Source organism: Methylopila capsulata, assembly GCF_016907975.1.
GTDB classification, from domain to species: domain Bacteria; phylum Pseudomonadota; class Alphaproteobacteria; order Rhizobiales; family Methylopilaceae; genus Methylopila; species Methylopila capsulata.
Map to the genome: position 1 here is coordinate 1 of NZ_JAFBCY010000003.1, position 56223 is coordinate 56223.

Below are 56223 nucleotides of genomic sequence, written 5' to 3' on the forward strand. Positions count from 1 at the left end.
ATCGCCGCCGTCAGAGACGTCTTGCCATGGTCAACATGACCAATCGTCCCAATGTTGCAATGCGGCTTCGTCCGCGCGAACTTTTCCTTGGCCATCAGCGGTATCCTGCGTGAAGTCTCGTGTTTGGCGAGAAGCGACGCTCCTCTAGGCGGGTTTCGCTCGTTTCACAAGCGGTAAAAACGCGGCCGTTTCAACGACGGCACGCAGCCCCCATGCCGTACGCCGCAAAATAGCGAAAGCCTCCCCCGCTCAGCCTTGGATCTTGGGACGGCGGCGGCTGTCCTAGCGAGGCCTGAGATTGGGTTTCCCCACCCTCAGGCCGAACGGCTCAGGCTGGAGGATTGGAGCGGGTGAAGGGAATCGAACCCTCGTATTCAGCTTGGAAGGCTGCTGCTCTACCATTGAGCTACACCCGCGCGAGAGGGCCGGTGGATGGTGGAGGGGGTTGGATTTGAACCAACGTAGGCTGAGCCAACGGATTTACAGTCCGTCCCCTTTAACCACTCGGGCACCCCTCCACAGTCCGGCCCGTAGGCTCATCGCCTGCGGGACGATGCGAGCCGCGGCGCATCCCAGGACGCAACGCGTTTCGCGGCGCTGCTTTTGCGGGGCGGAGGCCGCGGTGTCAACCGGAAAACATGTCTCCATCCCCAACCGCCGGGCGACGAGCGCCCGACATACCGGCCGCCGCCGACGTCAGGCCGCCTCGACCGCCACCACCCCGGGCACCGTTCGCAGCGCGCCCGCGATCTGGGGCGACACGCGGTAGCGGCCGGGGAGCCGGATCTCGACTTCGGTCTCGCCCTCCTCGAGCATCAACACCACCGCGACCTCCCCGTCGCCGCCGGGCTCGAGCCGCTTGGCCAACGCGTCCATCGGGTCCGGCGCCCGCATGAAGACCCGCACCGACCGCTGCAGCTTCTCGGCGGCGCGGTCGAGCGGCTCGACGCTTTCCAGGCGCAACCGGACTTCGTCGCCTTCCACCGCGGCGCTGACCGAGACGATCACCGGTGTGTTGGGCTCCAGCAGGTCCCGATGCTTGGCGAGCCCCTCGGAAAAGATCACGGCCTCGTAGTGGCCCGTCGGATCGGACAGCATGATGACGCCCATGCGATTGCCCGATTTGGTCTTGCGTTCCTGCCGGGCGAGCACGGTGGCGGCGAGCCTCCCCGCCGTGGCGCCCTGTTTCGCCGCCGCGACGAAGTCGGCATAGCTGCGTACCCGCAGCTTCGCGAGCAATGGCTTGTAGTCGTCGAGCGGATGGCCGGAGAGGAAGAAGCCGACCGAATCGTACTCGCGCTTCAGGCGCTCGCCGGTCGACCAGCTCTCGTGCGGCGACGGGCGGATGGGGTCAGCCGAACCGCCGAACATGTCGTGCTGGCCGACCGCCGCCGAATCGCGGGTGCGCGAGGCGACGCCCATGATGCCCTCGACGCAGGCGAGCGCCCGCGCCCGGTCCGGCTCCAGCGCGTCCAGCGCCCCGGCCTGAATCAGGCTCTCCAGCGCCCGTTTGGGCAGCGCCTTGGCGTCGAGCCGCCGGGCGAAGTCCGGCAGATCCGCGAAGCGCTTGGCGCGACTCGCGGCGACCAACCCTTCCACCGCCTGGCCGCCGACGCCCTTCAGCGCCGCCAGCGCATAGAGAATCGCGCCGTCGTCCACGTCGAAAGCGACGGCGGAGCGGTTGACGCACGGCGGCTTCACCGGGATGCCGAGGCGGATCGCCTCCTGGCGGAACTCGGCCAGCTTGTCGGTCGAACCCATATCGAGGGTCATCGAGGCCGCCAGGAACTCTACGGGGTAATTCGCCTTGAGATAGGCGGTCTGGTAGGCGACGAGCGCATAGGCCGCCGCGTGGCTTTTGTTGAAGCCGTAGTCCGCGAACTTCGCGAGCAGGTCGAAGATCGTCGAGGAATCCGCCTTGCCGATGCCGTTGTCGACGCAGCCGGTCACGAAGCGCTCGCGCTGGGCGTCCATTTCGGCGCGGATCTTCTTGCCCATCGCCCGGCGCAGCAGGTCGGCCTCGCCCAGGGAGTACCCGGCGAGCGACTGCGCCGTCTGCATCACCTGCTCCTGGTAGATGATGACGCCGAAAGTCTCGCCCAGGATCGGCTCGAGCTTGGGGTGCGGATACTCCGGCCGCTCCTGGCCGTGTTTGCGGGCGCAGTAGACCGGGATGTTGGCCATCGGGCCCGGCCGATAGAGCGCGACCAGCGCGATGATGTCCTCGAACCGGTCCGGCTTCATGTCGGCGAGCGCGCGCCGCATACCCGCGCTTTCCAGCTGGAACACGCCGACCGTCTCGCCGCGCGAAAGCATGGCGTAGGTGTCGGCGTCGTCGAGCGGGATCTTGTCGAGCTCGACAGTCACCCCGCGCCGTTTCAGCAGGTTCACGGCGGTCGTGAGCGTCGTCAGCGTCTTGAGCCCAAGGAAGTCGAACTTCACAAGGCCCGCCGGCTCGACCCACTTCATGTTGAACTGGGTGACCGGCATGTCGGAGCGGGGATCGCGGTAGAGCGGCACCAGCTCCGACAGCGGACGGTCGCCGATCACGATGCCGGCTGCATGGGTCGAGGCGTGGCGGTAGAGCCCCTCGAGCTTGAGCGCGATGTCGAGCATGCGCCCGACCTTCTCGTCCTCCTCGCGCGCTTCAGACAGCTTGGGCTCGTCGGCCACCGCTTGCTTCAGCGTGACAGGGTTGGCCGGGTTCTGCGGCACGAGCTTGCAGAGCTTGTCGATCTGACCGTAGGGCATTTCCAGCACGCGGCCGACGTCTCGCATCACGCCGCGGGCCTGCAGGGTGCCGAAGGTGATGATCTGCGCGACGCGGTCGAGGCCGTAGCGCGCCTGGACGTAGCGGATCACCTCTTCGCGGCGGTCCTGGCAAAAGTCGATGTCGAAGTCCGGCATCGACACGCGCTCGGGATTCAGGAAGCGCTCGAACAGCAGGCCGAACCTGAGCGGGTCGAGGTCGGTGATGGTGAGGGAATAGGCGACGAGCGAACCTGCGCCCGATCCGCGGCCGGGCCCGACCGGGATGCCCTGGTCCTTGGCCCACTTGATGAAGTCGGCGACGATCAGGAAGTAGCCCGGAAACTTCATGCGCTCGATGACGCCGAGCTCGAAGTCGAGCCGGCGCTCGTAGGTCGCGACGTCGAGCTCCGGCGCTGGGCCATGTGCCGCGAGGCGGGCGGCGAGGCCGTCGACCGCTTGTCGCCGGAGTTCGGCTGCCTCGTCCACGACGCCGTCGCCGACCGTGAAACGCGGCAGGATCGGCTTCATGGTGCGCGGGCGATAGGCGCAGCGCCGCGCGATCTCGACGGTGTTGGCGGTCGCCTCCGGCAGATCGGCGAACAGCCGCACCATCTCCGCGCGGGACTTCAGGTTGTGGTCGGCCGTGAACTGGCGACGCTCGCTCTCCGCCAGAACGCGGCCTTCGGCGAGACAGATCAGCGCGTCATGGGCCTCGTGATCGCTGCGTTCCGCAAAGCGCGCGCCGTTGGTCGCGACGATCGGAATCCCTTGGGCGTAGGCGAGGTCGACCAGCGCCCCTTCCACCGCCCGCTCGTTCGCGGTGCCGTGGCGCTGGAGCTCGACGTAGAGGCCGTCGCCGTAGAGCGCCGCCAGCGTCTGCAACCGCGCCGCGGCGACGTCGTCGGCGCCTTCCAGCAGCATGCGGTCCACAGGGCCTTCGGGGCCGCCGCTCAGCGCGATCAGCCCGTCGCGGTGCGCCTCCAGCATGGCGAGGGTCGCGTGCGGGCCTTCGTTGACGTCGCTTTCGAGGAAGGCGCGGCTGCCGAGCGCCATCAGGTTGCGATAGCCGGCCTCAGAGCGCGCCAGCAGCACGATGAGCGGCCGGCCGGCGTCCTTCATCGGACGACCGGAGCGCTCCTCGCGGTCGCCGAACTCGACGTCGAGCGCCATGCCGATGATCGGCTGCACGCCGGCTGACGAGAGCTTCTCGGAAAACTCCAGCGCGCCGAACAGGTTGTCGTCGGTGAGCGCGATCGCCGGCATGTGGTCGGCCTTCGCCGCGGCGGCGATCTTCGCGACCGTCAGCGCGCCTTCGAGCAGCGAGAAGGACGAGCGCACATGAAGATGGACGAAGCCGAGATCGCCCTTCAGTCCGCCGTCGGCCATCGCGCGCCTCCCCTCATGTCGTCGCGCTCATCCTACTCCGACGCGATCGCCGGCGCGCCCCGGGAGGCGAAGGTCTCCACAGGCCAGGGCCAGGCCGCCCTCCCCGTCAGACCGCTCCGAAGGCGTCCGCCCAAAGCACCAGCGCGCCGAAGAAGGCCATGACGGAGCCGAGCTCGATCGCGCCGCCTACTATCCCTAGCACCAAGTTCCAACCGCCGGTCCGGTCCATGACGTACTCCCGTTCTGGACTTGTTATGTTCCTATTTTGTTTCTTCTCCACAGCAGGTCAAGCGCTTTCGCACAGCCTTGGGGAGCCGGCGGTCGGGGTGGTTAAGGAAGAGGGCGAAACGCCCGGCCGCAGGTTAACCCGCAGGGGCGCGCGGACGTCAAACTGAGCGCACGGCGGCCAGCTCGCCTGTGGATCGGAGCTGAAGCGCGACCCGAGACGCTCGCCAAGTCGGGCGCCTCAGCATGAGGAGGTCCCGCGCTCGTTCGACAGGCCCGACGCGCGAGCCTCTCGACCCAAACGCTGGCCGTCGCGAAACCTGCGCGTGGGCCGCGCCCGCTTAACGCCTCAGACTTCGACCAGCACCCCGTCGCGCAGGGTCACGCGGCGGTCGAGCGTCGCGGCGAGGTCGAGATTGTGGGTCGCGACCATGGCGGAGAGGCCCGAGGCGCGGGCGAGCGCCGTCAGCGTCTGGAACACGTGCGCCGAGGTGGTCGGGTCGAGGTTGCCGGTCGGTTCGTCCGCGAACAGCAGGCGCGGCGCGTTGGCGACGGCGCGGGCGATCGCGACGCGCTGCTGCTCGCCGCCGGAGAGCTCCGCCGGGCGGTGCGTCAGGCGTTTGCCGAGCCCGAGGTAGCCGAGCAGATCTTCCGCCCGGCTCTTCGCCTCGGCGGGGGCGAGGCCGCGGATCAGCTGCGGCATCACCACATTCTCGAGCGCGGAGAACTCCGGCAGCAGGTGGTGGAACTGGTAGACGAAGCCGATCTGGTTACGGCGGATCGCGGTGCGGGCGTCGTCGGACAGGCCCGAGGTCGGCTCGCCGTCGAGGAAGACCTCGCCGCTGTCCGGACGCTCCAGCAGTCCGGCGACGTGCAGCAGCGTCGACTTGCCCGTGCCCGAGGGCGCGATCAGCGCGATCGATTCGCCCGCGTTCATCACCATCGAGGCGCCGGCCAGCACCTCGAGGGTCGCCTCGCCCTGGCGGTAGCGCCGCACGACGCCGTCGAGCACCAGCAGCGGCGGGCGCTCCTCATAGGCCCCCCCGGGGCCGCCGTCGTCCTGCGGATCGGTGTGGGTGTCGACGTCGCTCATTCGTAGCGCAGCGCCTCAACGGGATCGAGCTTGGCCGCGCGCCAGGAGGGATACAGCGTGGCGAGCACCGACAGCGCGAGCGCCATCAGCACCACGGTCGCGGTCTCGCGCAGGTTGGGGTCCGCCGGCAGCTGGCTGAGGAAATAGACCTCGGGCGCGAACAGCTCGGTCCCGGTGAGATAGGCCATGAAGGCGCGGATGGCCTCGATGTTCACGCACACGATCATGCCGAGGGCGAATCCCGCCAGCGTGCCGACCACGCCGATGCTGGCCCCCGTGATCAGGAATATCCGCATCACCGACCCGCTGGTCGCGCCCATGGTGCGCAGGATCGCGATGTCACGCCCCTTGTCCTTCACCAGCATGATCAGGCCGGAGATGATGTTGAGCGCGGCCACCAGCACGATCAGCGTGAGGATCAGGAACATCACGTTCCGCTCCACCTCCAGCGCCGAGAAGAAGGTCTTGTTGCGGTCGCGCCAGTCCAGCAGGTAGACGGCGCGGCCGGCGGCGGCCTGCAGCTCGGGCTTGACCTTGTCGATGGCGTCGGGGTCGTCGAGGTAGATCTCCATCGAGGAGACGTCGTCCTCGCGGTTGAAATAGGCCTGCGCCTCGGCGAGCGGCATGAAGACGATGGCCGCGTCGTACTCCGACATGCCGATCTCGAAGATCGCCGCCACGCGGTAGCCCTTGATGCGCGGCGTCACGCCCATGGGCGTTACCGCGCCGCGCGGGGTGACGAGCGAGATGGTGTCGCCGGCGCGCACGCCGAGCTGCTCCGCGAGGCGGCGGCCGATCAGCAGCCCCTCCCCGTCGTCGAAGCCTTCCAGCGTGCCCTCGCGGATGGTGCGCGAGACCAGCGGCAGCTTGCCCAGCTCCTGCGCGCGCACGCCCCGCACCAGCACGCCGCCCGACGCGGAGGGCGACGACACCAGCGCCTGCCCCTCCACCTGGGGAATGACGTACTTCACGCCGTCGACCTTCCCCAGCCGGTCGGCCAGCGCGAGGTAGTCCGTCAGAGGCCCGTCGATGGGCTGCACCACGGCGTGGCCGTTGATGCCGAGGATCTTGGACATGAGCTCGGTGCGGAAGCCGTTCATCACCGCCATCACGATGATCAGGGTTGCGACGCCAAGCGTGATGCCGAGGAAGGAGAAGCCCGCGATGACCGAGATGAAGCCCTCGCGGCGGCGGGCGCGGAGATAGCGTCCCGCGATCAGCCACTCGAAACGGGCGAAGGGCCGCGTCGCGCCGGGCGCGGCTCCGTCGGCGGCGTCGCGGGCGTCCGTCATCCGGGGCGTCAGCTCGCGGTCAGCGCGTTGAGGGCGGCGTCGACGCTCAGCTGCTCGGGCGCGCCCGGGCCGCGGCGCTTCAGCTCCACCACGCCGTTCGCAAGGCCCTTCGGCCCGACGACGAGGCGCCAGGGCAGGCCGATGAGGTCCATGGTCGCGAACTTCGCGCCGGCCCGGTCGTCGGTGTCGTCGTAGAGCACGTCGATGCCCTGCCCTTTGAGCTTGGCGTAGAGGTCTTCGCAGGCCGCGTCGCAGTTCGAATCGCCGGGCTTGAGGTTCACGAGCCCGACCTTGAACGGCGCGACCGTATCCGGCCAGATGATTCCGGCGTCGTCATGGCCGGCCTCGATGATCGCGGCGGCGAGCCGCGACGGGCCGATGCCGTAGGAGCCCATGTGGACGGGAACGTCCTTGCCGTCGGGGCCGGTGACCTTGGCGCCCATGGGCTCGGAGTATTTCGTTCCGAAGTAGAAGATGTGGCCGACCTCGATGCCGCGGGCCGAAAGCCGGCTCGCCTCCGGCGTCTCGGCGAACTTCGCCTCGTCGTGCATCTCCTCGGTGGCGGCGTAGAGGCTCGTCCACTTGTCCACGATCGCCTGCAGGCCCGCCGCGTCGTCGAAGTCGACGTCGAGGCCCGGCGTGTCGAAGCTCAGATAATCCTCATGGCAGAACACGGCGCTCTCGCCGGTTTTCGCCAGGATGATGAACTCGTGGGAGAGGTCGCCGCCGATCGGGCCGGTGTCGGCCGCCATCGGGATCGCCTTCAGGCCGAGCCGCGCAAAGGTGCGGAGGTAGGCCGTGAACATGCGGTTGTAGGAGGTGCGGGCGGCCTCCTTGTCCAGGTCGAAGGAGTAGGCGTCCTTCATCAGGAACTCGCGCGAGCGCATCACGCCGAAGCGGGGCCGCACCTCGTCCCGGAACTTCCACTGGATATGGTAGAGGTTCTTCGGCAGGTCCTTGTAGGAGCGCACGCTCGACCGGAAGATCTCGGTGATCATCTCCTCGTTGGTCGGACCGTACAGCATCTCCCGGTCGTGCCGGTCCTTGATGCGCAGCATCTCCTTGCCGTAGGCGTCGTAGCGCCCGCTTTCGCGCCACAGATCGGCGAGCTGGATGGTGGGCATCATCAGCTCGATCGCGCCGGCCCGGTCCTGCTCCTCGCGGATCACGTGGCAGATGTTGTTCAGGACCTTCAACCCGAGCGGCAGCCAGGCGTAGATGCCGGCGGCCTCCTGCCGGATCATTCCCGCCCGCAGCATCAGGCGGTGGGAGACGATCTCCGCCTCCTTGGGCGCGTCGCGCAGGATGGGCATGAAGTAACGGCTGAGGCGCATGACGTCCGACGGCTCCGGGAGAGGACGCGGGCGAAGCGGCAAATCGCACGCCCGCGCGACGGCCGGAACGAAACCCGATGCCCCCGCAAAACACAAGCCGCGACGTCGCCGCGTCGCCCTCTCCGCCGATTTCGTTGATTTCCGAGCGCGCGCGCACCGGATTTCGGACCGCGAACTTTTGGCTCTTTTTTTCGGCGCCAGATGCACAAATAGGTGACAACCCGTCGCAGGCGCGCTACGGTCTCGACATAACAAAGGGCCGCCCGGCGACGTTGCCACGCTGGGCCAAACAGCGGTCCAAGTCTTGGGAGGATGTCCGTTCATCGCGTCTTCGACGCGTTAAACGGTCGACAAGCGCCGAAGTCCCGCACCGCTCGCGGCGCGTCGACCTAGAACGGGCTCGGAAGAGAAACTCCAAAAAAGCAGGGCGCAGGCTCTGCTTTTTTTATTTGCGCGGGTGGCGGCCGGGCGCGCGGCGGCCTCGACGCCGAACGCGCCGTCATGGCTCAGAACGCCCGATCCCTGCACCGACGACAGCCCGCGCAACGCCGTCATGATCCGGCTTGACCGGACCATCCACGTCCGGCGTCGAGCGCTGCGTCCAAGATGACCCCTCCGGTCGAGCCGGAGGAGAGGGGTCAGAAAAGCAACGCGCGGGCCTTCCCTTCTCCCCTTGCGGGAGAAGGTGGCGCGCAGCGCCGGATGAGGGGTCGTCCGGAACATCCTGAACGCCGACGAGGGCGTCCCGGACGACCCCTCACCCTTACCCTCTCCCGCAGGGGGAGAGGGGGACCACAACGGCGAGCGTTATCTTCAAGGTCAACAGTCTCGCTCCGCCGACGTCGGAGAGGGATCCTCAGGTCAAGCCGGAGGACCACAGTCTCGGGCGGGCCGGACCATCGCACCGCCACGCGTCTCCGGTCGCGAGGAGACGCGTCCTAAACCTGCTCGAACTTGGGGAAGAACGGCACGTCGTCGAGCGTGAAATGGTTTTGGGTCAGCAGCCAGAACACGAACAGGAACACGCCGGTGGCGGCAAGCGTGGTGAGGCCGATGATGCGCCAGCCGCGGGGTCGGATCGGGGCGCTGGGTTCGGTGCCGGGGATCACCTCGCCGGCGTCGAGCTGGGTGCGCATGCCGAACGGCAGGATCGCGAACAGCGTGATCCACCAGATCACGAAGTAGATCGCCGCCCAGCTGACCAGCGGGAAGATCACGCCTGCTCGAGCTCCACCAGGGTGCCCAGCATGTCCTTCGGATGGAGGAACAGCACCGGCTTGCCGTGGGCGCCGATCTTCGGCTCGCCGGAGCCCAGCACGCGCGCGCCCTTGGCCTTCAGCTGATCGCGGGCGACCAGAATGTCATCCACCTCGTAGCAGACGTGGTGGATGCCGCCGGCGGGCGCGCGGTCGAGGAAGGCCTGGATCGGCGAGTTCTCGCCGAGCGGGGCGAGCAGCTCGATCTTGGTGTTGGGCAGTTCGATGAACACCACCGTCACGCCGTGGTCGGGCTCGTCGGCGGCGGGCGTCACCGTCGCGCCCAGCGTGTCGCGGTAGACCGCGGTCGCGGCCTCGAGGTCCGGCACGGCGATGGCGACGTGGTTCAGGCGGCCGATCATCTGCTTCGCTCCGTCGTCCCGGGGACGCGGCGGAGCCGCGAACAGCCGGGATTCGTGATCAGGATCAAGCGTCACGCGCCGGCGGTCGATCCCGGCTCTCCGCTCACGCTTCGGCCGGGATGACGCGCGTGGCGCAAACGCTCCCTAGCGCCCGCTCATACCCCCACCACGCTGACGTGGCATATTGGCTTTTTGCCCCATACGGTCTGCAGCTCGCCGCGGACGGCGCGCTCGATCGCCTTCTCGACCAGGCCGGCGTCGCGGCGCTTCTGGCGCGACAGGCCGTCGAGACAGTCCAGCACCGTGTCGCGCAGCACCTCGGGCATCAGGGTGCCCTCGTCGTCGCGCGGCGGCAGGCCGGTGAAGCGGATCGAGACCTCGCCCGCCACTTCGCCGCGCTCGTTGAAGCCGACCGCGATCGACACAACGCCCGCGAAGGCGAGCTTGCGGCGCTCGGGAATGGTCTGCTCGGTCGCGTAGATCATCACGCGGCCGTCCTTGAGCATCCGCCCGGTGGGGACGTTGTCGACGATCTCGACCGGGCCGCCGGCGAGCCGCACGATGTCGCCGTTGCGGACCCGCACGACCTTCGGCACGCCGACAGACTTCGCGAACTCCGCGTGGCCGTCGAGGTGGACCTCTTCGCCGTGCACCGGCACCAGCGCCTGCGGCTTGATCCAGCCGTAGAGCATGGCGAGCTCCTCCTGCCGGGGATGGCCGGAGACGTGGACGAAGTGGGTGCGGTCGGTGATGACGTCCGCGCCGCCCTCGACGAGTTTGTTGATGATGCGGCCGACCGCCTTCTCGTTGCCGGGGATGGCGCGCGAGGAGAAGATCACCCGGTCGCCCTTGGCCAACGTGACCTCCGGGTGGTCGCCCTCGGCGACGCGGGCGAGGGCCGCGCGCGGCTCGCCCTGGCTGCCGGTCATGAGCGCGACGACCTTGTTGCGCGGCAGGTAGCCGAAGGCGTCGGGGCTTAGGAAGTCGGGAACGCCCTCGAGATAGCCGAGCTCACGGGCGACGTCGGTGGCGCGCGCCATGGCGCGGCCGACCAGCACAACCTGGCGGTCGGCGGCGAGCGCCGCGTCGGCGACCGCGCGCAGGCGGCCGACGTTGGAGGCGAAGGTGGTGACGGCGACGCGGCCGGGCGCGGACTTGATCAGGCCGGCGAGGCTCTCCGCGACCTCGGACTCGGACCGCGAGATGCCTTCGCGCAGGGCGTTGGTCGAATCGCCGACGATCGCGGCGACGCCCTCCTCGCCGATGGCGCGGAACCGCGCCTCGTCGGTGGGACGGCCGAGCACGGGCGTGCGGTCGATCTTCCAGTCGCCGGTGTGGACCACCGTGCCGGCCGGCGTGCGGATCGCGAGCGCGGTCGATTCCGGGATCGAGTGCGCGACGGAGATCAGCTCGACGTCGAACGGCCCGATGGGGAAGCGCGAGCCTTCGGCCACCACGCGCACGTCGATCTTCGGGGCGTCGCGCTCGGCGGAGCGCTTGGCGGCCAGGAGGCCGGCCGCGAAGGGCGTGGCGTAGACCGGGCACTTCAGCTGCGGCCAGAGGTCGAGCAGCGCGCCGTAGTGGTCCTCATGGGCGTGGGTGAGGATGATCGCCTCGAGCGCCCCGCCCTGCGCCTTGGCGAAGCGGATGTCCGGCATGATCAGGTCGACGCCGGGCGTCGTGACCTGATCGCCGAAGGTGACGCCGCAGTCGACCATCAGCCAACGCCGCTTGCGACCCTCGCCGAAGCCGTAGAGGCCGGCATTCATGCCTATCTCCCCGACGCCGCCGAGGGGAACGAAAACCAGATCCTGCGCCATTCCCGCCCTTATTCCCGGACCGTCGCTGCGGTTCCGAAGCAAACCTCGCCAGCACTTACTGTGACAAGCGTTCCATCTGCGCCTCGTAGCACGAGGCGGCCGTCGTCATCGATCTTTTCGAACACGCCGCGCGCAATGCGGGCGCCCAGATCGACGGTCACCGTCGATCCCAGGCCCGCCGCGCGCGCCATCCAGCCTTTGCGCACCTGCGCGAAGCCGCGCCCGTCGTCCCATGTGTCGAACCACGTCGCGAAGGCGTCCGTCAACGCGACGAAGAGCTGCTCGGCCGTCGTGTCGTCGCCCCGGGCCGTAAGCGAGGCCGCCGGATAGGGCAAGCCCTCGGGCGCGGACGCCACGTTGACGCCGATCCCGACCGCGATCGCGACCCGTCCCGGCGCCGACGTGTCGGCCTCGAGCAGGATCCCCGCGAGCTTCGCGCCGTCGACGATCACGTCGTTCGGCCATTTGAGCTCGGGCCGTGTGGTGGGAGAGCCCAGCGAGGGCGCGACGGCGCGCAGCGCCTGCTCCAGCGCGAGACCCGCCACGAATCCGAGCGTGGCGGCCGTCTGGGCGGGAACGCCAAGCGTCGCGCCGAAGCTCGCCGCCAGATTCCCGCGCCCCGTGGACCACGCCCTCCCCCGCCGCCCGCGCCCCGCCGTCTGGGCCCGCGCCACGACCCAGGCCGGGCCGCGGCCCTCGCGGGCGAGCGCCAGCGCCTCGGCGTTGGTGGAGCCGACCGTGTCGTAGGCGTGCAGCGCTTGGCCGGCGGAGATTGCGCGGGGGCCCAGGGCGAAGGTCACTAGTTCGCCGCCTCGACCCAACCCGGAACGAGCAACGCGTTGCCGGCGAACAGGACGGCGGCGATGACGAGGAGTAGCGCCCGCGCCCAGCCGGCGGCGCCATCACGAAGAGCCAAGCCGGCGCTCGCTATCGCCAGAAGGCTCGGCGCAAAAACGAACGCGTTCCAGAGAAGATCGGACCGTCCCGGAACGGTCGGTTCAAAGCCCGTGATCGGATTGAAAAGCGAGAGCGATAGGAAGGCCGCGACGACGAGAACTCTCGCAGCGACGCGGAACCTCGGCCCCGTGAAAGCTAGCCCAAGCAGGCTGAGCGCCGCCTGGAAGCTCAGCACGCTCTGCACCCAGACGACATGCTGCCAGACGCGCGCCTGTCCGTCGTAAGCCAGCGCGACCAGCTCCATCGTCACCTCGCGGCCTCCCGGCGCGACAGGCGAGGGCTCAGCTCTCACCTCAGAACAGCGACTGCGCCGCGGCGCCGGCGGCGGCGGTTAGCGGGCCGGGGTAGACGAAGTAAAGCAGCGTGAAGCCGCCCGCGATGGTCAGCACAGCCTTGCCGCCGAAGCTCATCGGCTCGAAGGCCACCGTCGGCTCGTCGAAGTAGATGATCTTGACGATGCGCAGGTAGTAGAACGCGCCCACAACCGAGAGCACGAAGCCTGCGACCGCGAGCGGGTAGAGCCCCGCGTTCACTGCGGCATAGAATACGTAGAACTTCGCGAAGAAGCCGGCGAGCGGCGGGATGCCGGCGAGCGAGAACAGGATCATCGCCAGCACGAAGGCCATGGCCGGCTTGGTGCGCGACAGCCCTGCGAGGTCGGAGATGCTCTCGACGTAGGTTCCGTCCTTGAGCCGCATGGAGAGGATGCAGGCGAAGGCGCCGAGCGTCATGGCGACGTAGATCGCAAGGTAGATCATGACGCCGCGGACGCCCTCGGGCGTGCCGGCGGCGAGGCCCACCAGCGCGTAGCCCATGTGGCCGATCGAAGAGTAGGCCATCAGGCGCTTGAGGTTCTTCTGGCCGATCGCCGCGAAGGAGCCGAGCGCCATCGAGGCGAGCGCCACGAACACCACCACCTGCCGCCACTCGCTCGTGACGGAGGGGAACGCCTCCATGATCACGCGCACGAACATCGCCATGCCGGCGACCTTGGTGGCGGAGGCGAAGAAGGCGGTGATCGGCGTCGGCGCGCCCTCGTAGACGTCCGGCGTCCACATGTGGAACGGCACCGCGGAGACCTTGAACGCGAAGCCCGAGATCAGGAACACCACGCCGAAGATCAGCCCAAGCGACGCCTCGCCGCCTTTCAGCGCCTCCGCGATGTCGGCGAAGCCGACCGCGCCGGTGTAGCCATAGACCAGCGACGCGCCGTAGAGCAGCATGCCGGACGACAGCGCGCCGAGCACGAAGTACTTGAGGCCGGCCTCGGTGGAGCGCTCGTCGTCGCGGTTGATGGCGGCGATCACGTAGAGCGCGAGGCTCTGCAGCTCGAGGCCGAGGTAGAGCGCGATCAGGTCGTGCGCCGAGATCATCAGCGCCATGCCGAGCGTCGAGAGCACCACCAGGATGGCGTATTCGAAGCGGGCGAACTTGAGCCGCTCCATGTAGTCGAACGAGAGCAGCAGCGCCGCGTAGGCGCCGATGAAGGCGACGATCTTCATGAACCGCGCGAAGCCGTCCAGCACGAAGCTGCCGCCGAAGGTGACGGCGTCCGGCGCAACGACCACGGCGACGCCGGCCGCCGCCAGCAACGCCAGCGCAAGGCCGTTGATCAGCTGCGTCGAACGATCGCCCATGACGGCGCCGATGAGCACGAGCGCGAGCGACCCGACCGCGAGGATGATCTCCGGCAGCGCAGGCGCAAGGGCGGGGAAAGCTGTGGCGTCCATGGTGGTCAGCAGCCTCGATCGAAGTTTCGCTGGCGCGTCGCGACGCGCACGCCGTCATGCCCGGCGAAGCCGGGTATCCACGAGGTGGACGTCAGGCGGCGCCCGAAGTCGCGGATACCCCCGCGAAGGCGCGGGCATGACGTGGAGGAGATGACCGCGCCGTCGCGCATCCGACGCCGCATCACTGCCCCACCAGCGCGGCGGCCTTGCCGGCGCTCTCGATGGCGGCGGTGGTCTGCTGGAGCAGGCCGCCGATGGAGGCGGCGGAGAAGTCGATCACCGGCGCCGGCCACACGCCGAACAGGATGGTCAGGACCACCAGCGGCGCGAGCAGCACGATCTCCCGACGCGACAGGTCCGGGATGCCCGCCAGGTCCGGCTTTTCCAGCGCGCCGAGCACGACGCGGCGGTAGAGCCAGAGGGCGTAGCCGGCCGACAGGATCACGCCCGTGGTGGCGATCAGCGCGACCCAGGTGTTGGCCCGGAACGAGCCCATCAGCGTGAGGAACTCGCCCACGAAGCCGGAGGTGCCGGGCAGGCCGACGTTCGCCATGGTGAAGACGAGGAAGGCCGCGGCGTACCACGGCATGCGGTTCACGAGGCCGCCGAAGGCCTTGATCTCGCGGGTGTGCAGCCGGTCGTAGACCACGCCGACGCAGAGGAACAGCGCGCCCGACACCACGCCGTGGCTGATCATCTGGAACACCGCGCCCTGCACGCCCTGCTCGTTCAGCGCGAAGATGCCCATGGTGACGAAGCCCATGTGCGCGACCGAGGAGTAGGCGATCAGCTTCTTCACGTCCTCCTGCATCAGCGCGACCAGCGAGGTGTAGACGATCGCGACGACGGACAGCGTGAACACGAAGGGCGCGAAGTACTCGCTCGCCAGCGGGAACATCGGCAGCGAGAACCGCAGGAAGCCGTAGCCGCCCATCTTCAGCAGGATGCCGGCCAGGATGACCGAGCCCGCGGTCGGCGCCTCCACGTGCGCGTCCGGCAGCCAGGTGTGGACCGGCCACATCGGCATCTTCACCGCGAAGGAGGCGAAGAAGCCGAGCCACAGCCAGGTCTGCATCTCGGGCGAGAACTTGTAGGCGAGCAGCGCCACGATGTCAGTGGTGCCGGCGGTCCCGTACATCGCGAGGATGCCGACGAGCATCAGCAGCGAGCCGAGCAGCGTGTAGAGGAAGAACTTGAAGCTAGCGTAGACCCGGCGCTTGCCGCCCCAGATGCCGATGATGAGGAACATCGGGATCAGGCCGGCTTCGAAGAACAGGTAGAACAGCACGAGGTCGAGCGCGGAGAACACGCCGATCATCAGCGTTTCGAGCACGAGGAAGGCGATCATGTACTCCTTCACCCGGTGGGTGATGGAGGTCCAGGACGCCAGGATGCAGAACGGCATCAGGAAGGCCGTCAGCACCACGAAGGGCGCCGAGATGCCGTCCACGCCGAGCTTGTAGTTGATCGAGGAGCCGAGCCATTCGGCCTGCTCGACGAACTGGAAGCCGGGCTCGGCGAGATCGAACTTCGCCCACAGCACGAGTGAGACGACGAAGTTCAGCACCGTCGTCCAGAGCGCGACGTGCTTGACGTTGCGCAGGCTCGCCTCGTCCGTCCCGCGGATCATCAGCAGGAAGAAGACGCCGACCAGCGGCAGGAACGTCAGCAGCGAAAGGATGGGCCAGCCGGTCATAGCCTCACAGCCCCCGCATCAGGAACCAGGTGAAGAGGGCCGCGACGCCGATGAGCATCGCGAAGGCGTAGTGGTAGACGTAGCCGGTCTGCAGGCGGACGACGCGGTTGGTGACGTCGATCACGCGGGCCGAGATCCCGTCCGGGCCGAGCCCGTCGATGATCCGCCCGTCGCCGGTCTTCCAGAGGAAGCGGCCGATCCACTTGGCAGGGCGCACGAAGATCAGGTCGTAGAGCTCGTCGAAGTACCACTTGTTGAGCAGGAACTGGTAGATCAGCTCGTGCCGGCGCGCGAGCGCCGCCGGGATGCCGGGGCTCTTCACGTAGAACAGCCAGGCCACGGAGAAGCCGACCACCATCATCACGAACGGCGAGTACACCACCCAGGCCGGAACCTCGTGCATGTGGTGCAGGATCTCGTTGTGCTCGCCGGTGAACAGCGCGCCGTTCCAGAAGTCGTCGTACTTCTCGCCGATGAAGCGCGACTTGAACACGAGGCCGGCGAACAGCGCGCCGATGGCGAGCACCAGCAGCGGCACCGTCATGAAGCGCGGGCTCTCCTGCACGTGGCTCATGGTCTCGAGCGACGCCCGCGGCTCGCCGTGGAACGTCAGGAAGATCAGGCGCCAGGAGTAGAACGAGGTCAGCAGCGCCGCGAGCACGGTCAGCGTGAAGGCGTAGAGGCCCGCGCTGGTGTGCGCGGCGTAGGCGGCCTCGATCACGGCGTCCTTCGAGAAGTAGCCGGCGGTCAGCGGGAAGCCGGTCAGCGCCAGCGTGCCGATCACCATCATCCAGTAGGTCAGCGGGATCAGCCGGCGCAGGCCGCCCATCTTCCGCATGTCCTGCTCGTGGTGCATCGCGTGGATGACCGAGCCGCTGCCGAGGAACAGCAGCGCCTTGAAGAAGGCGTGGGTGAAGAGGTGGAACACCGCGACGCCATAGGCCCCGACCCCGAGCGCCACGAACATGTAGCCGAGCTGCGAGCAGGTCGAATAGGCGATGACGCGCTTGATGTCGTTCTGGACCAGACCGACCGTCGCCGCGAAGATCGCGGTCGTCGCGCCGACGATCGTCACCACGGTCAGCGCGTCCGGCGCGTGCTCGAACAGCGGGGACATGCGCGCAACGAGCACGATGCCCGCCGTCACCATGGTGGCGGCGTGGATCAGCGCTGAGACCGGCGTCGGGCCCTCCATCGCGTCCGGCAGCCAGGTGTGCAGGCCGAGCTGGGCCGACTTGCCCATCGCGCCCATGAACAGCAGCAGGCAGATGACGGTGAGCGCGTGCCAGTCGTGGCCGAGGAAGTGGATCGTCTTCTCCGCGGCGCCCGGCGCGTCGGCGAAGATGGTCGCGAACTGCACGCTGTCGAAGATGACGTAGGTCGCGAAGATGCCGAGCAGGAAGCCGAAGTCGCCGACGCGGTTGACCACGAAGGCCTTGATGGCGGCGGCGTTGGCGGAGGGCTTCTGGTACCAGAAGCCGATCAGCAGGTAGCTCGCGAGGCCGACGCCCTCCCAGCCGAAGAACAGCTGCACGAGATTGTCCGCCGTCACCAGCATGAGCATCATGAAGGTGAAGAGCGAGAGGTAGCCGAAGAACCGCGGACGGTGCGGATCCTCGTGCATGTAGCCGATCGAATAGAGGTGCACGAGCGCCGACACCGAGGTGACGACGACAAGCATCACCGCCGTCAGCGTGTCGACGCGGAACGCCCAGTCGATCGCGAGGCTGCCCGAGGTGATCCAGCGCAGCACGGTGACGTGCGCGTCGTTGCCCGACAGGCCGACGTCGATGAAGGCGATCCACGACAGCGCCGCCGACACCATCAGCAGGCCGGTCGTGATCAGCTCCGCGAGCCGCGAGCCCTGCGCCGCCGGCTCGACCGGGCCGTGGCCGTGGTCGTCATGCCCGTGGTCGTCGTGGCCATGCGCGTCATGGGCGTGAGAGTCATGCGCCTGCGCGTCGTGATGGCCGGCGTGGCCATGGTCGTGCGCGTGGTGGAACGCATCGAGGGGGCCGACCGCGCCGGGGTTGCGCCGGCGCGCGCCCGCGAGCGCGACGATCCCTGCGAGGATCGCGCCGAGAAGGGGGAGAAAGACGATCAGATGGTACATCAGCGGTCTGTCGGAGGCTTAAAAGCCCCTCACCCCTTCATCCGGTTGATGTCTTCGACCGCGATCGTGCCGCGGTTGCGGAAGTAGACGACGAGGATCGCGAGGCCGATGGCGGCCTCGGCGGCCGCGACGGTGAGCACGAACAGCGCGAACACCTGGCCCTTGAGATCGCCGATGTGCGTGGAGAACGCCACCAGGTTGATGTTGACGCCAAGCAGGATCAGCTCGATCGACATCAGGATGACGATGACGTTCTTGCGGTTCAGGAAGATGCCGAGCACGCCGAGCGTGAACAGGATCGCCGCGACCGTGAGGTAATGTCCGAGCGCGATCGCCATGGTCAGACCCCCGTCTCCGAAAGGCCCTGGCCCGGGCGCACCTTGACGACCTCGATCGCGGTCGCGGGACTGCGGGCGACCTGGGCGGCGATGTCCTGGCGCTTCACGCCGACGCGGCGCTCGCGCAGCGTCAGCACGATCGCGCCGATCATGGCGGTCAGCAGCACGAGGCCGGCGGCCTGGAACAGCAGCAGGTGGTCGGTGTAGAGCACGCGGCCGAGCGCCTCGGCGTTGGTGACGTCGGTCGGGATCGGCGCCTTCGCGACCACCGTGTGCGGCGCGCCGCCGACGCCCCAGGTCCCGACCACCAGCACCAGCTCGACCAGCACGATCAGCCCCACCAGCGCGCCGATCGGCAGGTACTGCAGGAAGCCGTCGCGCAGCTCGGCGAAGTCCACGTCCAGCATCATGGTCACGAACATGAACAGCACCGCGACGGCGCCGACGTAGACCACGACCAGGATCATCGCCAGGAACTCGGCGCCCATGAGAACGAACAGGCCGGCCGCGTTCACGAAGGCGAGGATGAGGAAAAGCACCGAATGCACGGGATTCTTTGACGAAATCACCATGAACGCAGATGCGACGGCGACGCCCGCGAACAGGTAAAAGAACAGCGCGGCCATACTCATGCGCGGAATTCCTTGCGCGGAAGATCAGAGCGACGGGTCGGCATCGGTCGCCTCACCGGTACGGCGCGTCGAGCGCGATGCGGCGCGCGATCTCGCGCTCCCAGCGGTCGCCGTTCGCGAGCAGGCGCTCCTTGTCGTAGTAGAGCTCCTCGCGGGTCTCGGTCGCGAACTCGAAATTCGGACCCTCGACGATCGCGTCCACCGGGCAGGCCTCCTGGCAGAAGCCGCAGTAGATGCACTTCACCATGTCGATGTCGTAGCGGGTCGTGCGGCGCGTGCCGTCGTTGCGGCGCGGGCCGGCCTCGATCGTGATGGCCTGCGCCGGGCAGATCGCCTCGCACAGCTTGCACGCGATGCAGCGCTCCTCGCCGTTGGGATAGCGGCGCAGGACGTGCTCTCCCCGGAAGCGCGGCGAGATCGCGCCCTTCTCGAAGGGGTAGTTGATGGTCGCCTTCGGCCGGAAGAAGTAGCGCATCGACAGAAAAAACGCCGACACGAACTCCTTCAGGAACAGCGAGCGGGCCGCTTGATCGAGCCGCATCTCAACCCTCGTTTCGTTTGCGAGCCGTCATCAGCCCGCCAGCAATTCCGCCGCCACGTAGCCCACGACCGCGATCTCCACGATCGTCGTGACGATGACGATCGGACCGGCGAGCCGGCGGATCGTCGTGAACTTCCTGGCGTCCTCGGGGGACGCCGTCTCGATCTGCCGGTCGACCCCGGCGTTGATCGCCTTCGCGCCGAGCCAGCCCAGCAACGCGCCGACGGCCGCTCCCAGAACGGCGCCGGCCAGTCCCGGCGTCATCCGCCGAGATATCCGCCGAGCGCCGCCCCGCCGACGGCGCCCCCGACCGCGAACAGGCCCGGAAACACGATGGCGTAGACTTGCCGGGTCGGGCCCTCGAGCAGGTCCGGCCGCCGGATGCCGCCGCGGCGCCGTTGCTGCTCCAGCACGCGCGGCAGCGCCACGCGTCCGAACAGCATGCCGAGCGCCAGCCCCAGCATGAGGCCCACGAGGCCCCCGACGAAGGTCACGGCGCCCACCCCGTGAACTGCAGCACCGCCGCCACGATCACGACCATCGCGAGCGAGATCGGCAGGAACACCTTCCAGCCGAGTCGCATCAGCTGGTCGTAGCGGTAGCGCGGCACGAAGGCCTTCACCATGGCGAACATGAAGAACACCAGGCACATCTTCCCGACGAACCAGAACACGCCGGGAATCCAGGTGAAGGGCGCGAACGGGATCGGCGACAGCCAGCCGCCGAGGAACAGGATCGTCGTCAGCGCGCACATGGTCATGATGGCCACGTACTCGCCGAGCATGAACAGCAGGTACGGCGTCGAGGCGTACTCGGTCATGAAGCCCGCCACGAGCTCCGACTCCGCTTCCGGCAGGTCGAACGGCGGCCGGTTGGTCTCGGCCAGCGCCGAGATGAAGAACACCACGAACATCGGGAACAGCGGCAGCCAGTACCAACCGAACACGCCGGCGGCGGTGTCCTGGGCGCGCACGATGTCGGAGAGGTTCAGCGAGCCGACGCAGAGCAGCACGCAGATGATCACGAAGCCGATCGAGACCTCGTAGGACACCATCTGCGCGGCCGAGCGCAGGGCGCCGAGGAACGGGTACTTCGAGTTCGACGCCCAGCCGCCCATGATGACGCCGTAGACGCCGAGCGACGAGATCGCGAACACATAGAGGATTCCGACGTTGAGATCCGCGATCGCCCAGCCGTCCGCGAGCGGGATCACCGCCCAGGCGCCGAGCGCGAGGAAGCAGGTCACCAGCGGCGCGAGCAGGAACACGCCCTTGTTCGCGCTGGACGGGATCACCGGCTCCTTCAGCACGAACTTGAGCAGGTCGGCGAAGGACTGGAACAGGCCGAACGGTCCGACCACGTTGGGACCGCGGCGGAGCTGCACCGCCGCCCAGACCTTGCGGTCCGCCAGCAGGATGTAGGCGATGAACACGAGCAGCGCGACGAGCAGCGCGACGCTCTGGAGCAGGATCAGCAGGATCTGGAGAACGGTGTCCACGACTTACTCCGCCGCCTGCGCGAGCGACCCGCGCTTGAGCGCGCTCATCTCGGCCATGATGGCCGAAGCGCGCGCGATCGGGTTCGTCAGGTGGAAATCGGCGACGGCGTTGACGAAGGCGTCGCCCGAGAGCGCGCCGCCTGCGTGGCCCGACAGGTCCGCCGGCTCGCCGGCGGCGATCTCGTCGACCGCCGCGAAGTGCGGATGCGCCGCGTAGAGCGCGGCCCGCAGCTGCGGCAGCGAGTCGTAGGGCAGCCGCGCGCCGACGGCGTCGGAGAGCGCACGCAGGATCGCCCAGTCCTCGCGGCCTTCGCCGGGCGGGAAGGTCGCGCGGTTCGCGACCTGCACGCGGCCTTCGGTGTTCACGTAGGTACCGGACTTCTCGACATAGGCCGCGCCGGGCAGGATGACGTCGGCGCGGTGCGCGCCACGGTCGCCGTGAGTGCCGAGGTAGACCACGAAGGCGCCGGGAGCGACCTCGATCTCGTCCGCGCCCAGCAGGAAGGCCACGTCGAGCGCGCCGGGCGCCGCCATCTCGGCGGCGGTCTTGCCCCCCTGCCCCGGCGTGAAGCCGAGGTCGAGCGCGCCGACGCGTGAGGCCGCGGCGTGCAGCACCGACAGGCCGTTCCAGCCCGCGGCGACGTTTGCGCCGGACGCCAACTTGGAGGCCGCGGCGAGCACGGCGAGGCCGTCTTCCCGCGCCAGCGCGCCGGCGCCGACGATGACGAGCGGCCGCGCGGCCTTGGCGAGGATCTCGGCGAAGCCGCTCTTGCCCTCGACGATCTCGGTCAGCGAGCCCGTGCCCGCGCCGAGGTGCTCGGCGCCGTAGGTCAGGTCCGCGCGCTCGCCCACGAGACCGACGCGGACCTCGCCGAGGCGCCAGCGCTTGCGGATGCGGGCGTTCAGCACCGGCGCCTCGAGGCGCGGGTTGGTCCCGATCAGCAGGATCGCGTCGGCCTGGTCGACGCCGGCGATGGTGGCGTTGAACAGATAGCTCGCGCGGCCGAGCGAGGGATCGAGCGCCGAGCCGTCCTGGCGGCAGTCGAGGTTGATCACCCCGAGCCGGCCGAACAGATCCTTAAGCGCGAAGATCTCCTCCACCGCCGCCAGATCGCCGACGATCGCGCCCACGCGGGCCTTGTCCGCCGCCTTGATCTTCGCGGCGACATGGCCGAGCGCCTCGGGCCAGGAGGCCGGCCGGAGGCGACCGTTCTCACGCACGTAAGGGCGGTCGAGCCGCTGGGTGCGCAGGCCGTCCCAGATGAAGCGGGTCTTGTCGGAGATCCACTCCTCGTTCACGTCCTCGTTCGTGCGCGGCAGGATGCGCATGACCTCGCGGCCGCGGGCGTCGACGCGGATCGCCGAGCCCAGCGCGTCCATCACGTCGATCGACTCGGTCTTGCTGAGCTCCCACGGCCGCGCCTGGAAGGCGTAGGGCTTCGAGGTCAGCGCGCCGACCGGGCAGAGGTCAATGACGTTGCCCTGAAGCTCCGACGACATGGCGGATTCCAAGTAGGTCGTGATCTCCATGTCCTCGCCGCGGCCGATGGCGCCGATCTCGGCGCAGCCGGCGACTTCCGCCACGAAGCGGACGCAGCGGGTGCAATGGATGCAGCGCGTCATCGTCGTCTTGACGAGCGGGCCGATGTACTTGTCCTCGACCGCGCGCTTGTTCTCGTGGAAGCGCGAGCCCGAGACGCCGTAGGCCATGGCCTGGTCCTGCAGGTCGCACTCGCCGCCCTGATCGCAGATCGGGCAGTCCAGCGGGTGGTTGATGAGCAGGAACTCCATCACCCCCTCGCGCGCCTTCTTCACCATCGGCGAACGGGTGGAGACCACCGGCGGCTCGCCGTTCGGGCCGGGACGCAGGTCGCGCACGCCCATGGCGCAGGAGGCCACCGGCTTCGGCGGTCCGCCCTTCACCTCGACGAGGCACATCCGGCAGTTGCCGGCGATCGACAGCCGCTCATGGAAGCAGAAGCGCGGAATCTCGGCCCCCGCGGCCTCGCAGGCCTGCAGGATGGTGTAGTCGGCCGGGACATCGACCTCGGCGCCGTCGACGATGAGTTTGGTCATAAACCCGTCCCCCTTCGCGACGCTCGCATCACCTGGCAATCTTGAAATGGCGTGGGATTTAGTCCAACGCCATCCTTTACCAGAATGCTATTTACATCCAGAAATTCGACAACAAGCTTTAAGTGCATCCGATCACACTTGATGATCGCATTACCTTCAATTGAACTCGGAATTTCCAGGTAGCAATAGCTACCATTGTATTCCGCATGAGGTATCGCATCAGAAATGACCAGCCGCGAACTTCCATTCTCGGAGCAATACTCCCGCGCAAGCGCAAACGCTGGCAACGAAAGCCAAGCTTGAAAGAGGCATCCCACAAGAGCGGCGTACCGAAACATCGCCCCTCACTCCGCCGCCACGGCGAAGTCCCGCGGGGCGGGGTTCGCGGCGTAGTCGTCGATGCGCTTTTCGATTTCGTGGCGGTAGTGCCGGATCAGGCCCTGCACCGGCCAGGCCGCGGCGTCGCCGAGCGCGCAGATCGTGTGGCCTTCGACCTGGGTCGAGACCTCCAGCAGCATGTCGATCTCGCGTTTTTCCGCGCGGCCGACCGCCATGCGCTCCAGCACGCGCCACATCCAGCCGGTGCCCTCGCGGCACGGCGTGCACTGGCCGCAGCTCTCGTGCTTGTAGAAGTGCGAGATCCGGGCGATAGCGCGGACGATGTCGGTGGACTTGTCCATGACGATCACGGCCGCGGTGCCGAGGCCGGACTTGAGGTTGCGCAGCGTGTCGAAGTCCATCGACAGGTCCTGGCACTGGTGCTCGGGGAGCACCGGCACGGAGGAGCCGCCGGGGATGACCGCGTAGAGGTTGTCCCAGCCGCCGCGGATGCCGCCGCAGTGCTTCTCCACCAGCTCGCGGAAGGAGATGCCCATCTCCTCCTCGACGTTGCACGGCCGCTCGACGTGACCGGAGATCGAGAACAGCTTGGTGCCGGTGTTGTTGGGCTTTCCCATGCCGGCGAACCAGGCGCCGCCGCGGCGCAGGATGGTGCCGGCGACCGCGATCGACTCGACGTTGTTCACCGTCGTCGGGCAGCCGTAGAGGCCCATGTTGGCCGGGAACGGCGGCTTCAGCCGCGGCATGCCCTTCTTGCCCTCGAGGCTCTCCAGAAGGGCCGTCTCCTCGCCGCAGATGTAGGCGCCGGCGCCGTGGTGGACGTAGATGTCGAAGGGGTAGCCGTGCTTGTTGTTCTTACCGACGAGATTGGCCGCATAGGCCTCGTCGACCGCGCGCTGCAGAGCTTCCTTCTCGCGGACGTATTCGCCGCGGATGTAGATGTAGCAGGCGTTGGCGTGCATCGCGAAGGACGCGATCAGGCAGCCCTCGATCAGGAGATGCGGGTCGTTCCGCATGATCTCCCGGTCCTTGCAGGTGCCGGGCTCGGACTCGTCGGCGTTGACCACGAGGTAGTGCGGGCGGCCTTCCTGAGGCTTCGGCATGAAGGACCACTTCAGGCCCGTCGGGAAGCCCGCGCCGCCGCGGCCGCGGAGGCCCGACGCCTTCATCTCGGCGACGATCCAGTCCCGGCCCTTTTCGAGCAGGAACTTGGTCTCGTCCCAGGCGCCGCGCTTGAGCGCGTTCTCGAGGTCGGCGCCGCGGCGGCCGTTGAGGTTCGTGAAGATGCGGTCGCGATCGGTCAGCATGGCGTCACGCTCCCTTGTCGGACGGCTTCGCGGCGGACGGCGTTCCCTCGCCGGAAGGCTGCGTCTCGCCTTTGGACTCACCCTTGGCGGCGCCGCTGTTCCAGGCGGGCTGGCCTTCGCGGCGGCTGCGGTCGCTGGTGCGCGCCTGGACCGGCGCGGCGTCCTGCGTCTTGCCGTCCGCGGCGGCTTCGGCGTCGCCCTTGCCCTTCGCGGCCTGGGCCTCGGGGCGCGAACCCTCGGCGGGTCGCCCCGCGCTGTCGGCTTCGGTGGCGTCTCCCGAAGCCTCGTCGGCGAACCGGCTCTTCCACGCGCCCACCACCGAACCATCGTAGAGGCTTTCGTCCGTCAGCGAGGTGTCGCCGCCGAGCGGCGCGGAGCACGAGCGGCCGGTCTGCGAACCGGTCTTCACCGGACGGCCGGCGCGCAGGTCCTCGAGCAGAGCCTCGAAGCTCTCCGGCGTGAGGTCTTCGTAGTAGTCGAAATTGATCTGGACCATCGGCGCGTTGGAGCAAGCGCCGAGGCACTCGACCTCGAGCCAGCTCAGCTTGCCGTCGGCGGTCACGTGGTTCTGCTCGCCGATGTGCGTCTTGCAGACGTCCTTGAGCGCGTTCGCGCCGCGCAGCGCGCATGGGGTCGTGCCGCAGAGCTGGACGAAGTGCTCGCCGACCGGGCGCAGATTGAACATCGTGTAGAAGGTCGCGACCTCCATCACGCGGATGGTCGGCATGCCGAGCATCTCGGCGATGCGCCGGATCGCGGGCTCCGGCAGCCAGCCGCCGTGCTGCTCCTGCGCGCGCCACAGCAGCGGGATCACGGCCGAGGCCTGCCGGCCTTCCGGATACTTGGCGATCTGCCCTTCCGCCCACTGCAGGTTGTCCTGCGTGAAGGCGAAATCTGCGGGCTGGACCTCGGCGAGACGGCGGACGGACATCAGGCCATTCCCTCAACGTCATGCCCGGACGCAGTCCGGGTATCCACGACTTCCCGAAGCCGCGGCGTGTCCAAGTCGTGGATGCCCGCAAGGGCGGGCATGACGGCGCGTGCGTGACGGAGCCTCACCGGTCCACCTCGCCGAACACGATGTCGAGCGAGCCGAGGATCGCGGAGACGTCGGCCAGCATGTTGCCGCGGCACAGGTGGTCCATGGCGGAGAGATGCGCGAAGCCGGGCGCCCGGATCTTGCAGCGGTACGGCTTGTTGGTGCCGTCGGAGACGAGGTAGACGCCGAACTCGCCCTTGGGCGCCTCGACGGCGGCGTAGACCTCGCCCTCGGGCACGCGGTAGCCCTCGGTGTAGAGCTTGAAGTGGTGGATGAGCGCCTCCATCGAGCGCTTCATCTCGCCGCGCTTCGGGGGCGCCACCTTGCCGTCGAGCGTCGCGATCGGCCCGCGCTCGGTCTTCAGGCGCGCGCAGCACTGCTGCATGATGTGGGCCGACTGGCGCATCTCCTCCATGCGGATGAGATAGCGGTCGTAGCAGTCGCCGTTCTTGCCGATCGGGATGTCGAAGTCGAGATCGGCGTAGCACTCGTAGGGCTGCGACTTGCGCAGGTCCCACGCCGCGCCGGAGCCGCGCACCATCACGCCGGAGAAGCCCCACTCCCACGCCTCATGCAGCGGCACCACGCCGATGTCGACATTGCGCTGCTTGAAGATGCGGTTCTCGGTGAGGAGCTGGTCGATGTCGTCCAGCGCCTTGTAGAAGCCGACGCACCAGTGGGCGATGTCCTCGACGAGCTGGTCGGGCAGGTCCTGATGCACGCCGCCCGGCCGGAAATAGGCCGCGTGCATGCGCGAGCCCGACGCCCGCTCATAGAACACCATCAGCTTCTCGCGCTCCTCGAAGCCCCACAGCGGGGGCGTCAGCGCGCCGACGTCCATCGCCTGCGTGGTGACGTTGAGGAGGTGGGAGAGGATGCGGCCGATCTCGCTGTAGAGCACGCGGATCAGCTGCGCGCGCATCGGGATCTCGACGCCGAGCAGGCGCTCGGTGGCGAGGCAGAACGCGTGCTCCTGGTTCATCGGCGCGACGTAGTCGAGCCGGTCGAAATAGGGCATCGCCTGCAGGTAGGTCTTGGCCTCGATCAGCTTCTCGGTGCCGCGGTGAAGCAGGCCGATGTGCGGATCGACGCGCTCGACCACCTCGCCGTCGAGCTCCAGCACCAGGCGCAGCACGCCGTGGGCCGCGGGATGCTGCGGACCGAAGTTGATCGTGAAGTTGCGGATGTCCTGCTCAGCCACCGGCCTGCTCCTGCCCGCTCACGCGGGCGATGAACTCGGCGCCCGTGAGCTTGGCCGTGTCATCGGCGAAGCTGTAGAGCGCGGGCTTGTCGTCGATGAAGATCTCTTCCGCGAAGGCGATGCCCGACGGATCGTCGAACGCCTGCAGCGAAGCGACGACGGCGGAGCCGTCCTGCATGCGCCAGAACAGGCTCGAGCCGCAGGTTCCACAGAACACCCTCTCGCCGTAGCCGGACGACGCAAACGCACGCAGCGCGCCCTCGTCTTCGATCGCCAGCTCCTCGACCGGTACGGTCATGAAGACGCCGCCGCTCCAGCGCCGGCACATGCTGCAATGGCAGACGTCCATGTGCGCCGCGGCCTTCGCGGAGAAGCGCACGGCGCCGCAGAGACAGCCGCCGGTCCGCGCTGTCATGTCAGACATGCGCGCGCTCCCTCGGACGGCCGGGGGCGTCGCTTGAAAAGCCCCGCCTCGCAGAGGCACTTGCCGGATACGCGCTCGCCAGCCGCCATCGCCTCGTCCCTCAGTTCGGCTGCTTCGCCTTCTCGTCGCCGGGCAGCACGTAGTCCGTGCCTTCCCAGGGCGAGAGGAAGTCGAAGTTGCGGAACTCCTGGTTCAGGCGGACCGGCTCGTAGACCACCCGCTTGGACTCGTCGTCGTAGCGCACCTCGACGAAGCCGGTGAGCGGGAAGTCCTTGCGCAGGGGGTAGCCGTCGAAGCCGTAGTCCGTCAGCAGGCGGCGGAGGTCGGGGTGGCCGGAAAACAGCACGCCATAGAGGTCGTACGCCTCGCGCTCGAACCACAGCGCGCCGGGGAAAATCTCGGTGATCGACGGCACAGGCGTCTCGTCGTTCGCCTCGAGCTTCACGCGGACGCGCAGGTTCTTCGCCGGCGACAGCAGATGGTAGACCACGTCGAACCGCTTTTCGCGCGACGGATAGTCCGCCCCGCAGACGTCGACGAAGCAGATGAAGCGGCACGCGGGATCGTCGCGCAGGAAGGTCGTCACCTCGACGATCCGGGCGGCGTCGGTCTTCAGCGTCAGTTCGCCGAAAGCGACCGACGTGGAGACGATCGCGGAGCCGAGCCCCTGGGCGATGTGGGCTGCCAGCGTCTCGAGGACGTCGTGGGGAGAAGTGCTCATGGCTCCGCCCTCACCGCTCGATCGTGCCGATGCGGCGAATCTTCTTCTGCAGGAGCAGAACGCCGTAGAGCAGCGCCTCCGCGGTCGGCGGGCAGCCCGGGACATAGATGTCCACCGGCACCACGCGGTCGCAACCGCGCACCACGGCGTAGGAGTAGTGGTAGTAGCCGCCGCCGTTGGCGCAGGAGCCCATGGAGATGACGTAGCGCGGCTCCGGCATCTGATCGTAGACCTTGCGGAGCGCGGGAGCCATCTTGTTGGTCAGCGTGCCGGCGACGATCATCACGTCCGACTGCCGCGGACTGGCGCGCGGCGCAAAGCCGAAGCGCTCCACGTCGTAGCGTGGCATCGAGACCTGCATCATCTCCACGGCGCAGCACGCCAGGCCGAAGGTCATCCACATCAGCGAGCCGGTGCGGGCCCAGGTGATGAGGTCCTCGGCCGAGGTGACGAGGAAGCCCTTGTCGGAGAGCTCGGCGTTCACCTCGCGGAAGAAGCGGTCGTCGTGGCCGATCGGCCGGCCGGAGGCGTCGACGAGGCCCTTGGGGGCGTCGGCGACCAGGGTCTGGTTCGCGGTCATCGGATCAATCCCACTCGAGGGCGCCCTTGCGCCACTCGTAGACGAAGCCGATCGTCAGAACGCCGAGGAAGGCCATCATCGACCAGAAGCCGAACAGGCCGACCTCCTTGAACGCGACCGCCCAGGGGAACAGGAACGCGACCTCGAGGTCGAAGATGATGAACAGGATCGCGACGAGATAGAACCGCACGTCGAACTTCATGCGCGCGTCGTCGAAGGCGTTGAAGCCGCACTCGTAGGCCGAGAGCTTCTCGGGATCCGGGTTCTGGTAGGCGATCAGGAACGGCGAGGCCAGAAGCGCGACGCCGACGACCAGCGCCACAGCGAGAAAAATGACGAGAGGCAGGTAGTCGGCCAACAGGTTCGTCATCGCGCGCCTGAACCTTCCATCTGTGTCGAAGACCGGGCGAGACAGCGCCGCGGCCCACGATCCAAGCTTGAACATGCGCCAAATCGGCGCGCGTCGCTCCGCACATCGGGAGCCTTAGACCCGTGCCACTTTAGGCGCAAGACGTCCGCGGGTCCGAAACGTAACAATTCCAAACTCGAAGGTCGGCGGAGTTGTCCCCCAGCGGAAAACCTCTTGTCGGACGTAGGCTTTACGTAAAAAAAAGCGCGCCGGATCGGCGCGCCTTTTCAACATCCCAACGATAGATAACTCCTATCGATTGATCAGCGTCCGCCTTCCGAAGCGGCGATCAGGTCCTCGATCGAGCGGGCCTTCTGCCGGGGCGCGGGCCTCGGCTCAGGAGTGATCGAAACCGGCCCGGCCGAGGCCATGACGGGCGCTTCGTCGAGCCTCACCGTCCGGCGAGGCGCCTCATAGGCCGGTTCGGGCCGCACCTCGTAGACGGGCTCGCGGCGGGCCTGGACGACGGGCTCGTCACGCGGATCGTAGATCGCCTGCGGGCGCACCGACGGCTCGCGGCGCGGCTCCAGCCTGGCTTCGCGCCAGGTCGGCTCCGGCGCGGCGCGACGGGCCGCCGGCGGCTGGTAGCCGAAGGTCTCCACGTCGCGGACCGCCGTCCGGGCCGGCCGCGCGTCGGCCACCACGATCGGCCGCTCGCGCACTGGCCGCGACGGCGACCAGATGTTCGACGCGGTCAGGCTGCCCGCGGCCGCCATCTGCTGGCGCATCACGTCGTCCTGCGAGGCCATGACCAGTTCGGGCTTGCGCTTCTCGTAGAACGAGTTGCCGCCGGCGACCGCGACGTAATGCATGTTCCGGTAGGGAAACCGGTACCCGGCGGTGTGGAAGAACATCGACTTCCGGCCCACGCGGGGGTGCCGGGCGCCGGACAGCACGGCCTCCGCCATGCGGAAGGCGCGCGGGCGGCCGCTGTCGGTCATCCGCTTGGTGAGCACGCCGGGGGCGAACTGGTTGGGCTGGCCGACGACGCCGCAGACCGTGCGGGGATAGCGCCCCGACTCCTTGCGGTTCATGACCACCGTGCCGACGGCGAGCATGCCGTCGTCGCTCGACCGGTTCGACTCGAAGTACATGACTCGGGCCATGCACTCGCGGTCGCTGAGGCTCACGCGCCGCAGTTTGGACGTGGAGCCGCAGCCGGCGACAAAGAGGGGCAGAAGAACGAGCGCGAAGACTCTCGCCCGTCGTTCGAAAACGCTACGCATACCGATACTCACACGCTTCGAAGCCGGCCGGGCCCCCGTGACCGCTCGGCAACGCTCCTCGACTGTCTCTAAAGAAGCCTGCGGGGAGTCATCAAAGACTTAACGACTCGACCGAATCCGCGAACGCTGCACGGATAAGTGCGCCGATGCGCCGTTTGCGGCGCCGAATGGCTGGGTCGCGCCTACGCCGGTTTCCCCGGCGTAGGCCACGCCCTATCGTGCCGCCGCCCGCGCCGACTTGGCGGGGCGAAGGATCGGGAGACCCGCCATGGACTACGTGAAGCTCGGCCGGACCGGCCTCGAGGTCTCGCGCATCGTGCTCGGCTGCATGACCTACGGCGTTCCGGACCGCGGCAACCACGCCTGGACCCTGCCCGAGGACGAAAGCCGCCCCTTCCTCGCCAAGGCGCTCGATCTCGGCATCACCACCTTCGACACCGCGAACAGCTACTCCGACGGCACCTCCGAGGAGATCGTGGGCCGCGCCCTGAAGGACTACGTCGCCCGCGATGAGGTGGTGATCGCCACCAAGGTCTACTTCCCCATGAGCAAGGGTCCGAACGGCGGCGGGCTGTCGCGCAAGGCGATCTTCGCCTCGATCGACGCCAGCCTGAAGCGGCTCGGCACCGACTTCGTCGACCTCTACCAGATCCACCGCTGGGACTACGGCACGCCGATCGAGGAGACGATGGAGGCGCTGCACGACGTGGTGAAGGCCGGCAAGGTCCGGTACCTCGGCGCCTCGTCCATGTACGCGTGGCAGTTCGCCAAGGCGCTTTCGACGTCGCGGCTGAACGGCTGGACCGAGTTCGTCTCCATGCAGAACCAGCTGAACCTGCTCTACCGCGAGGAGGAGCGCGAGATGCTGCCGCTCTGCGCCGACGAAGGGGTCGGCGTGCTGCCGTGGAGCCCCCTCGCCCGCGGCCGGCTGACCCGCGAGGCCGGCGCGTCGAGCGGCCGGCAGGAGACCGACGCGGTGGGCAAGTCGCTGTTCGGGGCCACGGAGGCCGCCGACGCGAAGGTGATCGACGCGGTGGGCCAGATCGCGAAGGCGCGCGGCGTGCCGCGGGCGCAGGTCGCGCTGGCCTGGGTGCTCGAGAAGGAGGAGGTGACCGCGCCGATCATCGGCGCCTCGAAGCCGCACCATCTCGAGGACGCCGTGGCCGCGCTGTCGCTGGACCTCACCTCCGAGGAGATCGAGGCGCTGGAGGCGCCCTATACGCCGCACGCCGTGGCGGGCTTTTCCTGAGCGCTCGCCAGGAACCGTCGGGCTGAGGTGAACTTCGGGCTCAGGCGAACACGCCGTCATGCCCGGCGACGCGGGCGTGACGGCGTGTCGCCGGACAGGCCGTCAGTGGCTGATCATCCAGGGCCGCGCGTTCGGGAAGCTCTTGGCGGCCGGCGGCTGCGCGGCGACCGCGGCCGGCGTCTTCAGGCCGCGGCCGGAGCAGCAGCCGCAACCGGGAGCGTGGCTCTTCGAGCTCTTCGGCGCATGCGACGAGCGCTCGTTGGTGGCCATGGCGATGCGGCGGGCGGGATCCATGCCGGCGAGCGCGGGCGCGGTCAGCATGACCCGCGGGGCCTCGTCGCCGCAGAGCGGGCAGGCGTGCGGATCCTGGAAAGCCGCCATCGGGCGCAGCGCGGTGAAGGGGCCGCAGTCGTCGCAGGCGTATTCGTAGACGGGCATTTGAAATCTCCCAGAGCGTCATCCCGGACAAGCGGCGGAGCCGCGCCGATCCGGGATCGTTTTTCGAGAGAGCGCCTTTCCGGGAAACGATCCCGGCTCGCAGCTTGCGCTACGGCCGGGATGACGGCTGCTTCCTCGGCCGCAGCGCTGAAACCGCCGTTCAGAGGTCCGGCGCGATCGGCATCTGGATCGAGCCGTCGATGAACTTCACCGGGCCGGCCGCGGTCGGGTTGATGTCGAACTCGAAGATCTTGGTCGGCAGCCACAGCGTGGCGCAGGCGTTCGGGATGTCGACGACGCCCGAGATGTGGCCCTGCACCGGGGCGGTGCCGAGGATCGAGTAGGCCTGTGCGCCGGAGTAGCCGAACTTCTTCAGATACTCGATGGCGTTGAGGCAGGCCTGGCGGTAGGCGACGCCGACGTCGAGGTAGTGCTGCTCGCCGTACTCGTCGACCGAGATGCCCTCGAAGATCAGGTAGTCGTCGTACTTCGGGGTGATCACCGACGGCTTGAAGATCGGGTTCTTGATCCCGTACTTCGACATGCCGTCCTTGATGACGTCGACCTTGAGATGCAGCCAGCCGGCCATCTCGATCGCGCCGCAGAAGGTGATCTCGCCGTCGCCCTGGCTGAAATGCAGGTCGCCCATCGAGAGGCCGCCGCCCGGCACGTAGACGGGGAAGTAGATCTTGGAGCCGCGCGACAGATCCTTGATGTCGCAGTTGCCGCCATGCTCACGCGGCGGAACGGTGCGCACGGCTTCGGCCGCGGCCGCGGCCTTCGCGTCGCCGGTCAGCCGGCCCATGTGCGCGGTCGGCGCGAACGGCACGGTGCCGACCGCCGGCACGCGGTCCTTGTGCTTCTCGACGAACGGGATCTCACGGTCGTTCCATGTCTTGAGCAGCTTCGGATCCGGCAGGCAGCCGATCAGGCCGGGATGGATCAGGCCGGGGAAGCGCACGCCGGGGATGTGGCGCGACTTGGTGAACATGCCCTCGAAGTCCCAGATCGACTTCTGCGCCGAGGGGTAGTGGTCGGTCAGGAAACCGCCGCCGTTGTTCTTCGAGAAGAAGCCGTTGAAGCCCCACTGGCTCTCGGCCTTGGCGCCGATGTCGAGCAGGTCGACGACCAGCAGGTCGCCCGGCTCCGCGCCCTCGACGCCGATCGGGCCCGACAGGAAGTGGACGATCGAGAGGTCGATGTCGCGCACGTCCGAGGCGTCGTCGTTGTTTTTGACGAAGCCGCCGGTCCAGTCGTAGGTCTCGATCAGGAAGTCGTCGCCGGGCTTCACCCAGGCCACGATCGGGATGTCCGGGTGCCAGCGGTTGTGCACCATGTCGTTATCGTAGGCCGACTGGGTCAGGTCGACCTTGATCAGCGTTTCGGTCATCTGGCAGCTCCCCTTTTTCAGTTTGTGCGTGGCGTGCGCAAGGCGCGGTCTGGCGCGGCTTACACCGACAGGTACTTGGACACCTGAGCCTCATCGACGTCCGCGCGCTGGGCGTCGTGGACGATCTCGCCGTTCTCGACGACCAGCACCCGGTCGGCGACGTCGAGGGCGAAGCTCAGCACCTGTTCGGAGACCACGATCGACAGGCCGCGGTCGTCGCGGATGCGGCGGAGCGTGCGGGCCATCTCGCGGATGATCGACGGCTGGATGCCCTCGGTCGGCTCGTCCAGCAGCAGCACCTTCGGCTTGGTGGCGAGCGCGCGGGCGATGGCGAGCTGCTGCTGCTGGCCGCCGGAGAGGTTGCCGGCGCGGCGCCCCTTCATCTCCAGCAGCACGGGGAACAGCTCGTAGATGTCGTCGGGCACCTTGCGGTCGCCGGAGGCGACGAGGCCGGTCTCGATGTTCTCCTTCACCGTCATGGTGGAGAACACCATGCGGCCCTGCGGCACGTAGGCGACGCCCTTCTTCACCCGCTGGTGGCTCTTGAGGCCGTTGATGTCCTCGCCGCCGAGCCGGATCGAGCCCGCCGTGGTCGGGAGGATGCCCATCATGGCCTTCATCAGCGTGGTCTTGCCCATGCCGTTGCGGCCCATGATCGCGACGATCTCGTTCGGCGCGACCTTGAAGTTCATGCCATGGAGCACTTCGCTCTGGCCGTAGGCGACGCGCAGGGATTCGACGTCCAGCATCGCTTCGCTCCTCAATGGCCGAGATAGACTTCGACGACCTTGGGATCGGTCTTCACCTTCTGCATGGACCCTTCCGAAAGGATCTTGCCCTGGTGGAGCACCGTCACCTTGTGCGCGATGTCTTCGACGAACTTCATGTCGTGCTCGATGACGAGCACCGAGCGGTTCTTGATGATGGTGTTGAGCAGCTCGGCGGTCTTGATGCGCTCGCTCACGCTCATGCCGGCGACCGGCTCGTCCAGCATCAGCAGCTCCGGGTCCTGGATCAGCAGCATGCCGATTTCGAGCCACTGCTTCTGGCCGTGGCTCAGGAACGCCGCGCGCTCGTGCAGCTTGTCCTTGAGGAAGATGATCTCGGAGACCTCCTCCACCCGGTCCCGCACCGCCTGGTCGCGCTTGAAGGTCAGCGCGCCCCAGACCGAGCGGCCCTTCGGGTAGGAGATCTCGAGGTTCTCGAAGATAGTCAGGTCGTCGTAAATCGACGGCGTCTGGAACTTGCGGCCGACGCCCGAGAGCACGATCTGGCTCTCGCTCATCTTGGTGAGCTCCGCCCCGCGGAAGCGGATGGAGCCGGCGGTCGCCTTGGTCTTCCCGCAGATGAGGTCGAGCACCGTGGTCTTGCCGGCCCCATTGGGGCCGATGATCACGCGGATCTCGTTCTCGTCCACGTAGAACGACAGGTCGTTCACCGCCTTGAAGCCGTCGAAGGAGACGGTGAGGGCCTCGACCGCGAGCAGGTAGTCCTTGGGAGGGGTTCCGATGGTGGTCACGGGGCGGTCCTCACTCGGCGGGGGCGGTGGAGGCCGCCTGCTTGGCGACGTCGTCGCCCTGGTGCTTAGGGCGCAGCTTCAGAGCCCGGTCGATCGGCGGCTGGACGTAGTCGTTCCAGATGCCCGCGAGGCCGTTCGGGAAGGCGAGCACCACCGCGATGAACAGGCCGCCGAGGCCGAGCAGCCAGAGCTCCGGGAAGCTCTCGGACAGGCTGGTCTTGGCGAAGTTGACCGCGAGCGTCCCGTAGATCGCGCCGAACAGCGACATCCGCCCGCCGACGGCGGTGAAGATCACCATCTCGATCGAGGGCACGATGCCGACCAGCGAGGGCGACATGAAGCCGACCTGCAGGGTGAACATCGCGCCGCCGAGCGCCGCGAACACGCCGGCGAGGCAGAACACGAAGATCTGGAAGTTGGCGACGGAGTAGCCGGAGAACCGTACGCGGTCCTCCTTCTCGCGCATCGCCACCAGGATGCGGCCGAGCTTCGAAGCGCGGACGAACAGCGCGAGGCCGACCACGCTCAGCAGGAGAACGACGTTCACGAAGTAGAGGATGAACTTCGCGCTGTCGGTGCGAATGTCCCAGCCGTGCAGCGTGCGCAGGTCGGTGATGCCGTTGACGCCGCCGGTGTAGCCCTGCTGCCCGATGATCAGGATGGTCGCGATCGCCGCGATCGCCTGGGTGATGATCGCGAAGTACACGCCCGACACGCGGCGCTTGAACATCGCCGAGCCGATCACGAAGGCGAAGAACGCCGGCACCAGGATGATCAGCAGGATCGTCAGCGGCAGCGAGTGGAACGGCTGCCAGAAGTACGGAAGCTCGGTGATCTGGTTCCAGTCCATGAAGTCCGGGATGCCGGGCGTGGACTGGATCTTGGTGTTCTCGACCGACGAGGCCTCGAGCTTGAGGTACATCGCCATGCCGTAGCCGCCGAGCGCGAAGAACACGCCCTGGCCGAGCGACAGGATGCCGCCGTAGCCCCAGCACAGCACCAGGCCGACCGCCACGAAGGCGTAGGTCAGGTACTTGCCGACGAGGTTCAACCGGAACCCGTCGAGCAGGGCGGGAAAGACGATGAGCAGGAGGGCTGCGACGACCGCCAGGGCGAGCATGTCCCGGCGGTTGAGGAAGGAGGGCGCGGTCTTCATCTGGGTGTCGCTCCTCAGCGCCGGACTTTGAGGGTGAAGAGGCCCTGCGGCCGCAGCATCAGGATGGCGACGACGGTCAGCAGCGTGATGACCTTGGCCATCGAGCCCGAAAGGAAGAATTCGAGGGTCGACTGCGTCTGCGAGATCGAGAAGGCCGAAGCGATAGTGCCGAGCAGGCTGGTCGCGCCGCCGAAGACGACGATCAGGAAGGTGTCGACGATGTAGAGCTGGCCGGAGGTCGGGCCGGTCGAGCCGATCATCGTGAAGGCGGAGCCCGCGACGCCCGCGATGCCGCAGCCGAGGCCGAAGGTCAGGCGATCGACCTTCTCGGTGTCGATGCCGACGGCGCCGGCCATGACCCGGTTCTGCACGACCGCGCGGACCTGCTGTCCCCAGCGCGACTTGTACATGAGCAGCGCCACCGTGACCGTGATCAGCGTCGTCAGGCACATGACGAAGACGCCGTTGATCGGCACCTCGATGACGTCCGTCACCGGAAGCGAGCCGAGCAGCCAGTCCGGCAGCACCACGCCGACCTCGCGCGGGCCGAAAACGGACCGGTAGGTCTGCTGAAGAATGAGGCTGAGGCCCCAGGTCGCGAGCAGCGTGTCCAGCGGACGCTTGTAGAGCCGTTTGATCAGCGTCCACTCCACCAGCATTCCGAGCGCCCCGGACGCGACGAACGCGAGCGCCATGGCCACGAAGAAGTAGGCCGGGAACAGCGACGGCAGCTGCGCCTGGAAGAACTCCGAGCAGAAGTAGGTGACGTAGGCCCCGAGGATCATGAACTCGCCGTGGGCCATGTTGATCACGCCCATCTGCCCAAAGATGATCGCAAGGCCGAGAGCCATAAGAACGTAGACGGAAAACAGGATCAGGCCGGCGAAGCCCTGCATCGCGAAGATCGCGCCGAGATCGCCAAGAGAGTAGTCGCCGAGCATGAGCTTTCTCCGCTTCCGGACGCATCTTCAAGGAAACGGGCGTCATGGTCCGGCTTGACCGGACCATCCATGTCGGGCCTGGATCGCCACGCCCGGCGTGGGTCCTCCGGTCGAGCCGGAGGACGACGCCGCGTTTGAGGGAAGCGGGAGCGCAGACCGTCAGGCCGCGCCCCGCAACCTCACTGGTAGCCCTTCGGGAAGGGGTTCGGCTCGATCAGCTCGGGGCTCTCGTAGACCACCTTGAACTGGCCGTCCTTCTGGGCGAGGCCGATGCGGGTCTTGGACCAGAGGTGGTGGTTCGCGTGGACCTTGACGTAGCCTTCCGGCGCCTTGGTGAACTCGATGCCCTCAGAGGCCACGGCGATCTTGTCGACGTCGAAGGAGCCCGCCTTCTCGACGGTCATCTTCCAGATCCACGGGCCGAGATAGGCGGCCTGCGTCACGTCGCCGATGACGGTCTTCTCGCCCCACATCTTCTTGAACGCCGCGACGAACTCCTTGTTGTTCGGGTTGTCGAGCGACTGGAAGTACTTCATGCACGAGTAGGCGCCGGCGATGTTGTCGCCGCCGATGCCGTCGATCTCGTCCTCGGTGACCGAGATCGTGATCAGGGTCTGCTTCTCGAGGTTGATGCCGGCGGCCTTCAGCTGCTTGTAGAACGCCACGTTCGACCCGCCGACCACGTCGGTGAAGATCACGTCCGGCTTGGTCAGCTTGAGCTTGTTGATGACCGAGTTGAACTGGGTGTGGCCGAGCGGGAAGTACTCCTCGCCGACGACCTTGGTGCCCGTCAGGTGATTCTCGATGTGCTTGCGCGCGATCTTGTTCGACGTGCGCGGCCAGATGTAGTCCGAACCGATGAAGTAGAAGGTCTTGGCGCCCTTCTCCTTCACGACCCAGTTGATCGACTCGAGGATCTGCTGGGTGGCTTCCTGGCCGGTGTAGATGACGTTCTTCGACTGCTCGAGGCCTTCGTAGAACGTCGGGTAGTACAGCATGCCGTTGTACTGCTCGATCACCGGCAGCACGGCCTTGCGGGAGGCGGAGGTCCAGCAGCCCATGATGGCCGCGACCTTGTCCTGCACGAGCAGCTTCTTGGCCTTCTCGGCGAAGGTCGGCCAGTCGGACGCGCCGTCTTCCTGGATGAACTTGATCTTGCGGCCGAGCACGCCGCCCATCTCGTTGATCTGCGCGATCGCGAGCTTCTCGGCCTGGATCGAGCCGGTCTCGGAAATCGCCATCGTGCCGGTGGCGGAATGCAGGATGCCGACCGTCACCTCGGTGTCCGTCACCGCGAGGCCGGTGGTGTTGACCGCGGCCGTCGCCGGCGTCTGCGCGAACGCCGTCTTCGGCATCATCCCGGCGAAAGGCGCCGCCGCCATGCCCATCAAGAGCTTGCGGCGGAGCGGCGAATGAAATCCCGTCTTGTCGTCGCGCGACATCAGCGTCTCCGTCAGTCACCCGGCTCGTCGGCGAGCCCCCGAATGCCGGAGAGACTGCGGTTTGTTCCGCAGCGCAGCATATACGTCGGTTGACGTATGTCGGTCGCGCCGCCGCCGGCCCTAGGCTGCACGACGCTTGTCCGCCGCTCCCGTGATTGGGACTTGATCAGGACGGCCAATTTCTTGCATGCCACGTTCGGACGTCGGCCTGGGCCCGGCGACGAGGGGATGCACAAGCGACATGGCCATCGGCCCCAGGCGGACGGCATGACCGGGCGGCAGCGCATCGTGCCTGCGCGGCGCCAATACAACCAATGGGTCGCCGACGAGACGCTCGAGGATTACGCGCTCCGCTTCACCGCGAAGAGCGCGCGCCGCTGGTCGTCCGTGCGCGTCGGCAACACCGCGCTCGGGGCCGTGTCCTTCCTCGCGCTCGAGGCGATCGGGGGCGCCATCACGCTGAGCTACGGCTTCGACAACGCGGTCGTCGCGACGCTGGTCGTCAGCGTGCTGCTGCTGCTGACCGGGCTTCCCATCGCCTATTACGCCGCCCGCGACGGCGTCGACATCGACCTCCTCACCCGCGGCGCCGGCTTCGGCTACGTCGGCTCGACCGTGACGTCGCTGATCTACGCCTCCTTCACCTTCCTGCTGTTCGCGATCGAAGCCGTGATCATGGCGCTCGCGCTGGAGCTCTGCCTCGGGGTGCCGCTGGCGCTGGGCTACGTCATCAGCGCGCTCGTCGTGCTGCCGATCGTCACGCACGGCATCAACTGGATCAGCCGCTTCCAGCTCTGGACCCAGCCGATCTGGCTCGTGCTGCATCTGACCCCGATCGTGTTCATCGCCTTTCAGGACACCTCGGCCTTCGCCGACTGGACGGCGTTCCAGGGGACGAGCCCGAACGGCGGAGCGCTGAACCTGATCGCCTTCGGCGCGGCGAGCTCGGTGGTGTTCGCGCTGATCGCCCAGATCGGCGAGCAGGTCGACATCCTGCGGTTCATGCCTGCGAAGACTCGGGAAAACCGGCTGGCGTGGTGGTCGTCGCTGCTCGCCTCCGGCGCCGGCTGGATCGTGCCCGGCGCCCTCAAGCTCCTGCTGGGCTCGTTTCTGGCCGTGCTCGCGCTCAACCACGGCGTCCCGGCCGAGCGCGCGAGCGAGCCGACCCAGATGTACGACGTCGCCTTCGGCTACGTGACCTCGTCGCCGCAGTTCGCGCTGGCGCTCACCGGCGTCTTCGTCGTGCTGTCGCAGCTCAAGATCAACGTGACCAACGCCTACGCCGGCTCGATCGCCTGGTCGAACTTCTTCTCGCGGCTGACGCACGCCCATCCCGGACGAATCGTCTGGCTGGTGTTCAACGTGGCGATCGCCCTCATCCTGATGGAGGCGGGCATCTACAAGACGCTTGAGCACACGCTCGGGCTCTACTCGATCGTCGCCGTCGCATGGGTCGGCGCGCTGGTGGCCGATCTCGCCGTGAACAAGCCGCTCGGCCTGTCGCCGCCGCGGATCGAGTTCAAGCGCGCGCACCTCTACGACGTGAACCCGGTCGGCGTCGGCGCCATGACGCTCGCGACCCTCGCCGCATTCCTCGCCTATTCCGGCGCCTGCGGCCTCACCGCCAAGGCGCTCGCCCCTTTCGTCGCGCTCGGCGTCGCCTTCGTGACGGCGCCCCTGATCGCCGCCGCGACCCGCGGCAAGTTCTATCTTGCCCGAAAGCCGCGGGCGCACTGGCGCCTCCAGCCGACGCTGCGCTGCTCGATTTGCGAGCACGGCTTCGAGTCCGAGGACATGGCGCACTGCCCGGTCTACTCCGGCCCGATCTGCTCGCTCTGCTGCTCGCTCGACGCGCGCTGCCGCGACGGCTGCAAGCCGCACGCCCGCCTCTCCAGCCAGGTGGTGGGCGCCTTGACCGCCGTGCTTCCCGCCTGGGCGGTCGGAGGCCTGAATTCGCGCGCGGGGCACTACGTCGGCGTGATGACGTTGCTGGGCGGCGCGCTCACGCTGGTGCTGCTCATCGTCTACGTCCAGGCGGCGGCCGAAGCGCCCGAGCAGACCACCGTGATCGGCGGCGCGCTCTCCGCCGTCTTCCTCATCCTGATGATGATCGCCGGCATCGCCGCCTGGCTGTTCGTGCTGGCGCATGAGAGCCGGGAGATCGCGCAGGACGAATCGGGCCGGCAGACGGCGCTCCTGATGAAGGAGATCGAGGCCCACAAGCGCACCGACGCCGCGCTCCAGCGGGCGAAGGAGGTGGCGGAGGCCGCGAACGTCGCGAAGAGCCGCTATGTGGTGGGCATCAGCCACGAGCTCCGGACGCCGCTCAACGCCGTCATGGGCTACGCCCAGCTGCTCGACGCCGACGAAACGCTGCCGCCCCGCGGCCAGAAGGGCGTGCGGGTGATCCGCCGCTCGGCCGAGCACCTTTCCGGCCTGATCGACGGCCTGCTCGACATCTCCAAGGTCGAGGCCGGCCGACTGGAGCTCGCCCGCAACGAGGTCCGCACCCGCGACTTCCTCGACCAGCTCGCCGACATGTTCCGCCTCCAGGCCAACGCCAAGGGGCTCGAGTTCCGGTTCGACGGCGCCGAGCGGCTGCCGGCGGTGGTGCGCTGCGACGAGAAGCGCGTGCGGCAGATCCTGATCAATCTGCTGTCGAACGCCGTGAAGTTCACCGACGCGGGCCATGTCGCGCTGCGGGTCTCCTACCGCAGCCAGATCGCGGAGTTCACGGTCACCGACACGGGGGCCGGCATCCGGGTCTCCGACCGCGAGCGGATCTTCGAGCCCTTCGAGCGGGGCGAGGCGACGCGCGCCAAGCTCCAGCCCGGGATGGGGCTCGGGCTCACGATTACGAAGCTGCTGGTCGAGATCATGGGCGGCGACCTGACGCTCGAGAGCGTCGAGGGCGCCGGCAGCACCTTCCGGGTGAAGCTGATGCTCTCCCAGGTGGCCGCGCCGCGCCCCTCCCCCGCCCCGCAGGCGCGCGCGGTGGGCTACGAGGGTCCGCGCAAGCTGGTGCTGGTGATCGACGACGACGGCGACCACCGCGAGCTGATGCGCGAGGCGCTGGAGCCGATCGGCTTCAATGTGATCGCCGCCCCCGACGGCGTGGCGGCCCTGACGCTGGTCGACGAATGCCGGCCGGACCTGTTCCTGCTCGACGTCTCGATGCCCGGAATGTCGGGCTGGGACGTCGCGCGCAGGCTGCGCGAGACCGGGCATGTGGCGCCGATCCTGATGATGTCGGCGAACATCGGGGACTTCGCGTTGAAAGCGGTCGAAACGCCGGACCACGACGGCGCCCTTCCGAAGCCCTGCGACCTCGGCGCCCTGCTTCGCCAGGTCGAGACGCTGCTCGACCTCGTCTTCGTCTACGACGCGCCGCCTCCGGCCGCGCCCCCGGCGCGGGCGAAGCCCGAACTGCCCGGTCCCCGGCATGTGGGCGATCTGCGGAGGCTCGGCGAGATGGGCTACGTCCGTGGGATCGAGGCGAAGCTGGCGGAGCTCGAGCAGGTCGAGCCCGGGGTCGCGCCCTTCGTCGCCGAGGCGCGGGAGCGGCTTCGGGCGTTCGACATGAACGGCTACATGGCGCTGCTCGGGACCCGTGCGCCGGAGGAGACCGCCGATGGCTGAGGGCGCGCCCATCGTCGTGCTGGTCGTCGACGACAGCCCGGAGACGCTCGGGATGCTCACCGAAGCGCTCGAGCGCGCCTCCTGGACGGTGCTGGTCGCGCCGGGAGGCGCGGAGGCCCTGCGGGTGGTCGACCGCGTGACGCCCGATGTCGTGCTGATGGACGCGGTAATGCCGGAGATGGACGGCTTCGAGGCCTGCCGACGCCTGAAGCGGCGGCCGGACATGGCGCATGTCCCGGTGATCTTCATGACCGGCCTGCGCGAGACCGGCCACATCGTCCAGGGCCTGGAGGCGGGCGGCGTCGACTACGTCGCCAAGCCCGTGGCGCTGGACGAGATGATGGCGCGCATCCGCGTCCACATCGGCAACGCGCGGCTCTCCAGCAGCGCCCGGGCGGCGCTCGACACCACGGGACGCTATCTGCTGGCTGCGGGCGAAGACGGCCGGCTGCGCTGGGCGACGCCGCAGGCGGGGCGGCTGCTCGCCCGCGCCTTCTCGGGATTCGACCAGGATACGTTCGATCTGCCGGAGCCGGTGCGGGCCTGGCTCGCTGCGCGCGTCGCCGGCCGCACCGAACAGCCCTCGGCGCCTCTCGCCGGGGACGGCCCGGCCCAGCTCACGCTCGCCTTCGTCGGGCGCACAGAGCGGGGCGAGACGCTGTTGCGGGTGACCGAGGAGGCGCCGTCGGGCGAGTGGCCGACGCTGCGCGCGAAGCTCGGCCTTACGGCGCGCGAGGCCGAGGTGCTGCTCTGGATCGCGCGCGGCAAGGCCAACCGCGACATCGCCGAGATTCTCGGCATGAGCCCGCGCACGGTGAACAAGCACCTCGAGCAGATCTACGTGAAGCTCGGCGTGGAGAACCGCGCCGGCGCGGCAGCGATCGCCGTCCGCACGCTGGGCTGACACGCGGGCCGCGGCGGGAAGACCGCGCGAAACGTCTTGGAAAAACGGGGGCGGTCGAAGCGCAGACCACGCGTCCGGCAATCTCGAAGCCGGCGTCCAGAGCCCTGTCACAGCTGCTGGAAAAATACTTGGCGGGAGTGACGGGACTCGAACCCGCGGCCTCCGGCGTGACAGGCCGGCGCTCTAACCGACTGAGCTACACCCCCAAATCGGGGCGCGCCCCGATCAAGTGACGCGGTTGGTACGGGACCCCGCCGAGGCTGTCAAGCAGCCCCGGAGCGGTTTCACGTCAGGGCTGGGGAAAAGGTCAGCGTGGTTTCCGCAGCCCTCGCGTCGGGGCTTAGGCCCAACGAAAAAGGGCCCGGCGTCGGCCGGGCCCTTCGGTCTCATTCCGCTGCGGCCACCTGCCGTGGCCCGCGGGCGAGTCGCTCCGTCTTGAGCTGCTCCGCCACCAGGAAGGCCAGCTCGATCGCCTGCTCGGCGTTGAGCCGCGGGTCGCAGTGTGTGTGGTAGCGCGAGTGCAGGTCCGCGTCGGAGATGGCGCGGGCGCCGCCCGTGCACTCCGTCACGTTCTTGCCGGTCATCTCGATGTGGATGCCGCCGGCGTAGGAGCCCTCGGCGCGATGCACGTCGAAGAACGCCTTCACCTCTGCGAGGATGCGGTCGAACGGCCGGGTCTTGTAGCCCGACGCGGCCTTGATGGTGTTGCCGTGCATGGGATCGCACGACCACACCACGTTGCGGCCTTCCGTCTTGGTCGCGCGCACCAGCCCCGGCAGGTGGTCGAACACCTTGTCGTGGCCGAAGCGGGCGATCAGCGTCAGTCGGCCGGGCTCGTTGTCGGGGTCCAGCGCCTCGATCAGCCGCATCAGCTCGTCCGGCTTCAGCGAGGGGCCGCACTTCAGGCCGATCGGGTTCTTGATGCCGCGGAAGTACTCCACATGGGCATGGTCGAGCTGGCGGGTGCGGTCGCCGATCCAGATCATGTGGCCGGAGGTCGCGTACCAGTCGCCGGTGGTGCTGTCGACGCGGGTCAGCGCCTGCTCGTAGCCGAGCAGCAGCGCCTCGTGGCTCGTGAAGAAGTCGGTCGTGCGCAGCTCAGGATGCGACTCCGGGTCGATGCCGCAGGCGCGCATGAAGTCGAGCGACTCCGCGATCCGGTCCGCCACTTCGCGGTAGCGGCTGGACTGGGGGCTCTCCTTCACGAAGCCCAGCATCCACTGGTGCACGAAGTCGAGGTTGGCGTAGCCGCCGTTCGCGAACGCGCGCAGCAGGTTCAGCGTCGCCGCCGACTGGCGGTAGGCCTCGAGCTGGCGGCGCGGGTCGGGGATGCGCGACTCCGGCGTCGCGTCGGTTCCGTTGATGATGTCGCCGCGATAGATCGGCAGCTCGACGCCGTCGACGACCTCGGTCGGCGACGAGCGGGGCTTGGCGAACTGGCCCGCGATGCGGCCGACCTTCACCACCGGCGAGGCGGCGGCGTAGGTCAGCACCACCGCCATCTGCAGCAGCACGCGGAAGAAATCGCGGATGTTGTCGGCCGAATGCTCGGCGAAGCTCTCGGCGCAGTCGCCGCCCTGCAGGAGGAAGGCCTCGCCCTTCGCGACCTTGGCGAGCTGCCGCTTCAGCTTCCGCGCCTCGCCGGCGAACACGAGCGGGGGAAAGGTCGCGAGCTGGCTCTCCACCGCCGTCAGCGCGGCCGCGTCGGGATAGGTCGGGGCCTGGACGATGGGCATGTCACGCCAGGTCGAGGGGGTCCAACGCTCGGACATTGTCTTCACTCCACGTGCCGGAAGCGGCCCGGCCGGCGACCGCCTTCGGTCGTCCGCGCGTCATATGGCCGCTCGTGCGGCGGGCTTCTAGCACCCCCCCGGCGTTTAGACCACCTGCGGTGCGCGCAGGCCGGCCTTCAGCTTTCGACGGAGACCGGGTCCAGCGTGTCCCGCAGCGGCCGCCGGGGCATGGCCACGAGACAGGCGAGCGCGACCGCGGTCGTGCCGATCGCGATGAAGAACGCGATGCGGAAGTTCGCCGGGTCGATCGCGACTCCGCGCGCGGCGGCCCCGCCCTCTTCCGGCCCAAGCCCCGCGCCCAGCACCGCCGCGCCGAGGATCGCGACGCCGGCCGCCGAGCCGAGCGAGCGCATGAAGGCGAGCAGCGCGGTCGCGGCGCCCAGGTCGTGGCGGCCCACCGCGTTCTGGACGCTGACGGTCGTGGTCGGGAACATGGTGCCGACGCCGAAGCCGTAGACGCAGAGCAGCGCCTCCGACAGCCAGAACGACCGAAGGTCGAGGGTGGCGGCGAGCGCGGCCAGCATGACGATCGCGAGCGAGAGGCCGGCCATCGCCGGGGCCTTGTAGCGGCGGGCCTTCACGAGGAAGCGCGCGGCCGTCATGGCGCCGAGCACGGTGCCGATCGCGAGACCCACAAGGCCGAGGGCGGCAATGTCCGGGCGGAAGCCGGCGATGGTCTCGAAGTAGATCGGGACCAGCGTCGAGAGGCCGAGATGGCCGAGGACGCCGAAGAACACGGTCGCCACGCCGAAGGCGACCACCGGGTCCTTCAGCACGCCCAGCGGAATCAGCGGCTCGGCGAAGGTCCAGAGCCGGACCGCGAACAGCACGGCGCCGACGGCCGCCGCCGCGGCGAGGCCGAGCACGGCCGGAGACGACCAGTCGCCGCTGGTGCGCCCGATGGAGAGCGCGAGCATGGCGAGAGACGTCGCGGCCACCACGAGACCCGCGCCCGCCACGTCGAGCCGGTGCGACTTCGGCCGGAACGGCAGGTCGCGCAGCGGCGCGTTCATGACGAACAGCGCCGCGAGGCCAAGCGGAATGTTGACCCAGAAGATCAGCGACCAGTGCAGGTGCTCGGCGAAGGCGCCGCCGACGATCGGCCCCGCGACGCCGGACACCGCCCACATGCCGGAGATGTAGGCGGCGTAATTGCCGCGCTGCTTCGGCGGCACGATGTCGCCGATCACGGTCTGGGCGAGCGCCATCAGCCCGCCGCCGCCCAGGCCTTGCAGGGCGCGGCCGGCGATCAGCACGGGAAGATTGGGCGCCAGCGCGCACACGACGGACGCCGCCATGAAGATGGAGACGGCGGCGATGATGACGGGGTGGCGGCCATAGACGTCCGCGAGCTTGCCGTAGAGCGGGGTGACGGCGGTCGCCGTGACGAGATAGGCCGACACGACCCAGGGCAGGTACTCGGCGTGGCCGAGCGTCTCGCCGATGGTCGTCATGGCCGGCGCGACGATGGTCTGGTCGAGGGCTGCGAGCAGCATCGCCGTCAGCACGCCGACAATGATCTGCCGGCGGCGACGGTCGTCGATCGGAACGTCAGCCGGGGGGCGCGAGCCGTCCATCAGGCGCGGTCACGAGCGAGCGCGGGAAACCCTCCTCGCGCCGTCAGGCGTGGGGAGAGTGGCCCCGGTCGCCGAGCGGGGTCGGGTGGGGACGCCAACGCTGTTCTTGCGGCGTTGGCCCTTGCAGGGGGCCCGTATCGGACAGGCGTCGAACTCCATGCTGCGGCCCACCCCACCCGGCCGGCTTCGCCGTCCACCCTCCCCTGGGACAGGGGAGGGATAGCGCCGCCCGAAAGACCGCTCACGACGGCGTCCACTTGGTGCGGAGCGTCACGAGTTCTTCGGCGGCGCTCGGATGCAGCGCGACGGTGTCGTCGAAATCGGCCTTGGTCGCGCCCATCTTCACGGCGACCGCCGCGAGCTGGATCATCTCGGCGGCCGCCTCGCCCACGACGTGGACGCCGAGCACGCGGTCGGTGGCCGCGTCCACCACGATCTTCATCAGCACCTTCTCGTCGCGGCCCGAGAGCGTCGCCTTCATGGCGCGGAACCGCGTCTTGTAGATGTCGACCTCTCCGAACTTCTCGCGCGCCTGCGCTTCGGTCAGGCCGACTACCCCGACCTCCGGCGTCGCGAAGACCGCCGTCGCCACGTTCGTGTAGTCGACCGCCGTCGGCTTGTGTCCGAACACGGTGTCCGCGAAGGCGTGGCCCTCCCGGATCGCGACGGGGGTCAGGTTGAGACGATCGGTGACGTCGCCCACGGCGTAGATCGAAGGCACGTTGGTGCAGGACGAGGCGTCCACCATGATCGCGCCGTGGCGGTCGCGCATCACGCGCGTGGCGTCAAGGCCGAGATCGACGGTCAACGGCGCGCGGCCGATCGCGAGCATCACCTGGTCCACGTCGAGCGTGACTCCGGCCTTGGTCGTGACGCGCTTCGCGCCGTCGACGGCGGCGACCTCGGCGATCTCGTCCTCCAGCAGCAGCGTCACGCCGCGCTTCTTCAGGCCCTCGGCGACTTCGTCGCGCACATCCTCATCAAACCCGCGCAACAGCTTGTCGCCGCGATGAATGAGCGTCACGTCCACGCCGAGACCCGCGAAAATTCCGGCGAACTCGATCGCTATGTAGCCGCCACCATTAACCACGATTCTTCTCGGAAATTCAGGAAGATCGAAGGCTTCGCTGGACGAAATCGTTAACTCCGCACCGGGGAAGTCGCCGCGGGTCGCGCCGCCGCCGGCGGCGATCAGGATGACGCCCGCCGTCACCTCGGTTCCGTCCGCGAGCCGCACGGCGTGATCGCCCGTGACGACGGCGCGCTGCTTGTGGATCGCGACGCCCGCCTTCAGCAGATTCGCCTCATAGATCCCCGACAGCCGGGTGACCTCGGCCTCCTTGGCGGCGACGAGCCGCTCCCATGAGAAGGTGGGTTCAGGGACGCTCCAGCCGAAGCCCGCGGCGTCCTCGAATTCGTCGGCGAAGCGGCTGGCGTAGACGTAGAGCTTCTTCGGCACGCAGCCGCGGACCACGCAGGTGCCGCCGATGCGGTACTCCTCGGCGATCGCGACCCTCGCCCCGTAACCGGCCGCGATCCTCGCCGCGCGCACGCCGCCCGATCCAGCTCCGATCACGAAGAGATCGACGTCGTAGTCCGCCATCGCAGTGCTCCCTGCCCGCTCGTCGCCGCCCCGCCGCAATAGGCGGATGCTCGGGACCGGGCAAGATGGGAAGCGGGTGGACGAGCGACAACTTCAAGCTCGACATCACAGCTCCGCGATTGCAACGTTCGCGACGAACGGTCGCGGCGCGAAGCCCATCGGCCGAAGCAAGACGCCTCGCCCGGAGACGCAGATGCCCGTTTCGCCTCGCCGCCTGTTTGGAGCCGCCGCAGTCCTCGTCATGGTCGCGACCGGCGGCTCCGCCCTCGCCGCGAACCTCAAGATCATCGCCCCCGCCTCCCCCGGCGGCGGCTGGGACCAGACCGCCCGCGCCATGCAGCAGGCGATGCAGGGCGAGAAGATCGCGGGCTCCGTCCAGGTCGAGAACGTGCCGGGCGCCGGCGGCACCATCGGCCTCGCGCAGTTCGCGAACCGCGCCAAGGGCGATCCGCACCAGCTCATCGTCGGCGGCTACGTGATGGTGGGCGCGATCATCATGAACGACGCGCCGGTGACGCTCGACGCGGTCACCCCGCTCGCCCGCCTCACCGGCGAGTACGAGGCGATCGTGGTGGCGACCGACTCGCCCATCAAGACGATCGGCGAGGTGATCGCGAAGCTGAAAGCGGATCCGGGATCAGTGTCCTGGGGCGGAGGCTCGGCCGGCGGCACGGACCACATCGCGGCCGGCCTCATCGCCAAGGCGGTCGGCGTCGACCCCACCAAGGTCAACTACATCCCGTTTTCCGGCGGCGGCGAGTCGCTCGCGGCCGTGCTCGGCGGCCAGACCACGGTCGGCGTCTCAAGCTACGGCGAGTTCGACGCGCAGGTGAAGTCCGGCAAGCTCCGCGTGCTCGCGATCACGGCGCCGGAGCGCGTGCCGGGCATCGACGCGCCCACCATGAAGGAGAGCGGCGTCGACGTGGAGGTGCAGAACTGGCGCATGGTCGCCGGCCCGCCGGGGCTGACGCCCGAGGGCAAGGCCGAGATCCTCAAGGCCATCGACGACATGGCGAAGACCAAGACCTGGCAGGACACGTTGAAGACCAAGGGCTGGACCGACACCTATCTCGCGGGCGACGCCTTCACGGCGGAGCTCAAGGAGGACATCGCCAAGGCGCACATCGTGCTGCGCGACATCGGGCTGGCGGAGTGAGCGCCCCGCAGGAAGGCTCCGGCCGCAAGCTCGGGGCGATCGTCGTCGCGGTCGCGCTGATCGCGGTGGCGGGGATCGTGGCGGCGGACGCGATCCGCCTGGGCACGGTGCGCACCTTCGGCCCCGGCATCGGCCCGCGGGCGTTTCCGTGGGCGATCGCGATCGGCCTCGCGCTGCTCGGGCTCGCGAACCTCGTCGTCGCGCTCAAGGGCAAGGCCGTCGAGACCGCGCCGGTGGAGATGGGGCCGGCGCTCTGGGTGATCGGCGGCCTCGTCGGCCAGATCGCGCTGCTGTCGTTCGCAGGCTTCTCGATCGCGACCGGGGTGCTGTTCGGCATGACGGCCCGCGGCTTCGGGCGCGGCCCGCTGTGGCTGACGATCCCGATCGGGGCCGCGCTGTCGTTCGTGCTCTACGTGATATTCACCAAGGCCCTGGCGCTCACGCTGCCGGCGGGTCCGCTCGAAAAGCTGGTCTGAGGAGCGACCGATGGACGCCTTCGTCTCGCTCGCCGGCGGCCTCGCGGTCGCGTTGCAGCCCATGAACTTGGCTTTCTGCCTGATCGGCGTGACGCTCGGCACCGCCGTCGGCGTGCTCCCCGGCATCGGGCCGGCGCTCACCGTCGCGCTGCTGCTGCCCGTCACCTTCAAGCTCGACCCGGCAGGCTCGCTGATCATGTTCGCCGGCATCTACTACGGCGGCATGTACGGCGGCTCGACCTCGTCGATCCTGCTCAACACGCCCGGCGAAAGCTCGTCGATCGTCACTGCCCTCGAAGGCAACCTGATGGCCCGCTCGGGTCGCGGCGGGCCGGCGCTCGCGACCGCCGCCATCGGCTCCTTCGTCGCCGGCGCCATCGCGACGCTCGGCCTCGCGCTGCTCGCGCCTTACGTCGTCAGCGTGGCGCTGGCGTTCTGGCCGGCGGACTACTTCTCGCTGATGATCCTCGCCTTCGCGACTGTGTCCGCAGCCTTCGGCGACTCGGCGCTGAGGGGGCTCACCAGCCTGTTCCTCGGCCTCGCGCTCGGCCTCGTCGGCATCGACCTGATGTCCGGCCAGGCGCGGCTCGACTTCGGCGTGCCGGACCTGCTCGACGGCGTCGAGGTGACGACCGCGGCCGTCGCGCTGTTCGCCATCGGCGAGACGCTGTTCGTGGTCTCGCGCAAGGGCGCGGCCGACGAGACCATCGAGCCGATCAAGGGCTCGCTCTGGATGACGCGCGAGGACTGGGCGCGCTCGTGGAAGCCGTGGCTGCGCGGCACGGCCTTCGGCTTCCCCATCGGCGCCATGCCGGCGGGCGGCGCCGAGATCCCCACCTTCCTCAGCTACGCCACGGAGCGGCGGCTGACCAAGCACCCGGAGGAGTTCGGCAAGGGCGCGATCGAGGGCGTGGCGGGGCCGGAGGCCGCGAACAACGCCTCCGCCGCCGGCACGCTCGTGCCGCTGCTGACGCTCGGCCTGCCGACCTCCGCCACCGCCGCCATCATGCTGGCGGGCTTCCAGCAGTACGGCCTGAACCCCGGCCCGCTGCTGTTCGCGGCCAAGCCCGACCTCGTCTGGGGCCTGATCGCCAGCCTGTTCGTGGCGAACGCGCTGTTGCTGATCCTCAACCTGCCGCTGATCGGGCTGTGGGTGCGGCTGCTCTCGATCCCGCGGCCGTGGCTCTACGGCGGCATCCTGGTGTTCGCGACTCTCGGGACGCTGGGCGCAAACCCCTCGCTGTTCGAGCTGGGCTCTCTTCTGGCGCTCGGCCTGCTGGGCTTCGGCCTGCGCGTGTTCGGCTATCCCATCGCGCCGGTCGTGATCGGCCTCATCCTCGGGCCCATGGCCGAAGTGCAGCTCCGCCGCGCGCTCGCCATCAGCCAGAACGACTGGAGCGTGCTGATCACCTCGCCCATCTCCGCCGTGCTGCTGACGATCGCGGCGCTCGCGGTGATCCTGCCGATCGTGCTGAAGACCCGCGAAAAGGGCATCACCTTCGGCGAGGACGACTGACGCCTCAGCCCTTGGTGCGGAGCGTCGAACGGCCGCCGTCGACGCCGAACACCTGGCCGGTGATCCAGGAGGCCTCCTCCGACAGCAGGAAGGCGCCGAGCGCCGCGACGTCCTCCGGCCGGCCGAGCCGCGGCAGGGCGTGCATCGCGGCGATGGCGGCGGACATCTGGTCCGACCCGGTCAGGGGCGCGGCGAGCGGCGTCTCGGTGAGCGAAGGCGCCACCGCGTTGACGCGGATCTTGGGCGCAAGCTCCGCGCCGAGCGCCCGGACGAGGCCCTCGACCGCCCCCTTCGCCATCGCGACCGAGGCGTGGTTGGCGAAGCCCTGCTGGGCCGCGACGGTGGAGAACAGCAGCACGGCCGGCGTCCCCGTGGCGCGCTTCAACGCGGAGAGCGCCGCCTGCACAGCCTTCGCCGCGCCCAGCGCGTTCAGGCGGAAGTCGGTTACGAAGTCGTCGGTCGTGAGCTTGGCCAGCGGCTTCAGGTTGATGGTGCCGACGGCGTAGGCCAGCCCGCCCAGCGCGCCCTCGCCGGCCGCCTCCACGGTCGCGCGCCCGAAGGTCTCGTCATCCAGCACGTCCCCCGCCGTGAAGGTCGCGCCGAGCTCTGCGGCCAGCGCCGCGAGCTTGCCCTCGTCACGGCCCGCGAGATGCAGCGCGACCCCTCGCCCATGAAGCGCCCGCGCGAGCGCCGATCCGACGCCGCCCGCGCCGCCGTAGATGAGCGTCCTGTCCGTCATGCCGTCTCCTAAGGTCCGAGGTGTCGCCCCGGTCGTTACGAGACCCACGACTGCGCGGTTCAAACGAGGGAGATCCGCCTGTGCCCAAGGGCGTCGCGAAATCCGACCTGCCGACCAAGACCTGCGCGGCCTGCGAGCGCCCATTCGCCTGGCGGAAGAAGTGGGCGAAGGACTGGGAGGCGGTGCGCTACTGCTCAGAGCGCTGCCGGAGGACGGGAGCGAGCGCGAAGGGCGGCGTGAAAGCGCTCGGCTGACCTGCGGACTTCAGCCGCCCGCCCTGAGCGCGCTCAGCGCCTCGGGCGTGTCGACGTCGAGCAGCACGCCGGCGTCCTCGACCTCGACCTCGCGCACCGCCTCGACATTCGTTCCGAGCAGGTGCCGGCCGCCGACGTCGCCCTCGACCGCCTGAAGCTCGTCGAAGAAGCGTCGGCCCCACAGCACCGGGTTGCCTCGCTTTCCCGCGCGCACGGGCAGCACGACGTGCGCCCCCGCCGCGGGATCGAACGCCTTGGCGAGCTGCGCGACGAGGGCCGACGACACCCGCGGCATGTCGCCCAGCATGACGAGCGCGCCGTCGACGCCGGGCGCGAGCGCCGAGAGCCCGGCCTTGAGAGAGGTCGACAGGCCGTCCGCGAAGGCCGGGTTTTCGACGAAGCGCACGGGAAGGCCCGAGAGCGCGCGCTCGACCTCGGCGCGCTGGTGACCGACCACGACCACAACCTCCGACAGCTTAGCGCCCACCGCCGCCTCGACCGCGTGGCGCACGAGCGCGCGGCCTTCGACCACCTCGAGCAGCTTGTTCGGGCCGCCCATGCGGCTCGAGCGCCCCGCCGCGAGCACGAGACCTGCGATCTTCGCCCGGCCCTCCTCGCGGATGGCGCGCGGCTGCGGGCGGGAGACGATCTCCATCAGCAGGCCGCCGACGCCCATGCCCGTCAGGTCGTCGCCGCTGACGGCGAGGCCCGCGAGCAGGCGGTTCAGCACCCAGTCGAAGCCGTTCTCCTTCGGGCTTCGGGCGCAGCCCGGCGCGCCGATCACCGGCGCTTCGCCGATCCGGCCAAGCAGCAGCAGGTTGCCCGGATCGACCGGCATGCCGAGCCGGTCGACCGCCCCGCCGATGGTCTCGATCGCCACCGGCACCACGTCGCGGCGGTCGGTGATGGCGGAGGCTCCGAACACGATCACCAGCTCGGGCTGAAAGCGCGACAGCTCGACGAGCGCGCGGGCGAGGCTCGCTTCGTCGTGGGGCACGCGAAGTTCAGCGACAACGCGCGCGCCCGCGGGCGCAAGCCGGCGCTCCAGCGTGGCGATGGTCTTGTCGACGACTTTGGGCGCGAGGCCGGGCAGCAGCGTCGAGACCACGCCCACGCGGCTAAGCGCGAAGGGCGCCAGCCGGACGAGCGGCCCCCGCGCCCGCGCGGCGCCCTCCGCGCGGGCGACCACGGCCTCGTCGAGCGCGAACGGGATGATCTTGACGGTCGCGACCATGGCGTCGGCTGCGACGGCGGCGTGCTCGGCCAGGGTCGCGAAGGTGACGTCCTCGTCGATCCGGTTGAGCGCGTCGACGCCGGCGCGGTCCACCACGAGCACGCCCGCGCGTTCGGCGAACAGGTTGGCGCGGCCGGTGAACGGCGCGTCGACGCGCACCCCCTCGCCCACCAGCGCCCGCGCGATCCGATGAGCCGCCTCGTTCTCGGGCACGTCGTCGGTCCCGAGCGCCGCCACCACGATCTCGCTGACGCCCGCTCGACTGAGTTCCGCCACGTCGGCGAGGGTCACCACCGCGCCCTTCTTGAGCACGAAACCGTCGGCGCGGATCGCGTGCGCGGCGACCGAGCCGACGGCCTTCTCGACAGCGACAGAACCGAACTTCACGCCCGGCGCTCCTCGGGACGGCGTAGCGCCGCGACGACTTCGGCGAGGATCGCGACTGCGATCTCCGCGGGACTGGCCGCGCCGATGGACAAGCCAATCGGCGCCCGCACGCGGTCGAGTGCTTCCTCGGACGCGCCGGCCGCGGCGAGACGGTCCCGCCGCGCCGCGTGGGTCTTCCGGGAGCCAAGCGCGCCCACGTAGAAGCAGCCGGCGTCGAGCGCGGCCTTCAGCGCGGGGTCATCGATCTTCGGGTCATGGGTCAACGCCGCGAAGGCGGTGAACGGGTCGAGCGCCAGCCCGGGCAGCACGACGTCCGGCCACTCCGCCCTGAGGTCCACGCCCGGGAAGCGCTCGGAGGTCGCGAAGGCGGTGCGCGGGTCGACGATCGCCACGGCGAAGCCGACCGCCGCCGCCATCGGCGCCAGCGCCTGCGAGATGTGGACCGCGCCGGTGACGACCATGCGCGGGGCGGGAACGTGGGCGGTCAGAAACCAGCGCGCGCCGTGCGCCTCGACGACGCCGCTCCGGCCGGAGCGGAGCGCCGCGCGGATCTCCGCCTCGAGCGGATCGCCCGCGGGGTCCCGCACAAGCCGCTGGGCGCCGCCGGGAAGCTCGGTGACGACCACGGCTGCGCGGCGGGAGGCGCGCGCCGCGTTGAGCTCGGCGAGAAGCTCGAGCCTCATGCCTTGGCCGCCGCGAGCTTGACGCCGAGGCCGACGAGCAGGGATCCCGCGAGCCACCGCACCGCCCGCCCGCCGCCTCCGGACCGCTTCATCTTGCCCACGACGAACGACGCCGCGAGCACGGTGACGACGTCGGCCGAGGAGAAGGTCAGATTCACGATCGTTCCAAGGATCAGGAACTGCGCCCACAGCGGGAAGGCGGCGGAGGGATCGACGAACTGCGGTAGGAAGGCGATGAAGAAGATCGCGACCTTGGGGTTCAGCAGCTCGACCAGCACGCTGTCGAGGAAGGCGCGGCGGCCGGACTTCGGCGCGGCGGCGGGCGTCGCGTCGGTCGCCTCCTTCGGCCGGCGGAACATGCCGATCCCGAGCCAGATCAGATAGGCCGCGCCGGCGAACTTCAGCGCGAGATAGGCTTCCGGCACGTGCCGGAACACGGTCGACAGGCCCGCCGCGGCGGCGATGACGTGGGCGTAGCAGCCGATGTGGATGCCGAAGGCCGCCATGAAGCCGGCGCGCCGGCCCCGCGCCAGCGTCTGGGCGGCCGTGTAGAGCAGCGCAGGGCCGGGAAAGTAGGCGAAAAGCGCCGTCGCGACGGCGAAGGCGAGCAGCGTCTCGAGCGGCGGCATGTCAGGCGACCTTCTCCACGAAGACACGGATGCGGCCGCCGCAGGACAGTCCGACGCGCCATGCGGTCTCGTCCGCCACCCCGAACTCCAGCATCCGCGGCGCGCCGTCGGCGATGACCTCGGCCGCCTCCGCGACCACGGCGCCCTCCACGCAGCCGCCGGAGACGGAGCCTTCGAAGCGGCCGTCGCCGTCGATGACCAGATGGCTGCCGACGGGGCGCGGCGCGGAGCCCCAGGTTTCGACGACGGTTGCGAGCGCGACGCCGCGGCCGGCGCGCGCCCACTCCTCCGCGATCGACAGCAGGTCGGCGCCGGGGGTCATGGGGAAGCCTTTCAGTACCTCAGAGCCATTCAGATAGCGCGCCCTGCGCCGGCTTGCGAGACGCCGGCGCTACTCCGTCTTCGGCGTCAGAGCGAGATCCTCCAGCAGGGCCCGCATCCGACGTTTGGCGTCGAGGCCCGTGACGTCGTCGCCGCCCTTCTCGACGGCCGCGAAGACCGTGGTGCGGCGGCCGCGGTCGACCCAGCCCACCGCCCAAGCTGTCTTCGCCCCGTCAGCCGGGCCGCACGCGCCCGTTTTCCAGGCGACCAGGCCGTCCGGGATCGAATCGTAGGGGATCACCTCGACCGTCCGCGCCTGAGACTCCGCCGACGTCGGCAGCTCTCCCCGCTTGAGGCGGGCGAGGAAATCCACCTGCTCGACCGGGCTGATGCGCGGCCCGCCCGGGCTTTCGCCCAACGCCATCCGTTCGATCGGGGTCGCGACGTCCGGCGCGCCGTAGCGCAGCGCCGAGAGCGACCTGCCGAAGGCGTCCGGTCCGATCCGCCGGGCGATCTCCTCGTAGACCCAGGGCACCGGCGTTCGGAACGCATCCTTGAGCGTCACGCCCTGCTCGGGCGGCATGCCCTCGCGACGGATTGGCGTGTTGGCGTCGGGCGCGAGGCCGCGGTCGAGCGCGATCACGGTGACGGGCACGTCGAAGGTCGCGCAGGGCGGAAGCCGATCGGCGCAGACCTGCGCGTCGGAGGTGCGCGGCTCGGCGCCGGGAGCCACGTCGCGCAGCGTGACGCAGGCGTCGACGCCGGCGAAGGCCCGCGCGTAGGCGGCGGCGAAATCGGACGCAGGGCCCTGCGGCGCCTCCTGCGCCTGCC

General features: G+C 68.8%; 52 protein-coding genes and 3 tRNA genes (1 of these 55 only partly in view). 7 read left to right on the forward strand and 48 right to left on the reverse strand.

Annotated elements, in window-relative coordinates; translation table 11 throughout:
- From JOD31_RS11235 to JOD31_RS19820, 31 genes are all read right to left on the reverse strand, one after another.
- The coding region (locus JOD31_RS11235) for a GTP-binding protein (protein WP_139221393.1) at positions 1 to 95 on the reverse strand (95 nt) is incomplete at its 3' end.
- A 247-nt stretch (positions 96 to 342) separates the two neighbouring features.
- A tRNA-Gly gene (locus tag JOD31_RS11240) sits at positions 343 to 416 on the reverse strand.
- A 17-nt stretch (positions 417 to 433) separates the two neighbouring features.
- A tRNA-Tyr gene (locus JOD31_RS11245) sits at positions 434 to 518 on the reverse strand.
- A gap of 178 nt (positions 519 to 696) precedes the next feature.
- Positions 697 to 4137 carry a DNA polymerase III subunit alpha gene (dnaE, locus tag JOD31_RS11250; RefSeq protein WP_204950452.1) on the reverse strand — a complete coding sequence of 1147 codons (3441 nt, stop codon included), beginning with the start codon at positions 4135 to 4137 and terminating at the stop codon, positions 697 to 699.
- 106 nt (positions 4138 to 4243) lie between these two features.
- Positions 4244 to 4366 carry a hypothetical protein gene (locus JOD31_RS19635; protein ID WP_271206172.1) on the reverse strand — a complete coding sequence of 41 codons (123 nt, stop codon included), beginning with the start codon at positions 4364 to 4366 and terminating at the stop codon, positions 4244 to 4246.
- A 345-nt stretch (positions 4367 to 4711) separates the two neighbouring features.
- On the reverse strand, positions 4712 to 5455 hold the full coding sequence (locus tag JOD31_RS11255; protein WP_246482473.1) for an ABC transporter ATP-binding protein: 744 nt from the start codon (positions 5453 to 5455) through the stop codon (positions 4712 to 4714).
- Positions 5452 to 6747, reverse strand: a complete 1296-nt coding sequence (locus JOD31_RS11260; RefSeq protein WP_204950453.1) for a lipoprotein-releasing ABC transporter permease subunit — start codon at positions 6745 to 6747, stop codon at positions 5452 to 5454. The genes JOD31_RS11255 and JOD31_RS11260 overlap by 4 nt, the downstream gene beginning before the upstream one ends.
- Before the next feature lie 8 nt (positions 6748 to 6755).
- The gene (proS, locus tag JOD31_RS11265) at positions 6756 to 8081 is read right to left on the reverse strand and encodes a proline--tRNA ligase (RefSeq protein ID WP_204950454.1); all 1326 of its coding nucleotides are present in this window, start codon (positions 8079 to 8081) and stop codon (positions 6756 to 6758) included.
- A 938-nt stretch (positions 8082 to 9019) separates the two neighbouring features.
- Complete coding sequence (locus tag JOD31_RS11270; RefSeq protein WP_204950456.1) at positions 9020 to 9298, reverse strand: DUF1467 family protein; 279 nt, start codon at positions 9296 to 9298, stop codon at positions 9020 to 9022.
- Positions 9295 to 9699, reverse strand: coding sequence for a methylmalonyl-CoA epimerase (mce, locus tag JOD31_RS11275; protein WP_204950463.1), 405 nt, complete (start codon positions 9697 to 9699; stop codon positions 9295 to 9297). Before mce ends, JOD31_RS11270 begins: the two co-directional genes overlap by 4 nt.
- 155 nt (positions 9700 to 9854) lie before the next feature.
- On the reverse strand, positions 9855 to 11519 hold the full coding sequence (locus tag JOD31_RS11280; protein ID WP_204950464.1) for a ribonuclease J: 1665 nt from the start codon (positions 11517 to 11519) through the stop codon (positions 9855 to 9857).
- Positions 11520 to 11527: 8 nt separating this feature from the next.
- Positions 11528 to 12319, reverse strand: a complete 792-nt coding sequence (locus JOD31_RS11285; protein WP_204950465.1) for a biotin--[acetyl-CoA-carboxylase] ligase — start codon at positions 12317 to 12319, stop codon at positions 11528 to 11530.
- The gene (locus JOD31_RS11290; RefSeq protein ID WP_204950467.1) at positions 12319 to 12720 is read right to left on the reverse strand and encodes a hypothetical protein; all 402 of its coding nucleotides are present in this window, start codon (positions 12718 to 12720) and stop codon (positions 12319 to 12321) included. Before JOD31_RS11290 ends, JOD31_RS11285 begins: the two co-directional genes overlap by 1 nt.
- A gap of 49 nt (positions 12721 to 12769) precedes the next feature.
- Positions 12770 to 14206, reverse strand: a complete 1437-nt coding sequence (gene nuoN / locus JOD31_RS11295) for an NADH-quinone oxidoreductase subunit NuoN (RefSeq protein WP_204950468.1) — start codon at positions 14204 to 14206, stop codon at positions 12770 to 12772.
- A gap of 181 nt (positions 14207 to 14387) precedes the next feature.
- Positions 14388 to 15902 carry an NADH-quinone oxidoreductase subunit M gene (locus JOD31_RS11300; protein WP_204950469.1) on the reverse strand — a complete coding sequence of 505 codons (1515 nt, stop codon included), beginning with the start codon at positions 15900 to 15902 and terminating at the stop codon, positions 14388 to 14390.
- A 4-nt stretch (positions 15903 to 15906) separates the two neighbouring features.
- Complete coding sequence (gene nuoL / locus JOD31_RS11305) at positions 15907 to 18015, reverse strand: NADH-quinone oxidoreductase subunit L (protein ID WP_204950470.1); 2109 nt, start codon at positions 18013 to 18015, stop codon at positions 15907 to 15909.
- Positions 18016 to 18044: 29 nt separating this feature from the next.
- Complete coding sequence (gene nuoK / locus JOD31_RS11310) at positions 18045 to 18353, reverse strand: NADH-quinone oxidoreductase subunit NuoK (RefSeq protein ID WP_204950471.1); 309 nt, start codon at positions 18351 to 18353, stop codon at positions 18045 to 18047.
- Between the two features lie 2 nt (positions 18354 to 18355).
- The gene (locus JOD31_RS11315; RefSeq protein WP_204950472.1) at positions 18356 to 18985 is read right to left on the reverse strand and encodes an NADH-quinone oxidoreductase subunit J; all 630 of its coding nucleotides are present in this window, start codon (positions 18983 to 18985) and stop codon (positions 18356 to 18358) included.
- A 52-nt stretch (positions 18986 to 19037) separates the two neighbouring features.
- The gene (nuoI, locus tag JOD31_RS11320; RefSeq protein ID WP_020185822.1) at positions 19038 to 19526 is read right to left on the reverse strand and encodes an NADH-quinone oxidoreductase subunit NuoI; all 489 of its coding nucleotides are present in this window, start codon (positions 19524 to 19526) and stop codon (positions 19038 to 19040) included.
- A gap of 30 nt (positions 19527 to 19556) precedes the next feature.
- On the reverse strand, positions 19557 to 19790 hold the full coding sequence (locus tag JOD31_RS11325; protein WP_204950473.1) for a hypothetical protein: 234 nt from the start codon (positions 19788 to 19790) through the stop codon (positions 19557 to 19559).
- On the reverse strand, positions 19787 to 20020 hold the full coding sequence (locus JOD31_RS11330) for a hypothetical protein (protein WP_204950474.1): 234 nt from the start codon (positions 20018 to 20020) through the stop codon (positions 19787 to 19789). The genes JOD31_RS11325 and JOD31_RS11330 overlap by 4 nt, the downstream gene beginning before the upstream one ends.
- Positions 20017 to 21024 (reverse strand): NADH-quinone oxidoreductase subunit NuoH, encoded by a 1008-nt coding sequence (nuoH, locus tag JOD31_RS11335; protein WP_204950475.1) that lies wholly within the window; start codon positions 21022 to 21024, stop codon positions 20017 to 20019. Before nuoH ends, JOD31_RS11330 begins: the two co-directional genes overlap by 4 nt.
- 3 nt (positions 21025 to 21027) lie before the next feature.
- Positions 21028 to 23100 (reverse strand): NADH-quinone oxidoreductase subunit NuoG, encoded by a 2073-nt coding sequence (nuoG, locus tag JOD31_RS11340; protein WP_204950476.1) that lies wholly within the window; start codon positions 23098 to 23100, stop codon positions 21028 to 21030.
- 344 nt (positions 23101 to 23444) lie between these two features.
- Positions 23445 to 24746, reverse strand: a complete 1302-nt coding sequence (gene nuoF / locus JOD31_RS11345) for an NADH-quinone oxidoreductase subunit NuoF (RefSeq protein WP_204950477.1) — start codon at positions 24744 to 24746, stop codon at positions 23445 to 23447.
- Positions 24747 to 24750: 4 nt separating this feature from the next.
- Positions 24751 to 25677: an NADH-quinone oxidoreductase subunit NuoE gene (gene nuoE, locus JOD31_RS11350; RefSeq protein ID WP_246482474.1), complete on the reverse strand. Its 927-nt coding sequence runs from the start codon at positions 25675 to 25677 to the stop codon at positions 24751 to 24753.
- Positions 25678 to 25801: 124 nt separating this feature from the next.
- Positions 25802 to 26986, reverse strand: coding sequence for an NADH-quinone oxidoreductase subunit D (locus JOD31_RS11355; RefSeq protein ID WP_204950478.1), 1185 nt, complete (start codon positions 26984 to 26986; stop codon positions 25802 to 25804).
- Positions 26979 to 27410, reverse strand: a complete 432-nt coding sequence (locus JOD31_RS11360; protein WP_204950479.1) for a GFA family protein — start codon at positions 27408 to 27410, stop codon at positions 26979 to 26981. Before JOD31_RS11360 ends, JOD31_RS11355 begins: the two co-directional genes overlap by 8 nt.
- Before the next feature lie 100 nt (positions 27411 to 27510).
- A complete protein-coding gene (locus JOD31_RS11365; protein ID WP_204950480.1) occupies positions 27511 to 28131 on the reverse strand; it encodes an NADH-quinone oxidoreductase subunit C in 621 nt (206 codons plus the stop codon).
- A gap of 10 nt (positions 28132 to 28141) precedes the next feature.
- Positions 28142 to 28711 (reverse strand): NuoB/complex I 20 kDa subunit family protein, encoded by a 570-nt coding sequence (locus tag JOD31_RS11370; protein ID WP_204950481.1) that lies wholly within the window; start codon positions 28709 to 28711, stop codon positions 28142 to 28144.
- 4 nt (positions 28712 to 28715) lie between these two features.
- Entirely contained in the window at positions 28716 to 29081 is a 366-nt protein-coding gene (locus tag JOD31_RS11375) for an NADH-quinone oxidoreductase subunit A (RefSeq protein ID WP_024816396.1), read from the reverse strand.
- Positions 29082 to 29383: 302 nt separating this feature from the next.
- Positions 29384 to 30346 carry a cell wall hydrolase gene (locus JOD31_RS19820; protein WP_204950482.1) on the reverse strand — a complete coding sequence of 321 codons (963 nt, stop codon included), beginning with the start codon at positions 30344 to 30346 and terminating at the stop codon, positions 29384 to 29386.
- Between the two features lie 268 nt (positions 30347 to 30614).
- Here JOD31_RS19820 and JOD31_RS11385 point away from each other — a divergent pair, with 268 nt between their 5' ends.
- Entirely contained in the window at positions 30615 to 31595 is a 981-nt protein-coding gene (locus JOD31_RS11385; protein ID WP_204950483.1) for an aldo/keto reductase, read from the forward strand.
- A gap of 102 nt (positions 31596 to 31697) precedes the next feature.
- On the opposite strand, the gene JOD31_RS11390 is transcribed toward JOD31_RS11385, so the two are convergent.
- From JOD31_RS11390 to urtA, 7 genes are all read right to left on the reverse strand, one after another.
- Complete coding sequence (locus tag JOD31_RS11390) at positions 31698 to 32033, reverse strand: FmdB family zinc ribbon protein (protein WP_204950484.1); 336 nt, start codon at positions 32031 to 32033, stop codon at positions 31698 to 31700.
- A 160-nt stretch (positions 32034 to 32193) separates the two neighbouring features.
- Positions 32194 to 33423, reverse strand: coding sequence for a formamidase (gene fmdA, locus JOD31_RS11395; RefSeq protein WP_204950485.1), 1230 nt, complete (start codon positions 33421 to 33423; stop codon positions 32194 to 32196).
- A gap of 59 nt (positions 33424 to 33482) precedes the next feature.
- On the reverse strand, positions 33483 to 34172 hold the full coding sequence (urtE, locus tag JOD31_RS11400) for an urea ABC transporter ATP-binding subunit UrtE (RefSeq protein ID WP_204950486.1): 690 nt from the start codon (positions 34170 to 34172) through the stop codon (positions 33483 to 33485).
- Positions 34173 to 34183: 11 nt separating this feature from the next.
- On the reverse strand, positions 34184 to 34942 hold the full coding sequence (gene urtD, locus JOD31_RS11405; RefSeq protein WP_204950487.1) for an urea ABC transporter ATP-binding protein UrtD: 759 nt from the start codon (positions 34940 to 34942) through the stop codon (positions 34184 to 34186).
- Positions 34943 to 34952: 10 nt separating this feature from the next.
- Positions 34953 to 36098, reverse strand: a complete 1146-nt coding sequence (gene urtC, locus JOD31_RS11410; RefSeq protein ID WP_204950488.1) for an urea ABC transporter permease subunit UrtC — start codon at positions 36096 to 36098, stop codon at positions 34953 to 34955.
- Between the two features lie 14 nt (positions 36099 to 36112).
- The gene (gene urtB / locus JOD31_RS11415; protein ID WP_204950489.1) at positions 36113 to 37039 is read right to left on the reverse strand and encodes an urea ABC transporter permease subunit UrtB; all 927 of its coding nucleotides are present in this window, start codon (positions 37037 to 37039) and stop codon (positions 36113 to 36115) included.
- A gap of 179 nt (positions 37040 to 37218) precedes the next feature.
- The gene (gene urtA, locus JOD31_RS11420; protein ID WP_204950490.1) at positions 37219 to 38481 is read right to left on the reverse strand and encodes an urea ABC transporter substrate-binding protein; all 1263 of its coding nucleotides are present in this window, start codon (positions 38479 to 38481) and stop codon (positions 37219 to 37221) included.
- Between the two features lie 267 nt (positions 38482 to 38748).
- Between urtA and JOD31_RS11425 the strand changes: the two genes are divergently transcribed.
- Positions 38749 to 42120 carry an ATP-binding protein gene (locus JOD31_RS11425; protein WP_204950491.1) on the forward strand — a complete coding sequence of 1124 codons (3372 nt, stop codon included), beginning with the start codon at positions 38749 to 38751 and terminating at the stop codon, positions 42118 to 42120.
- The gene (locus JOD31_RS11430; RefSeq protein WP_204950492.1) at positions 42113 to 43024 is read left to right on the forward strand and encodes a response regulator transcription factor; all 912 of its coding nucleotides are present in this window, start codon (positions 42113 to 42115) and stop codon (positions 43022 to 43024) included. Before JOD31_RS11425 ends, JOD31_RS11430 begins: the two co-directional genes overlap by 8 nt.
- A gap of 129 nt (positions 43025 to 43153) precedes the next feature.
- Here the strand turns inward: JOD31_RS11430 and JOD31_RS11435 are convergent.
- From JOD31_RS11435 to gor, 4 genes are all read right to left on the reverse strand, one after another.
- A tRNA-Asp gene (locus JOD31_RS11435) sits at positions 43154 to 43230 on the reverse strand.
- 180 nt (positions 43231 to 43410) lie between these two features.
- Complete coding sequence (locus JOD31_RS11440; protein ID WP_204950493.1) at positions 43411 to 44796, reverse strand: class II 3-deoxy-7-phosphoheptulonate synthase; 1386 nt, start codon at positions 44794 to 44796, stop codon at positions 43411 to 43413.
- A 137-nt stretch (positions 44797 to 44933) separates the two neighbouring features.
- A complete protein-coding gene (locus tag JOD31_RS11445) occupies positions 44934 to 46394 on the reverse strand; it encodes an MFS transporter (RefSeq protein ID WP_204950494.1) in 1461 nt (486 codons plus the stop codon).
- A 241-nt stretch (positions 46395 to 46635) separates the two neighbouring features.
- Complete coding sequence (gene gor / locus JOD31_RS11450; protein ID WP_204950495.1) at positions 46636 to 47997, reverse strand: glutathione-disulfide reductase; 1362 nt, start codon at positions 47995 to 47997, stop codon at positions 46636 to 46638.
- Between the two features lie 241 nt (positions 47998 to 48238).
- Between gor and JOD31_RS11455 the strand changes: the two genes are divergently transcribed.
- The 3 genes from JOD31_RS11455 to JOD31_RS11465 are packed head-to-tail and all read left to right on the forward strand — an operon-like array spanning position 48239 to position 51145.
- Positions 48239 to 49153 carry a Bug family tripartite tricarboxylate transporter substrate binding protein gene (locus tag JOD31_RS11455; RefSeq protein ID WP_204951385.1) on the forward strand — a complete coding sequence of 305 codons (915 nt, stop codon included), beginning with the start codon at positions 48239 to 48241 and terminating at the stop codon, positions 49151 to 49153.
- On the forward strand, positions 49150 to 49629 hold the full coding sequence (locus JOD31_RS11460) for a tripartite tricarboxylate transporter TctB family protein (RefSeq protein WP_204950496.1): 480 nt from the start codon (positions 49150 to 49152) through the stop codon (positions 49627 to 49629). The genes JOD31_RS11455 and JOD31_RS11460 overlap by 4 nt, the downstream gene beginning before the upstream one ends.
- Positions 49630 to 49639: 10 nt before the next feature.
- The gene (locus JOD31_RS11465) at positions 49640 to 51145 is read left to right on the forward strand and encodes a tripartite tricarboxylate transporter permease (protein ID WP_204950497.1); all 1506 of its coding nucleotides are present in this window, start codon (positions 49640 to 49642) and stop codon (positions 51143 to 51145) included.
- Between the two features lie 4 nt (positions 51146 to 51149).
- Here the strand turns inward: JOD31_RS11465 and JOD31_RS11470 are convergent, their stop codons facing one another.
- Positions 51150 to 51884, reverse strand: a complete 735-nt coding sequence (locus JOD31_RS11470) for an SDR family NAD(P)-dependent oxidoreductase (protein ID WP_204950498.1) — start codon at positions 51882 to 51884, stop codon at positions 51150 to 51152.
- Positions 51885 to 51964: 80 nt separating this feature from the next.
- Between JOD31_RS11470 and JOD31_RS11475 the strand changes: the two genes are divergently transcribed.
- Positions 51965 to 52138: a DUF2256 domain-containing protein gene (locus tag JOD31_RS11475; protein WP_204950499.1), complete on the forward strand. Its 174-nt coding sequence runs from the start codon at positions 51965 to 51967 to the stop codon at positions 52136 to 52138.
- 10 nt (positions 52139 to 52148) lie between these two features.
- Here the strand turns inward: JOD31_RS11475 and JOD31_RS11480 are convergent, their stop codons facing one another.
- The 5 genes from JOD31_RS11480 to JOD31_RS11500 form a co-directional block, all read right to left on the reverse strand.
- A complete protein-coding gene (locus tag JOD31_RS11480; RefSeq protein ID WP_204950500.1) occupies positions 52149 to 53759 on the reverse strand; it encodes an NTP transferase domain-containing protein in 1611 nt (536 codons plus the stop codon).
- Entirely contained in the window at positions 53756 to 54442 is a 687-nt protein-coding gene (locus tag JOD31_RS11485; protein ID WP_204950501.1) for an XdhC family protein, read from the reverse strand. Before JOD31_RS11485 ends, JOD31_RS11480 begins: the two co-directional genes overlap by 4 nt.
- Entirely contained in the window at positions 54439 to 55071 is a 633-nt protein-coding gene (locus JOD31_RS11490; protein WP_204950502.1) for a LysE family translocator, read from the reverse strand. The genes JOD31_RS11485 and JOD31_RS11490 overlap by 4 nt, the downstream gene beginning before the upstream one ends.
- Before the next feature lies 1 nt (position 55072).
- On the reverse strand, positions 55073 to 55393 hold the full coding sequence (locus JOD31_RS11495; RefSeq protein WP_204950503.1) for an XdhC family protein: 321 nt from the start codon (positions 55391 to 55393) through the stop codon (positions 55073 to 55075).
- A gap of 69 nt (positions 55394 to 55462) precedes the next feature.
- A protein-coding gene (locus JOD31_RS11500) for a penicillin-binding transpeptidase domain-containing protein (RefSeq protein WP_204950504.1) crosses the window boundary here: on the reverse strand, positions 55463 to 56223 show its 3' portion. The gene runs 58 nt beyond the window's last position; the window shows 761 of its 819 coding nt (coding positions 59-819); its start codon lies beyond the right edge, outside the window — the gene reads right to left on this strand; its stop codon occupies positions 55463 to 55465.

Coding starts and splice junctions, on each gene's coding strand:
- urtB (WP_204950489.1), bottom strand. CDS start 37,039: ATGCTCGGCGACTACTCTCTTGGCGATCTCGGCGCGATCTTCGCGATG.
- JOD31_RS11300 (WP_204950469.1), bottom strand. CDS start 15,902: ATGACCGGCTGGCCCATCCTTTCGCTGCTGACGTTCCTGCCGCTGGTC.
- JOD31_RS11485 (WP_204950501.1), bottom strand. CDS start 54,442: ATGAGGCTCGAGCTTCTCGCCGAGCTCAACGCGGCGCGCGCCTCCCGC.
- JOD31_RS11390 (WP_204950484.1), bottom strand. CDS start 32,033: ATGCCCGTCTACGAATACGCCTGCGACGACTGCGGCCCCTTCACCGCG.
- JOD31_RS11445 (WP_204950494.1), bottom strand. CDS start 46,394: ATGGACGGCTCGCGCCCCCCGGCTGACGTTCCGATCGACGACCGTCGC.
- JOD31_RS11290 (WP_204950467.1), bottom strand. CDS start 12,720: ATGGAGCTGGTCGCGCTGGCTTACGACGGACAGGCGCGCGTCTGGCAG.
- gor (WP_204950495.1), bottom strand. CDS start 47,997: ATGGCGGACTACGACGTCGATCTCTTCGTGATCGGAGCTGGATCGGGC.
- JOD31_RS11430 (WP_204950492.1), top strand. CDS start 42,113: ATGGCTGAGGGCGCGCCCATCGTCGTGCTGGTCGTCGACGACAGCCCG.
- JOD31_RS11315 (WP_204950472.1), bottom strand. CDS start 18,985: ATGAGTATGGCCGCGCTGTTCTTTTACCTGTTCGCGGGCGTCGCCGTC.
- JOD31_RS11365 (WP_204950480.1), bottom strand. CDS start 28,131: ATGAGCACTTCTCCCCACGACGTCCTCGAGACGCTGGCAGCCCACATC.
- JOD31_RS11255 (WP_246482473.1), bottom strand. CDS start 5,455: ATGAGCGACGTCGACACCCACACCGATCCGCAGGACGACGGCGGCCCC.
- nuoG (WP_204950476.1), bottom strand. CDS start 23,100: ATGACCAAACTCATCGTCGACGGCGCCGAGGTCGATGTCCCGGCCGAC.
- JOD31_RS11280 (WP_204950464.1), bottom strand. CDS start 11,519: ATGGCGCAGGATCTGGTTTTCGTTCCCCTCGGCGGCGTCGGGGAGATA.
- urtA (WP_204950490.1), bottom strand. CDS start 38,481: ATGTCGCGCGACGACAAGACGGGATTTCATTCGCCGCTCCGCCGCAAG.
- JOD31_RS11370 (WP_204950481.1), bottom strand. CDS start 28,711: ATGACCGCGAACCAGACCCTGGTCGCCGACGCCCCCAAGGGCCTCGTC.
- JOD31_RS11490 (WP_204950502.1), bottom strand. CDS start 55,071: ATGCCGCCGCTCGAGACGCTGCTCGCCTTCGCCGTCGCGACGGCGCTT.
- JOD31_RS11385 (WP_204950483.1), top strand. CDS start 30,615: ATGGACTACGTGAAGCTCGGCCGGACCGGCCTCGAGGTCTCGCGCATC.
- JOD31_RS11425 (WP_204950491.1), top strand. CDS start 38,749: ATGACCGGGCGGCAGCGCATCGTGCCTGCGCGGCGCCAATACAACCAA.
- fmdA (WP_204950485.1), bottom strand. CDS start 33,423: ATGACCGAAACGCTGATCAAGGTCGACCTGACCCAGTCGGCCTACGAT.
- JOD31_RS11470 (WP_204950498.1), bottom strand. CDS start 51,884: ATGACGGACAGGACGCTCATCTACGGCGGCGCGGGCGGCGTCGGATCG.
- JOD31_RS11455 (WP_204951385.1), top strand. CDS start 48,239: ATGGTCGCGACCGGCGGCTCCGCCCTCGCCGCGAACCTCAAGATCATC.
- urtE (WP_204950486.1), bottom strand. CDS start 34,172: ATGCTGGACGTCGAATCCCTGCGCGTCGCCTACGGCCAGAGCGAAGTG.
- nuoN (WP_204950468.1), bottom strand. CDS start 14,206: ATGGACGCCACAGCTTTCCCCGCCCTTGCGCCTGCGCTGCCGGAGATC.
- nuoF (WP_204950477.1), bottom strand. CDS start 24,746: ATGCTGACCGATCGCGACCGCATCTTCACGAACCTCAACGGCCGCCGC.
- mce (WP_204950463.1), bottom strand. CDS start 9,699: ATGATCGGCCGCCTGAACCACGTCGCCATCGCCGTGCCGGACCTCGAG.
- JOD31_RS11260 (WP_204950453.1), bottom strand. CDS start 6,747: ATGACGGACGCCCGCGACGCCGCCGACGGAGCCGCGCCCGGCGCGACG.
- JOD31_RS11495 (WP_204950503.1), bottom strand. CDS start 55,393: ATGACCCCCGGCGCCGACCTGCTGTCGATCGCGGAGGAGTGGGCGCGC.
- JOD31_RS11440 (WP_204950493.1), bottom strand. CDS start 44,796: ATGTCCGAGCGTTGGACCCCCTCGACCTGGCGTGACATGCCCATCGTC.
- nuoI (WP_020185822.1), bottom strand. CDS start 19,526: ATGCGGCTCGATCAAGCGGCCCGCTCGCTGTTCCTGAAGGAGTTCGTG.
- JOD31_RS11325 (WP_204950473.1), bottom strand. CDS start 19,790: ATGACGCCGGGACTGGCCGGCGCCGTTCTGGGAGCGGCCGTCGGCGCG.
- nuoE (WP_246482474.1), bottom strand. CDS start 25,677: ATGTCCGTCCGCCGTCTCGCCGAGGTCCAGCCCGCAGATTTCGCCTTC.
- nuoL (WP_204950470.1), bottom strand. CDS start 18,015: ATGTACCATCTGATCGTCTTTCTCCCCCTTCTCGGCGCGATCCTCGCA.
- proS (WP_204950454.1), bottom strand. CDS start 8,081: ATGCGCCTCAGCCGTTACTTCATGCCCATCCTGCGCGACGCGCCCAAG.
- JOD31_RS19820 (WP_204950482.1), bottom strand. CDS start 30,346: ATGCGTAGCGTTTTCGAACGACGGGCGAGAGTCTTCGCGCTCGTTCTT.
- JOD31_RS11375 (WP_024816396.1), bottom strand. CDS start 29,081: ATGACGAACCTGTTGGCCGACTACCTGCCTCTCGTCATTTTTCTCGCT.
- nuoK (WP_204950471.1), bottom strand. CDS start 18,353: ATGGCGATCGCGCTCGGACATTACCTCACGGTCGCGGCGATCCTGTTC.
- urtC (WP_204950488.1), bottom strand. CDS start 36,098: ATGAAGACCGCGCCCTCCTTCCTCAACCGCCGGGACATGCTCGCCCTG.
- JOD31_RS11360 (WP_204950479.1), bottom strand. CDS start 27,410: ATGTCTGACATGACAGCGCGGACCGGCGGCTGTCTCTGCGGCGCCGTG.
- JOD31_RS11465 (WP_204950497.1), top strand. CDS start 49,640: ATGGACGCCTTCGTCTCGCTCGCCGGCGGCCTCGCGGTCGCGTTGCAG.
- dnaE (WP_204950452.1), bottom strand. CDS start 4,137: ATGGCCGACGGCGGACTGAAGGGCGATCTCGGCTTCGTCCATCTTCAT.
- JOD31_RS19635 (WP_271206172.1), bottom strand. CDS start 4,366: ATGGACCGGACCGGCGGTTGGAACTTGGTGCTAGGGATAGTAGGCGGC.